General features: G+C 61.3%; 56 protein-coding genes and 5 pseudogenes (2 of these 61 cut by a window edge). 25 read left to right on the forward strand and 36 right to left on the reverse strand.

Annotated features, from left to right (window positions below):
• Both AB4Y80_RS03975 and AB4Y80_RS03980 read left to right on the forward strand, forming a co-directional pair.
• Positions 1-29: the 3' portion of a tautomerase family protein gene (locus AB4Y80_RS03975; protein ID WP_442212034.1), read on the forward strand. 175 nt of this gene lie to the left of the window's left edge; 29 of the gene's 204 nt are visible here — the last part of the coding sequence; its start codon lies off the left edge, out of view; it ends in the stop codon at positions 27-29.
• Between the two features lie 191 nt (positions 30-220).
• Positions 221-400: a hypothetical protein gene (locus tag AB4Y80_RS03980; protein WP_442212035.1), complete on the forward strand. Its 180-nt coding sequence runs from the start codon at positions 221-223 to the stop codon at positions 398-400.
• On the opposite strand, the gene AB4Y80_RS03985 is transcribed toward AB4Y80_RS03980, so the two are convergent.
• Both AB4Y80_RS03985 and AB4Y80_RS03990 read right to left on the reverse strand, forming a co-directional pair.
• Positions 401-613, reverse strand: coding sequence for a hypothetical protein (locus tag AB4Y80_RS03985; RefSeq protein WP_442212036.1), 213 nt, complete (start codon positions 611-613; stop codon positions 401-403).
• Between the two features lie 288 nt (positions 614-901).
• Positions 902-1156: a Helicase associated domain protein gene (locus AB4Y80_RS03990; protein WP_442212037.1), complete on the reverse strand. Its 255-nt coding sequence runs from the start codon at positions 1154-1156 to the stop codon at positions 902-904.
• Positions 1157-1231: 75 nt separating this feature from the next.
• Here AB4Y80_RS03990 and AB4Y80_RS03995 point away from each other — a divergent pair, with 75 nt between their 5' ends.
• Positions 1232-1573, forward strand: a complete 342-nt coding sequence (locus tag AB4Y80_RS03995) for a hypothetical protein (RefSeq protein ID WP_442212038.1) — start codon at positions 1232-1234, stop codon at positions 1571-1573.
• Here the strand turns inward: AB4Y80_RS03995 and AB4Y80_RS04000 are convergent.
• Positions 1557-2045, reverse strand: coding sequence for a GNAT family N-acetyltransferase (locus AB4Y80_RS04000; protein ID WP_442212039.1), 489 nt, complete (start codon positions 2043-2045; stop codon positions 1557-1559). The genes AB4Y80_RS03995 and AB4Y80_RS04000 overlap by 17 nt on opposite strands.
• Positions 2046-2451: 406 nt before the next feature.
• Between AB4Y80_RS04000 and AB4Y80_RS04005 the strand changes: the two genes are divergently transcribed.
• From AB4Y80_RS04005 to AB4Y80_RS04015, 3 genes are all read left to right on the forward strand, one after another.
• Positions 2452-2607 carry a hypothetical protein gene (locus tag AB4Y80_RS04005; RefSeq protein ID WP_442212040.1) on the forward strand — a complete coding sequence of 52 codons (156 nt, stop codon included), beginning with the start codon at positions 2452-2454 and terminating at the stop codon, positions 2605-2607.
• Between the two features lie 129 nt (positions 2608-2736).
• Entirely contained in the window at positions 2737-3015 is a 279-nt protein-coding gene (locus AB4Y80_RS04010; RefSeq protein WP_442212042.1) for a putative quinol monooxygenase, read from the forward strand.
• A gap of 410 nt (positions 3016-3425) precedes the next feature.
• Complete coding sequence (locus tag AB4Y80_RS04015; RefSeq protein WP_442212043.1) at positions 3426-3914, forward strand: hypothetical protein; 489 nt, start codon at positions 3426-3428, stop codon at positions 3912-3914.
• Between the two features lie 494 nt (positions 3915-4408).
• Here the strand turns inward: AB4Y80_RS04015 and AB4Y80_RS04020 are convergent, their stop codons facing one another.
• Positions 4409-5227 (reverse strand): hypothetical protein, encoded by an 819-nt coding sequence (locus tag AB4Y80_RS04020; protein ID WP_442212044.1) that lies wholly within the window; start codon positions 5225-5227, stop codon positions 4409-4411.
• Positions 5228-6104: 877 nt separating this feature from the next.
• On the opposite strand from AB4Y80_RS04020, the pseudogene AB4Y80_RS04025 reads away from it, so the two are divergent.
• A pseudogene (locus AB4Y80_RS04025) lies at positions 6105-6749 on the forward strand (SOS response-associated peptidase).
• An 86-nt stretch (positions 6750-6835) separates the two neighbouring features.
• Here AB4Y80_RS04025 and AB4Y80_RS04030 read toward each other — a convergent pair.
• On the reverse strand, positions 6836-7231 hold the full coding sequence (locus AB4Y80_RS04030; RefSeq protein ID WP_442212045.1) for a hypothetical protein: 396 nt from the start codon (positions 7229-7231) through the stop codon (positions 6836-6838).
• Positions 7232-7689: 458 nt separating this feature from the next.
• On the opposite strand from AB4Y80_RS04030, the gene AB4Y80_RS04035 reads away from it, so the two are divergent.
• Positions 7690-8079 (forward strand): hypothetical protein, encoded by a 390-nt coding sequence (locus tag AB4Y80_RS04035; protein WP_442212046.1) that lies wholly within the window; start codon positions 7690-7692, stop codon positions 8077-8079.
• A 196-nt stretch (positions 8080-8275) separates the two neighbouring features.
• Positions 8276-8824, forward strand: coding sequence for a hypothetical protein (locus AB4Y80_RS04040; RefSeq protein WP_442212047.1), 549 nt, complete (start codon positions 8276-8278; stop codon positions 8822-8824).
• Positions 8825-9023: 199 nt separating this feature from the next.
• Here AB4Y80_RS04040 and AB4Y80_RS04045 read toward each other — a convergent pair whose 3' ends face one another.
• Both AB4Y80_RS04045 and AB4Y80_RS04050 read right to left on the reverse strand, forming a co-directional pair.
• Positions 9024-9851, reverse strand: coding sequence for a nucleotidyl transferase AbiEii/AbiGii toxin family protein (locus AB4Y80_RS04045; protein WP_442212048.1), 828 nt, complete (start codon positions 9849-9851; stop codon positions 9024-9026).
• Complete coding sequence (locus AB4Y80_RS04050) at positions 9848-10390, reverse strand: type IV toxin-antitoxin system AbiEi family antitoxin domain-containing protein (protein WP_442212049.1); 543 nt, start codon at positions 10388-10390, stop codon at positions 9848-9850. The genes AB4Y80_RS04045 and AB4Y80_RS04050 overlap by 4 nt, the downstream gene beginning before the upstream one ends.
• A 346-nt stretch (positions 10391-10736) precedes the next feature.
• On the opposite strand from AB4Y80_RS04050, the gene AB4Y80_RS04055 reads away from it, so the two are divergent.
• The 3 genes from AB4Y80_RS04055 to AB4Y80_RS04065 all read left to right on the forward strand — a co-directional run bounded on the left by AB4Y80_RS04055 (position 10737) and on the right by AB4Y80_RS04065 (position 12889).
• Entirely contained in the window at positions 10737-11051 is a 315-nt protein-coding gene (locus AB4Y80_RS04055; protein ID WP_442212050.1) for a hypothetical protein, read from the forward strand.
• 339 nt (positions 11052-11390) lie between these two features.
• Positions 11391-12416, forward strand: a complete 1026-nt coding sequence (locus AB4Y80_RS04060) for a hypothetical protein (protein ID WP_442212051.1) — start codon at positions 11391-11393, stop codon at positions 12414-12416.
• A gap of 119 nt (positions 12417-12535) precedes the next feature.
• Positions 12536-12889: a hypothetical protein gene (locus tag AB4Y80_RS04065; RefSeq protein WP_442212053.1), complete on the forward strand. Its 354-nt coding sequence runs from the start codon at positions 12536-12538 to the stop codon at positions 12887-12889.
• A 189-nt stretch (positions 12890-13078) separates the two neighbouring features.
• Here the strand turns inward: AB4Y80_RS04065 and AB4Y80_RS04070 are convergent, their stop codons facing one another.
• The 5 genes from AB4Y80_RS04070 to AB4Y80_RS04090 form a co-directional block, all read right to left on the reverse strand.
• Positions 13079-13846 (reverse strand): zinc finger domain-containing protein, encoded by a 768-nt coding sequence (locus tag AB4Y80_RS04070; protein ID WP_442212054.1) that lies wholly within the window; start codon positions 13844-13846, stop codon positions 13079-13081.
• 735 nt (positions 13847-14581) lie between these two features.
• The gene (locus AB4Y80_RS04075) at positions 14582-14962 is read right to left on the reverse strand and encodes a hypothetical protein (protein ID WP_442212056.1); all 381 of its coding nucleotides are present in this window, start codon (positions 14960-14962) and stop codon (positions 14582-14584) included.
• 1167 nt (positions 14963-16129) lie between these two features.
• Positions 16130-17290 carry a plasmid recombination protein gene (locus AB4Y80_RS04080; protein ID WP_442212057.1) on the reverse strand — a complete coding sequence of 387 codons (1161 nt, stop codon included), beginning with the start codon at positions 17288-17290 and terminating at the stop codon, positions 16130-16132.
• Positions 17291-17599: 309 nt separating this feature from the next.
• The gene (locus AB4Y80_RS04085) at positions 17600-19195 is read right to left on the reverse strand and encodes a hypothetical protein (protein WP_442212058.1); all 1596 of its coding nucleotides are present in this window, start codon (positions 19193-19195) and stop codon (positions 17600-17602) included.
• A 140-nt stretch (positions 19196-19335) separates the two neighbouring features.
• Positions 19336-19599, reverse strand: coding sequence for a helix-turn-helix transcriptional regulator (locus tag AB4Y80_RS04090; protein WP_442212059.1), 264 nt, complete (start codon positions 19597-19599; stop codon positions 19336-19338).
• A gap of 198 nt (positions 19600-19797) precedes the next feature.
• Between AB4Y80_RS04090 and AB4Y80_RS04095 the strand changes: the two genes are divergently transcribed.
• Entirely contained in the window at positions 19798-20889 is a 1092-nt protein-coding gene (locus AB4Y80_RS04095) for a tyrosine-type recombinase/integrase (protein WP_442212060.1), read from the forward strand.
• Positions 20890-21093: 204 nt separating this feature from the next.
• Here AB4Y80_RS04095 and AB4Y80_RS04100 read toward each other — a convergent pair whose 3' ends face one another.
• Both AB4Y80_RS04100 and AB4Y80_RS04105 read right to left on the reverse strand, forming a co-directional pair.
• Entirely contained in the window at positions 21094-22119 is a 1026-nt protein-coding gene (locus AB4Y80_RS04100) for a hypothetical protein (RefSeq protein WP_442212061.1), read from the reverse strand.
• Complete coding sequence (locus AB4Y80_RS04105; RefSeq protein ID WP_442212062.1) at positions 22116-22871, reverse strand: hypothetical protein; 756 nt, start codon at positions 22869-22871, stop codon at positions 22116-22118. The genes AB4Y80_RS04100 and AB4Y80_RS04105 overlap by 4 nt, the downstream gene beginning before the upstream one ends.
• A gap of 144 nt (positions 22872-23015) precedes the next feature.
• Here AB4Y80_RS04105 and AB4Y80_RS04110 point away from each other — a divergent pair, with 144 nt between their 5' ends.
• Positions 23016-23384: a hypothetical protein gene (locus AB4Y80_RS04110; protein WP_442212063.1), complete on the forward strand. Its 369-nt coding sequence runs from the start codon at positions 23016-23018 to the stop codon at positions 23382-23384.
• A gap of 33 nt (positions 23385-23417) precedes the next feature.
• Here the strand turns inward: AB4Y80_RS04110 and AB4Y80_RS04115 are convergent, their stop codons facing one another.
• From AB4Y80_RS04115 to AB4Y80_RS04160, 10 genes and pseudogenes are all read right to left on the reverse strand, one after another.
• Entirely contained in the window at positions 23418-24182 is a 765-nt protein-coding gene (locus tag AB4Y80_RS04115; protein ID WP_442212064.1) for a hypothetical protein, read from the reverse strand.
• A gap of 652 nt (positions 24183-24834) precedes the next feature.
• Positions 24835-25407, reverse strand: a complete 573-nt coding sequence (locus AB4Y80_RS04120; protein ID WP_442212065.1) for a site-specific integrase — start codon at positions 25405-25407, stop codon at positions 24835-24837.
• 265 nt (positions 25408-25672) lie between these two features.
• Positions 25673-26450, reverse strand: a pseudogene (locus AB4Y80_RS04125) (SDR family NAD(P)-dependent oxidoreductase).
• 287 nt (positions 26451-26737) lie between these two features.
• On the reverse strand, positions 26738-26950 hold the full coding sequence (locus AB4Y80_RS04130) for a hypothetical protein (protein ID WP_442212066.1): 213 nt from the start codon (positions 26948-26950) through the stop codon (positions 26738-26740).
• Positions 26951-27431: 481 nt separating this feature from the next.
• Complete coding sequence (locus AB4Y80_RS04135; protein ID WP_442212067.1) at positions 27432-27761, reverse strand: hypothetical protein; 330 nt, start codon at positions 27759-27761, stop codon at positions 27432-27434.
• Positions 27762-27765: 4 nt separating this feature from the next.
• Complete coding sequence (locus tag AB4Y80_RS04140; protein WP_442212068.1) at positions 27766-28965, reverse strand: LLM class flavin-dependent oxidoreductase; 1200 nt, start codon at positions 28963-28965, stop codon at positions 27766-27768.
• A gap of 3 nt (positions 28966-28968) precedes the next feature.
• Positions 28969-29802 carry an enoyl-CoA hydratase/isomerase family protein gene (locus AB4Y80_RS04145; protein ID WP_442212069.1) on the reverse strand — a complete coding sequence of 278 codons (834 nt, stop codon included), beginning with the start codon at positions 29800-29802 and terminating at the stop codon, positions 28969-28971.
• Positions 29799-31385: a class I adenylate-forming enzyme family protein gene (locus AB4Y80_RS04150; protein WP_442212070.1), complete on the reverse strand. Its 1587-nt coding sequence runs from the start codon at positions 31383-31385 to the stop codon at positions 29799-29801. The genes AB4Y80_RS04145 and AB4Y80_RS04150 overlap by 4 nt, the downstream gene beginning before the upstream one ends.
• The gene (locus AB4Y80_RS04155; protein WP_442212071.1) at positions 31382-32344 is read right to left on the reverse strand and encodes an enoyl-CoA hydratase/isomerase family protein; all 963 of its coding nucleotides are present in this window, start codon (positions 32342-32344) and stop codon (positions 31382-31384) included. The genes AB4Y80_RS04150 and AB4Y80_RS04155 overlap by 4 nt, the downstream gene beginning before the upstream one ends.
• A gap of 12 nt (positions 32345-32356) precedes the next feature.
• Positions 32357-33445, reverse strand: coding sequence for an MBL fold metallo-hydrolase (locus tag AB4Y80_RS04160; RefSeq protein WP_442212072.1), 1089 nt, complete (start codon positions 33443-33445; stop codon positions 32357-32359).
• A gap of 300 nt (positions 33446-33745) precedes the next feature.
• Here AB4Y80_RS04160 and AB4Y80_RS04165 point away from each other — a divergent pair, with 300 nt between their 5' ends.
• Positions 33746-35860 carry an acetate--CoA ligase family protein gene (locus tag AB4Y80_RS04165; protein WP_442212073.1) on the forward strand — a complete coding sequence of 705 codons (2115 nt, stop codon included), beginning with the start codon at positions 33746-33748 and terminating at the stop codon, positions 35858-35860.
• On the forward strand, positions 35857-36993 hold the full coding sequence (locus AB4Y80_RS04170; RefSeq protein ID WP_442212074.1) for a flavin reductase: 1137 nt from the start codon (positions 35857-35859) through the stop codon (positions 36991-36993). Before AB4Y80_RS04165 ends, AB4Y80_RS04170 begins: the two co-directional genes overlap by 4 nt.
• On the opposite strand, the gene AB4Y80_RS04175 is transcribed toward AB4Y80_RS04170, so the two are convergent.
• The 7 genes from AB4Y80_RS04175 to AB4Y80_RS04205 all read right to left on the reverse strand — a co-directional run bounded on the left by AB4Y80_RS04175 (position 36949) and on the right by AB4Y80_RS04205 (position 45864).
• Entirely contained in the window at positions 36949-37623 is a 675-nt protein-coding gene (locus AB4Y80_RS04175) for a TetR/AcrR family transcriptional regulator (protein ID WP_442212075.1), read from the reverse strand. The two genes, AB4Y80_RS04170 and AB4Y80_RS04175, sit on opposite strands and share 45 nt — an antisense overlap.
• 70 nt (positions 37624-37693) lie before the next feature.
• Positions 37694-38494, reverse strand: coding sequence for an SDR family NAD(P)-dependent oxidoreductase (locus AB4Y80_RS04180; protein ID WP_442212077.1), 801 nt, complete (start codon positions 38492-38494; stop codon positions 37694-37696).
• Positions 38478-39164: an ABC transporter ATP-binding protein gene (locus AB4Y80_RS04185; RefSeq protein WP_442212078.1), complete on the reverse strand. Its 687-nt coding sequence runs from the start codon at positions 39162-39164 to the stop codon at positions 38478-38480. Before AB4Y80_RS04185 ends, AB4Y80_RS04180 begins: the two co-directional genes overlap by 17 nt.
• Positions 39161-41842: an ABC transporter permease subunit gene (locus AB4Y80_RS04190; RefSeq protein ID WP_442212079.1), complete on the reverse strand. Its 2682-nt coding sequence runs from the start codon at positions 41840-41842 to the stop codon at positions 39161-39163. Before AB4Y80_RS04190 ends, AB4Y80_RS04185 begins: the two co-directional genes overlap by 4 nt.
• A 57-nt stretch (positions 41843-41899) precedes the next feature.
• Complete coding sequence (locus tag AB4Y80_RS04195; RefSeq protein ID WP_442212080.1) at positions 41900-43087, reverse strand: ABC transporter substrate-binding protein; 1188 nt, start codon at positions 43085-43087, stop codon at positions 41900-41902.
• A gap of 70 nt (positions 43088-43157) precedes the next feature.
• Positions 43158-44426 carry a 3-hydroxyacyl-CoA dehydrogenase NAD-binding domain-containing protein gene (locus AB4Y80_RS04200; protein ID WP_442212081.1) on the reverse strand — a complete coding sequence of 423 codons (1269 nt, stop codon included), beginning with the start codon at positions 44424-44426 and terminating at the stop codon, positions 43158-43160.
• A gap of 961 nt (positions 44427-45387) precedes the next feature.
• Positions 45388-45864 (reverse strand): hypothetical protein, encoded by a 477-nt coding sequence (locus AB4Y80_RS04205; RefSeq protein WP_442212082.1) that lies wholly within the window; start codon positions 45862-45864, stop codon positions 45388-45390.
• Between the two features lie 191 nt (positions 45865-46055).
• Here AB4Y80_RS04205 and AB4Y80_RS04210 point away from each other — a divergent pair.
• Positions 46056-46340: pseudogene (locus AB4Y80_RS04210) on the forward strand (IS3 family transposase); the annotation flags it as partial.
• 420 nt (positions 46341-46760) lie between these two features.
• Here the strand turns inward: AB4Y80_RS04210 and AB4Y80_RS04215 are convergent.
• The 3 genes from AB4Y80_RS04215 to AB4Y80_RS04225 all read right to left on the reverse strand — a co-directional run bounded on the left by AB4Y80_RS04215 (position 46761) and on the right by AB4Y80_RS04225 (position 48847).
• Entirely contained in the window at positions 46761-47048 is a 288-nt protein-coding gene (locus AB4Y80_RS04215; protein WP_442212083.1) for an SOS response-associated peptidase family protein, read from the reverse strand.
• Positions 47049-47694: 646 nt separating this feature from the next.
• Positions 47695-47838, reverse strand: coding sequence for a hypothetical protein (locus tag AB4Y80_RS04220; protein ID WP_442212117.1), 144 nt, complete (start codon positions 47836-47838; stop codon positions 47695-47697).
• A 346-nt stretch (positions 47839-48184) separates the two neighbouring features.
• Entirely contained in the window at positions 48185-48847 is a 663-nt protein-coding gene (locus AB4Y80_RS04225; protein WP_442212118.1) for a TetR/AcrR family transcriptional regulator, read from the reverse strand.
• Between AB4Y80_RS04225 and AB4Y80_RS04230 the strand changes: the two genes are divergently transcribed.
• The 5 genes and pseudogenes from AB4Y80_RS04230 (at position 48846) to AB4Y80_RS04250 (ending at position 51660) form a co-directional block, all read left to right on the forward strand.
• The gene (locus tag AB4Y80_RS04230) at positions 48846-49706 is read left to right on the forward strand and encodes an oxidoreductase (RefSeq protein ID WP_442212084.1); all 861 of its coding nucleotides are present in this window, start codon (positions 48846-48848) and stop codon (positions 49704-49706) included. The genes AB4Y80_RS04225 and AB4Y80_RS04230 overlap by 2 nt on opposite strands.
• A 355-nt stretch (positions 49707-50061) precedes the next feature.
• Positions 50062-50353 (forward strand): annotated as a pseudogene (locus AB4Y80_RS04235) (LexA family protein); the annotation flags it as partial.
• A gap of 11 nt (positions 50354-50364) precedes the next feature.
• Positions 50365-50627, forward strand: a pseudogene (locus AB4Y80_RS04240) (Y-family DNA polymerase); the annotation flags it as partial.
• A gap of 521 nt (positions 50628-51148) precedes the next feature.
• Positions 51149-51397, forward strand: coding sequence for a type II toxin-antitoxin system Phd/YefM family antitoxin (locus AB4Y80_RS04245; RefSeq protein ID WP_442212086.1), 249 nt, complete (start codon positions 51149-51151; stop codon positions 51395-51397).
• Positions 51394-51660, forward strand: a complete 267-nt coding sequence (locus AB4Y80_RS04250; RefSeq protein WP_442212088.1) for a Txe/YoeB family addiction module toxin — start codon at positions 51394-51396, stop codon at positions 51658-51660. The genes AB4Y80_RS04245 and AB4Y80_RS04250 overlap by 4 nt, the downstream gene beginning before the upstream one ends.
• A gap of 444 nt (positions 51661-52104) precedes the next feature.
• On the opposite strand, the gene AB4Y80_RS04255 is transcribed toward AB4Y80_RS04250, so the two are convergent.
• Positions 52105-52539, reverse strand: a complete 435-nt coding sequence (locus AB4Y80_RS04255) for a DUF5956 family protein (RefSeq protein ID WP_442212089.1) — start codon at positions 52537-52539, stop codon at positions 52105-52107.
• Positions 52540-53249: 710 nt separating this feature from the next.
• On the opposite strand from AB4Y80_RS04255, the gene AB4Y80_RS04260 reads away from it, so the two are divergent.
• Positions 53250-53699: a hypothetical protein gene (locus AB4Y80_RS04260; RefSeq protein WP_442212090.1), complete on the forward strand. Its 450-nt coding sequence runs from the start codon at positions 53250-53252 to the stop codon at positions 53697-53699.
• Positions 53696-54001: a winged helix-turn-helix domain-containing protein gene (locus AB4Y80_RS04265; protein WP_442212091.1), complete on the forward strand. Its 306-nt coding sequence runs from the start codon at positions 53696-53698 to the stop codon at positions 53999-54001. The genes AB4Y80_RS04260 and AB4Y80_RS04265 overlap by 4 nt, the downstream gene beginning before the upstream one ends.
• Here the strand turns inward: AB4Y80_RS04265 and AB4Y80_RS04270 are convergent.
• On the reverse strand, positions 53998-54366 hold the full coding sequence (locus AB4Y80_RS04270; protein WP_442212092.1) for a hypothetical protein: 369 nt from the start codon (positions 54364-54366) through the stop codon (positions 53998-54000). The two genes, AB4Y80_RS04265 and AB4Y80_RS04270, sit on opposite strands and share 4 nt — an antisense overlap.
• Before the next feature lie 254 nt (positions 54367-54620).
• Here AB4Y80_RS04270 and AB4Y80_RS04275 point away from each other — a divergent pair, with 254 nt between their 5' ends.
• Positions 54621-55330: the 5' portion of a response regulator transcription factor gene (locus AB4Y80_RS04275; protein WP_442212093.1), read on the forward strand. It continues 28 nt past the right edge of the window; the window shows 710 of its 738 coding nt (coding positions 1-710); the start codon lies at positions 54621-54623; its stop codon lies off the right edge, out of view.

The following is a 55330-nucleotide window of genomic DNA, read 5'->3' on the forward strand; positions in this document are numbered from 1 at the left end:
CCGATTCGGGCCAAAACGAATCCATCTAGTGGGGGTCTCCAAAATAGTAGATGTTGTGGGTATCAAACATGGGCCATGTCGAATCACGCCCCCGCATTGGCCCTCACCGACGCCCAGCGCGAGGTCCCGCTGGCGCTGTCCAAGTCGCAGGTTGCCTCGCACACCGGGAGGTGTAGCGGGCGCGGGGGTTGCTGATGGTGTCCGAGGGCCTGGCCAGCGAGTGGAATGCCCGGATGCCGGGCCTGAATCCGGCCACGGCTTGGAGATCCACCTGATCATCGAAAATTACGCCACGCACAAGCATGCCAACGTCAAGGCCTGGCTGGAGAAGCGCACCGAGGTTGTGATCGGAACCCTGCGCATCGACAGCCTGGAACAGGCGTCACTTGCCCTGGCATAGCTACGCCAGTTCGGCGAGCAGGCCGCCACCCAATTGATGGAGAAGTTCCTCATCGTCCAGGTGATCAACCGCGGGCATCGCCGGTCCATGTGCCAGCGGAGCAGATATAACCGGCCAAATGCCTATGGCCGACGCCCCTTTATGAAACGAAATCGACCACAGCCTGTTTGAGACCACCGCGGAAACCCGGCGCTCGTGGAGCGCTTCCTGCATGACAAAATCCTAAGAACAATTCGCACCCCCCAGCAGGTACCCCTTCATTTTTCCATTTATTACCAGAATCCGCAATTTTGGATGGTCAAATTCAGGGAAACGCGTAAGTCATCAGTTATACTCGGCCAGCCCAATGTGGAAAACAGGCAGTCCGGTAGCAACCCAAGCCAGCTTGTAGCAAGCGTCCGCCCGGCAGACGTGCCGGTCGTGCGGCCTTCTCCACTTGAACGTGTTCAGCAGACCCCGCGGGCAGTATGGTTTCGTCAGCGCAGCCGGTCTTGGTAGTTGTTATTGCGCCCACCCCGGAAACGCCTCGTTCATCGCTTCAAGCCGCCACGCTGGCATGGTGCCGCGATTCCGGTTTGAGACCTGCGTCTGCCACCAGATGCCCAGCACATCTTCATGTTTGGATTTGAAGTGGCGCCGGCTGGGCAGGTGATGTTCTGCTTTCTGAAAGTCGACCAGCTCGTCGAGACGCTGCCGCCAGCGCGTGTCGTTGGTAAATTCCAGGTCCGTGGTTATCCAGTCGCCCAGGACATCCATTGCCGCCGCCTGATTCCAGGTCAGGGTGTGGGCCCTGAAGGCGTGGCGTTGCTGGGACAGCCAGGCATGGGCTGAGTGTTCACCCGGCTCCGGGCCTCTCTGGTCGCCTCGCGACACATCGCCCGCGACGAGGAGAACAACCGGTTCTTCAACCTTGCCTGGCCCGGCGCCACCATGCTCGAGATCCTGGACCCCGCCGAGGCCGAGGTGCCCGCCCGCCGCGCCGACACGGTCCTAGTGGCTGCCGGCATAAATGACCTCCTCCACGCCGAAGGACGTGGCGGGGCACAAGTGGGCCAGGATGTCATCACCCGTCTGGAATCCTTCTGCGAAGTGATGGAGCTCCAGGGACGGCGCGTGGTGGTGATGAGCCCGAACTGGGTGGACGCCACCTTGGTCCCTAGAGGGCCAATTTGAACCCCACGTGAGATGGGATAAAGCCGAGGCGTTCATAGAAGCGATGCGCATCTTCTCTGGCTTTGTCGCTGGTCAGCTGGACCAAGGCAGCACCACGCCGACGGCCCTCCTCGACGGCCCACTTCATCATCTCCGAGCCGAGTCCGTTGCCACGCAGCCGCTCATCTACCCGGACGGCCTCCACTGTCAGTCGAGTCGCGCCTGACCGCGCGAGGCCGGGAATGACAGTCAACTGCATGGTTGCCACGACGGCATCCGCCTCATCGAGCACAACTACCAGCAGCTGCGCGGGGTCTGCATCGATCGCCCGGAAGGCATCCAGATACGGAGCGCGATGCTCAGGTGCCGCCGAATTCTCAGCTTGCCGAAGAGGGTCGTTGGCTAAAAGCTCGACAAGTGCGTCGAGGTCTGCTTCAACAGCCCTGCGTAGATTGAACTTCGTTTCTGACAAGGTGAAGGTTTCTAAAGTCATGGATTCATCCTTACATTTCAGCGAATGCATTGCCGGACCAGAGCAGGACGATTCACGAGTCGCTATCTGCTGGGATGGAACGTGACGACTGCTATCGAACAGCGTCCGGTTAGCGGTTCCCTTAGCTGGACTCTGGGCCGGCGTATCTTGCCCTCCCACCCAGAGTTGACGTACCGGACGGGGTGTTCCGGGATTAGTTCTGGTGACGATCGTGGGGAATTTTATTAGGACCGGCAAGAACGAGCGGTAGTTGGATCATGTTTAGGTGACCCGTTTGGGGACACCTAAACATTGGAGTGCCTGGAGCGTCAACGAGCTAGTGTCACTGCGTACGTGTTGTCCACGGCAAGGAAATCAATTATGCCAAAGTCTGCCCCCTAGCCTTCACCTAGGCGAGATACTGGACTTGCGGGAGACTTTGCGGTCGTGGTGCGAGCGGACCTTCCGGGACTTCCTCGACACCTGCGATGTCCTGGCCGACCGCCCGGCCCTGTTCAGCGACGGACTCCATCCCACGTCCGAGGGCCACCGGTTGTTGGCCGAGGCCGTCGGCAACGTCTGATCTGCTCCCTTGGCCGTCCGTGCCCTAAGCAATTTCCGCTACGTCTCATAAGCCGTTCCTCTAACGGACCGGCATACGGGACGTCGCCTCTATTACGGCCTCGTTGTCACCTGTGGCACAATCCTCGCTGTGAACAACATCAATTTGACTGGGCTACTGATATGCCAAGGTGACGATGAGATTGCAGTCGTTACAGAATTCCTACCTCGCCATATTGAATTGACCCGGRCTGAACCTGGTTGCATTTCCTTCGGGGTGAACCAGACTGGCGATCCACGGGTATGGGATGTCGCCGAGTGTTTCCAAGACGCTGACTCCTTCCATCTCCACCAAGCGCGAGTCAAGGCTAGCGAGTGGGGACGCGCGACAGCAGGCATCAAACGACGCTTTTCCGTGACGGGCTTGTAGACCCAGGATTCTCACGACGCGGCATTGGCTACGGGTCCGTTTACCCCGATGCCCGACGTGTTTTTTCCGGGGCCTAGCTGAAACCGATACAAGTGCTCCGGCTGGGGCGGAGTCGCTCACATGCCGAATTACGTTCAGAGAGATGTTGCCCTGTTCAGGTCTCCTGGTCCTCGTCGGGATTCCGGAAGAGAGCCAGGTCGACGCACGGCTGTATGCCCGGGCGTGCCCGTGGCTGAACCTTTTCCGCACGCGCCAATCCGCAATGAGCGGTCGCCCGCGCGTATAAAAGGTGTCCAAAATTATCGAGTGCTTGACAATATTAGTCGAGCTAGATTGACTTCATCTAAATTCAAAATGACACAACCGTCAAAATGGTGACCAGGTGCGTGGTCGGGCCAAGGGGGACGCAGATGGACAGACGCAAGAAGGTCTTTTGTGGCGCGGCAGGGATGATCGTTTTTCTGCTGAGCGTCACCGCGTGTACGGGTTCCACACAAGAACCTCTTGTGAGCAACAATCCAGGTCCCACCATGGTCTCCAGTGCGGAACCACAACCCACTCCAATATTCACGCCTCCCAGCACGCTGCCAGCTGCCACAGATGTCGGCCAAGGTGAAAAGCTTCTCTTTCAAAAGAGTTCTCAGAAGCTATCTGCCACCTATGGTCCCGTGGCCACCGAAGCGAAAACAATCGTGTACCTTCGCTGCGCCGGGGACGGAACCGTCAAGTTCGAATTGAAAGGTGTCGGAGCCTATCCCATGCCCTGTGAAGAGAGTGCCGATACTCATGGCACCCGAAACGTCTTTGACACTCGCTATGTCAAAAATCCCACCTTCTCCGTAGATTCCTTGCCTGGCCAAATATGGTCAGTCGGCATCTACTCAGAGCCTGTCCCATAACTCGAAGTCACTAGTTTTCGCCTGACTCCTTCGCCTGCTACGACGAGGGTGCTCCAAGGCGTGGCTCAATTCTGGGTCACGACTCATAGCTCCACCAAAAAGGGGTTCTAATGATCGGAACGAAAGTAGCAAAGTCTGTTGCCGCCCTTGTCCTCGCCGCAGGCATGGCGTACGGATCGGCGGGCGTGGCCTCGGCCGCGGCGACGTAGCCATCCAGTGTCAGGTTCATGCCATACATCAGTTTCCGCGTCGCGCCACGCCTTCCGTCTCGTAGTGGTCGAGGGCGTCATTGAACTCTGTCGTCCCGCATATGAACGGCAGCATCCTGTCCCTCATGGAGCCACCGTAACTGCCCATCATCTGGATGCCATAGCCTTGGGGCCGCGTTTCAACTGAGCTACCCGGTGACGGATCCCCTTACCGGACGGGCTGGCAAGGCGCAGGCAGCAGGCCCGTGAGTGCGGTCCGGGCGCTTGAGAACGACCACAATGGAACTATGCGGGCATGTCAACCCACTCCGGTTCGGGGTGGGGATTATCGATGACAGGCCACTTTCCTGACGCTATGAATTGAAAGATTCTCTTGATCTCTTGAAACAGCCAGGGCTGGAGGTGGCCTAAGAATGTCATCCTGCCTTCAAAATAGATCATGGGTGCCGGGTCGACGTGCCACAAAACAGGCCAGTGGACATCTGCTAGCGGCCCATCCAAAGTGAACCTGAACCACGGATTCTGCCACGTTGCGGCCGTTTTCGAAGTCGTTGGCATCGGGAGTAGTCGGGGAGGGTCCAGTTTGCCGGGAAGAACTATCATGCCTACGATCGACCGGTGTTTGTCCATGTTGTCCAGAGCCGTAACCAAGGTCAGTACGTGAGCGCCGGCATCTTGGACGTGCCACGGTTGGACAGCCTGAATCCTCTGCAGCAGTGACGCAGGAATTGAATCGAGATATTTCGTCTGCTTCGTCCAGTCGCTTTGCTGCTCCACCACCGGAAATGAGACCTGTCTTGGCTTCCCCGGGACATCACCGTCGATGTGACAAAGTTCGAATGCTAACAGATCGAGCGAGGCGCGGAGATTATGAACACCATCACCGAAACGGCTACTCCACTCCATAAGGGGAACGAAGGGCGCGCCAGGCAAGAACAGTTCATAGGTGTTGATCTCATCGAGTACAGGCCTGGCCGGGGCCAATAATTGGTTATGTTCGGTCCATTCCAAAATGTCCCGCTCGAGGGACCCAAAGTGTCTGCCCGCGCCCAGGAACTTCATGTACGCAGGACTGATGTACTCTTTGTGGACGTGTTCGGCCATGAGACGATCGTACCCGCATCGCTTGTGGGCCCATTCCCACCTTGCCCAAATGGCGGTCAAGTCATTGGATCGGTTTCATGTCAAGGGCCATTACTTTTTTTTTTGCCCGTCAGCGACCAGGCTTTTTGCACAACGGCTACGCTGCAGTGTTGTCGTGGACCGTGGCATGCGAAATAAGGCAGGGCCACCGTACGATACATTCCGATAGTCCGGATATGGTTCCCCTTCGGGATTCCGGAGGAGAGCCAGGTCGACGCATGGCTGTGAGCCCGGGCGAACGCTGGCTGAAGAGGTTGTCCGCAGCGAGTCATGGATCGGCGGTAGCGTAGCCATGGCTTGTGCCCGTTCTGGACCCGGGCGAGCCTCTGCTGGCGGCCATGGCCGACCCCTGGTACTACCCGGCCTGCGGAGAACATGCGGACCTGTTGTGGGGGCGCTTCGGCCAGGCTGTAATCCTGGCTGTGCTAAGGGCCATAGCTAACAGTCAGCTCTCCACTTACTTGTGTACCGGGAACGTCGGGTTTATTGTCGGAAAGGCTGATTTCCCGGACCGGGATTCACACGCAATCCCCAAGGCGTCACACCATCGGTCCGGTTTCAGTCGCGTATGCAATGACGGCGCCTCGCCGGTCCCCCCGGCCGGTTGGGTGCTCATGCAACGATTCCGCCCCGCCCTGATTCGAGACCCAGGGCGGGGCGTTTCATCTCGTGAGAGCGAATACTTGGCTCTGATCTGGGTCGGCTGGCCGGGTTGCGGTCGTTCAGAAAGATGCGAGAATCATTCGATGTGTGGACGATTCGTAGTGGCCCGAGCGACAGCTGACCTGGTGCGTTTGTTTCGTGTCAAAGAAGCAGCAGAGAACCTTCCAGGACCAGCGTGGAACATCAAGCCGACGACCCGTGTGCGGTGGTGCTTGAGTCAGCCAAAGACGGCACAGAACCAGTCCGCCGGCTGGAACCAGCCCGGTGGTCGCTGACGCCAAGCTACTCCAAGGAACTCAAGACGAAGTTCGCGACGTTCAACGCCCGGGCAGAGACCGCTGCCGAGAAGGCCACCTTCCGTGGCTCAGTGAAGAGCAAGCGGGCGATCCTGCCGGCCGATTACTACTACGAGTGGCAGAGCGCCGGCAAGGTGAAAACCCCCTATGCGATCCACAGTCCCGGCGACTAGCTGCTGGCGTTCGCTGGGCTCTACGCCTGGTGGCCGGATAAATCCCTGCCCGAGGACCACCCGGACTACTGGACACTGACCAGCACGATCCTGACCCGCCCGGCAGTCGGCCCGGTCAGCCAGCTGCACGACCGGACGCCGGTGACATTGCCGGCTGAGTTTTGGGATGAATGGCTGGACGCTGATCTGGAGGGCGACCAGGCTCTCCTGGACGCAGCCGTGGCAACCGCCACGCCGGTGGCTGAATCTCTTGAGTTCTACGAGGTCTATCCTCTGAAGGGGGACGGACCGGAATTGGTGGAGCCGGTGCACTGTGGCGTGCTCCCCCACAGCCCGGGCCACAGCCCTTGACGAGCTTCTGGCATCGGCTTCCGGGAGGCCGTTCCGCTTTTAGAGCTTGTCGGCCCGCTGGGTGACTGCCTGTAGGTCTACGAATTTCACCTCGCGACATCATGGGCCGCATGCATGCCGCTCATGATCGGGGCAAGCTTCACCCTGGACCGGCGCATTAACTCCGAAGAGATGCCACGACCCAGCAATTCGTTGGCAGACACCTTCAGTCGTGCAACAAGGATCTCGCGGCGCGATGCGCCGGGCGCGGGCTCTTCGTTCGCCGAGTCGCAGGTTCTGCGGTCGGCCGCATTTTCGTCCTGGCAAGTCCCTCTCACGATCCGCGGCAGATCCATTGCCGCCAATAGCTTTACTTCGTCGGAGGTTGGGCGGCCCAGTTCTTGGTCGAGGGTGACCTTCAGACGTGCCTTTCGGATCTCCCGACGCAACACATTGGACAATGGGCGCTTGCCATATTGGCGGTTATTCGCGGACTTGGTCATGGGAAGCCTCCTCGCTGTTCCCATTGTTGCCGGATTACGCACACTGGTCCATATGTCGCCAACCGCCCCCGACGCGGCTTCGTTGCCTTGGTAGTTCCACACGTGAGTTTTGGGAGCTCCCTGCCATGTTTCAGCACATGTCTATTTGGTTACATGTTCACGCGGTTGACGTGGTCATCGTCAATCACACCTGACAGCTTCGACTTCTCTCCCCGTAACTCAAGAAAAGCAGAGCGGCCAAGAAACTTCGCCGATTTGTATGCATAATGGCGACCTTCCCTGCCGGGGATTTCGAACGCTTCAGGTTCTCCTGCCGATAGACCTATGAAGTAGGCGGACGACCGAAGCAAGAGGAGCGGTTCAATCGCTCGTGGCCGCGTACTTCACCCTGCAATTTTGGGTGCAGTTCTGCTATGGATTCCCCGTACCGTCTGCCATATAGTCGGGTTATGAAACCCATGATGGCATCCGATCAGCGACCAGGTCTGCGGGCCCACGAGGACTCGGTCGGGCTTGCATTCCCCGAGCTGGTATTGCAACTGCGCGGAATACTCGGTGTACGCCTGGTCGCGTACATCGGCGGCGTGAAGTCTGCGCGATCAGTGTCCAGCTGGGCCGACGGCACAGCGGCCCCCGGTGAGATCGACCAAGAGCGCCTGCGCCACGCCTTCCACGCCGCGGCGCTGCTCAGGGAACGCTTTGACGCCGCAACGGTGCAGTCCTGGTTCAAGGGCATGAACCCCGCGCTGAATGACGACGCGCCGGCAAGCGTCCTTCATGAGGTTGATCCGCTCAAAGGCGCCAGGGACGTAATCGCCGTGGCCAAGGCGTTCGCCTACATCGGATGAGCAGCCCTGAGCCAGAAACCACCCCCGCCCTGGTGATCGAGGGATCCGAGGCGCCCAACCAGGTCTGGCGCGTCGGCTTCGCGCCGGACGCCTGGGCCTGGACTCCGTGGGCGTACGCAGACGACGAAGGATTGTTCGGCGGCCGTTGGGACGACCAACAGGGCAAGTCCGGACGATCTACACAGCTGAGAGCCTCTTGGGCTGCTTCCTCGAACTGCTCGCCCGGTTCCGGCCCAGCAGCACCCTGCTTGCCGAGCTTGACCAGATCGCCGATGRTGACGGCAGCATTGGTGATCACCTTGAAGCGCCAGACGGCACAGTGGGCTACTCGTGGCTGGACGACCGACAGTACAGCTCGGCGGACCAGAGTGGCCAGTACTGCTTCATCACCCATTCACGCAGCATCGCAGCGTTGACTTCCTGCTACCCGTTCGACCTCCACGGGCTTGCCTCGGACGACGTCGACGCAGCCCTTCTGAAAGACGCCCGTGACCGCGTGCTCACCCGGTCGATTGCCAGCTGGTTGTACAACCTTCACGACGACGAAGGAGCCGTCGTCGATGGCGTGAGATTCAATTCCCGCCACGGGGACGAGATCCGTGTCTGGGCCGTGTTCGAGCGTGCCGATGACCCGGTAAGAAGCCCTCTCATCCAGCCTTCGAGTGAGCCGACCAGTGTCCATCCGGACCTCCCTGCACTGAAGGAAGCATTCGCCAGGTTCGACCTGCATTGGCACGAGGGCTGAACTCCCTGACAGGAATGCGACGCAGGACAACTGGCCCGACGCCCAGAGCTTCTAGATCGCACCCAGAGGAATCGGTGTAGCCTGGCAGGACGCTCGTAAAGCTCATGACTCTCACGACTCTCACGACTCTCACGACTCTCACGACTCTCATGGATACTAAGGACTTGTCATGGACAACCCGTTCGTACCCACCGCCGGCTCAGCTGGCTGATGCGATACGTTGCACGAAATCGTTGGCCCAGGTGACGGCCTCTTCGACGGTCGGCAATAGGTCGAGGCCATCCACTGCTTCGGCGTATAGCGTGTCCCACTTCTCACCCACGACGATATGCGGCGGCCATGCCTGTTGCTGCCGGTAGCCGAAGAGTCGGATGCATGTCGCAGCGACCTGTTCGAGGTCGAGAACTTCACCCTTGTCGAGGAGTTGGAGGTCTACAAGGTCGTGAGCGCGTTCACTGCCCTCACCGGAACTGGCGTGCAGCTTCTGAGCGACCTGATGGTCCGCACGCATCACCGGCACCGGCTTCGGCGCTTCAAGGCCGACGTCGGTGAAGAGCCCTGCCAAATCAGCAGCAAGTTGGAACTCGGGCTCGTCAGCGTCGCCGATCTCGTTATGACCAAGCTCGAACTTTACTGTGCACCACGGTCTGCCTCGATAGTCGAGCTTCACATCGAAGGGCTGCATGATGTACGCAGTCGGAACCGCCGGCGGCCGGGGCGCGGCCTTCTCCACCAGCCGCCCGGTGAACCCAGCCCAACCGACCTCCAGGGCTGTCTCGAAGTCGCTCCGGAATTCTGCCAGTGTCTGGTTCCGTGCGGCGTCGAGGTCCTGGGTGAACCGCGTCCCCTGCCCGTAACGCAGCGCCATAGCGCTACCACCCTTGATTGCTCCCCCAGGGAGCAACTGCCCCACAACGACCAAGGCCATGCTGACCGTACGCCGCTGGGCCAACCCGCCGTCACCTTCGAGGTTGCGGATGCGCGTCTCCAGGGAGCGCACGTTCGTCGGTGCGTCGGTGTACTTCATGCTCGGATTCCTTTTTTCACTCTCTGCCATTCACCTGTGGTCAACAACCCTTCCGCCCGTGCCTGTTTGGTGGCATCCAATAGGCGCTCCGTCGGGATGCGCCCACGACATTCCAGAAGAGCATCAGCAACGGGTTGCGCGGCAAGTCCTTCGTAAAAGGTCTTACGCGCACGATCTTTTACCTGTTTCAGTTCAACGAATGCCGGCAGCTTCGGCCGAGCCCGCCGCGGAACAGCCACCTTGATACGGCGTGGATTCACATCGGCGAGCCCGAAGAGAGCCAGCACTGATTCACCGTGGAGGTAGGCACCCTCACCAACTCGAAGCAGCGCCTCGGCGAACTGGTCATACCGAGTAGAAGGCACATCCGGCACGCGGTACAGTCCRTAGGCGACATTCTCCAGCCCGCCCCTGGCTGCCAGCTTGGGAAGCTCGACGGCGGGAACACCCGCCTCAACGGCCTCGTTTGTGGCGACATACCCGTAGTGATCGAGCGCTATCTCACGCACAATGTCTCGATACTTCGTGTTTGCAACCATGTCACAACTATACCGTTTTCGGTATAGTTGTGACAACCCCGCCCCAGGGCGATCGACCGGATCACCAGAAACTGCGTGTCGCCTGGTCCTAGTGACGATAGGCCCTCGTGGGGAACTCAAAGCAGCGCTAAGTCTGGGCTGCACACCAGCGCAGCGGAGACTGGGCCGACTGCAACTAGAAAGCGACCCGAAAGATTCTGGGTTTCGCGCCTGTTGGCCGCGGCCACGGTGGCCAGGGCGAGGAGGGTGATGGTGATGATGACGGTGGCGGCCACGAAGGCCAGTAGCACTCCGCGACAACACCGAATGCACTCGTGCCGGCAATAGCCAGAAAGAGGTCCACCCGATGAAAACTGAACACACCACCGCGTCCGAGCACTCTGCTGCGGCCCCCACTGCCCCACCCAGCGACACAACACCACCAACCAGCGCTGAGCAACCAATTGATACTGCGTTTCCAACTGACACAGAGCGTGCCCTGGCGACGCTGTGGCTGTACATCGGCCGCTTCCAGATCCTGAAGCTTTCCGCCGAGGAGCGCGAGGCCCTGGGTGATGCCGTCGACAGAGTCCACCAGCACGATGACCCCGAGGAATTCACCCCCCTGCAGCGCTGGTGGCATGAAGACGCCCCGCTGCACTGGGACCCAAAATATGCCTGAGTGCTATACGTGAGCGCATCGGGGTCCCGGCATCCGTTTGCTGTGGGTCCGATCGCCTACTCCCCCGTCATCTCGCGCCGAACGCGTTCCCGCTCCCTTTTTTACAACTCAGCCCCATCTCACTTCAAGGGGTGTGTTTTTTACCCACGATAATCACACTTATCCCCACTATCGGCGCGCAGGGTCTTTTTGCGGGTTTGAGGAATTTGAGGGGCACGAAACTGCGTTGAGTGCCGCGTCCATTCTTATCAAATGGCTGGAATACGACCGATTACTGGACGGAGCCTGATATCGGCGTGGCTTCGAGTTGCTGGTTGGTCCCCTTGAGACAATGACCACATGAAGTTCCGTCGCCGCAACCTAGAAGCCCTTGGCTCGCTCATCGTGGGCAACGTTGGTCGCGACGATCCTGAGAACGAGTACGAGGCCAAGTACTTCCCGTACCGCTCCAGCATGCGTATCACCGAGTTCTTCCAGGAGATGGAGACCGACTACCAACACGACGGATCCACCCGCCACCGATGGGCGGCCGACGTGCTGGAGGAGATGCTTGCCGAACCTCATGAGGGCGCTGAACGCCCCCCTGAGACGTTCTGCCGCCTCATTGACCAACTCATGAGTCCGGCAGATCGACTCAACGAGGGCCCAGATCGTCCAAGAGCGCTCGCGCAACTGAACGAAATTCTCGGCCGCGAAGGTTTCCAGGCGTTCTACGGCGAGGACGACCATTGCTACCTCCGACATGTCGGGAGCAACACAGTTACGGTCCTCGCTGCAAACCCGCACCGACCCTTGAGTAAGGCAGAACAGGAGCGGCGGCAACTTCTGACGGCCTACCTCAACCAATGCAGCGAGGACGACCTCATCGAAGACGTGCTGCTCCCACTATTCCGACAGCTTGGCTACCACCGCATCACGGCAGCGGGGCATAAAGACAAGGCATTGGAGTATGGCAAAGACATTTGGATGCGCTACACCTTGCCAACCCAGCACGTTTTGTACTTCGGGATACAAGCGAAAAAAGGAAAACTCGACGCGTCCGGGGTCACCAAGACAGGCAATGCCAACATGGCAGAGATTCATAACCAAGCGCTCATGATGCTCGCACATGAAATCTTCGATCCCGAGATCAACCGCCGCGTGCTTGTCGACCACGCGTTCATTGTGGCGGGCGGTGAAATCACCAAGGCTGCACGCAACTGGCTGGGCAATGCCCTCGATGCCACTAAGCGCAGCCAGATCATGTTCATGGACCGAGACGACATCCTAAACCTTTACGTCGTCACCAGCCTCCCACTTCCTGAAGGGGCCCTACCACCGACGCCACCGAACCCATGGGGGACGCGTGATGAACCGCCATTCTAGGGCTGAACCCCTCATCGGCCGAGCAATCGCGCGCTACGCTTGCGTATCCCGAGCCGCCATGACGACCTGACATACTCGGGATCATCACCAGCCCCGTAATACCTATAGGAGAAGCCAACGTGAATGACCATATCCGGCAGGCAGGCAAGTTCTTGATGGACACCGTTCAGGAGTCCGCTCGCCGGACGACTAGCGATCATCATGACGACGGCCACCGAGAGGGCTTCACCCGCGCCGCTGGCATCACGCTGCGCCGTATCCAGGAGAAGCTCGACGTCCTCAAGGAGCAGATGAGGGGCACAAGTCTGACCAAAGTCGAGCAGGCGGTCTACGCTGAACTTGACGACCTGAAGTCCGAGATCGAGGCCGACTTTGACCGTTACTGGCAAGGAAGCGGCGTCGAGTGGCGTCCTCTCAAGCCTGTTGTCAAGAAAGTCATCCGGCAGACCGGTGAGTCACAGTCTGAGGACTGAAGCGATGCCGGGCTAGGCGTCACCGCTCAACCCCAGAGTGTTTCCCGCTGACTTTGTTTTTAAACCCTTGCTGGCATTAATCCAAGTCGTTGCATTGCAAGCGTGGGCGAATACCCATGGCCTCTGTGGGCCTCCCGCCGGCACAGAACCTATGTAGCTCGACATCATGCTTGTACTGGCAACGAGGCTTTATCCAGCCGCCATCGTGTATCGCCCCTTGTGCATCGTTGTCTCTTTTCCTGCTCTGCTGCGACAAAACTCGCCCGGTGCGCTGTTGCATCGCGGGCAAGATTGGGCCATCGCTTTTCGCATCTGTTCTTCAATCTCCCGATATTGCTGGGTCCGGATCAGCCGGTCCTTTCTGGCTTTGATTCGCTCTGTAACCAGCTGAGGAGGTGTTGAATGTGCGCTGATTCCGTCTGCATACCCGATGGAAGAATCGGGGTGCTTGCGGCAGAGATCTGCCAGCCATACAATCTGCTTCGGAGACAGCGGCTCACCAGCAGGAGAAGACCATGGACCACGTCCGTCATCTTCCTCTTCGGGGAAGGATGATCGAAGCGGAGCGTCGGTGGCCACGTGCTCGCCTGCAAGGCTCAACAGTTCCAATTCCCCAATGACCAGGTTTAGCGCTTCTCCCATGGATCTATGGGCGCCGCGAAGATTGAGGCGGACGTTCACACCAATAAGCATGGCGCGGACGCGCCTCAAGCCGACAGCAGCCCTATAGACGGAGTTGACCAGTTCCGGAAACGTACATTCCAACGCGTCGGTAAGCGGACTGGAAAGTTTGTGTTCCTCGGGGAACTTCCAGTGTTGTACGTTGTCCGTGAAGGTGCTCGTTATGTCTTCGACGAGATCAGCTTCCAGGGTCGGGTCTTCTTGAATCTCGTTGAGGAAGGCCGCAACTAAATCGCCATCCGATGCAGCCATCTGCCACTTGAGTCGCAAAAGCATCGGCTCTCGGGAGACGAGTCCTTGCAGGTGGGTGTGAACGACGCCTCGCATAGTGCCAAGGACGGCATTTGGTCTATTACCTTGATTCATGACAGCAAACATAGCGCTACAGGGCGGACTCCCTTTTTTCATTGAGTATGCGATGCGCCCGCTAAATGCTCGAAGACGAGAATAAACCAATCGTTGAGCAGCAGGCATGCTGTGACAAAATACACAACCGCGGCTTGAACCTCCGCTCCTAGTCCTAAATGCCCTGCCCACTTCAGAGCGTAGCAATTTCCGCAACGCTACCGGGCGGCCAGGCATCACCGTGTTACCCCCCCTACTCTGAGCTTCTGAGGGGCCAGTTTCCATAGCACCGGTTCTAGTGCTTCGGTGCGCGGAACAGGTTGTCCGCACCCCGGCGAGGGCAACCCGGGTGGCGCCGAGCGCCTCGCATTAAACCAAAGGTGCGCTTGGTGTAGCCGGCCCACCGTCCATCACGCTATCGCATCACCGCCGCCCGGGGCTGTACGTCAACGATTCGGGGCAGCGATCGATGACCCGTAGCGCATATCAACGCGGGGGTAGCGCTGCATAGCATTTTCGTTTTTTGCCTGTCCATGAGCGTTTTCACCGCGCGTAGCGCCGTAGCACCGTAGCGCAGGAATCAAAGAACACCTTAGGCGAGCACGTGCATGGAGGGTACGTCTGCAATCCGATGACGGGTATTGAACCGCCGGCCGAGCGTGGCGATCAGGCAGAGTAGCTATCGTTGACGAAGGCCTCGGCTGCACCCATGACGTCGCGCGTGCGCTGCTGTTGGATGTACAGAACAGGTAGTTCTTCATCCAAGCGCGGGTTTGCCCCCATCAACCACACCAATGCGACGTGCTTGCCCTCAGCCATTTCGAGCGTTCTCCACACGCGGTAACCAAGGCGCAATCGAGCATCAACCTCAGGGCGAGGTTCCGGACCGTCCGGCTTGGCCCACTTGAAAGGGGAAGTCCGGTCTTTCACTCCGGCCATGGTCTGGACGGCAGTTGCGCCCACGTTCTTGTTCAGCTCTCGCACCAGGTCGTGAATATTCATCCTGGTTGACTCGGCATGGATATCATTTCGAATTGATGCTCCCATAGGGTCATGCTCTCAGATCCATCAGTATTCGGCAACAAGAAAGCAACTGAATTGCAATGATTTTGCAACTAGGCAATGCAGTCCGATCCGCCGAATAGTGAAAACCTCTGTCAACTGTGGCCCGCTACTCCGAACCACATGAATTGCTGCCGCTGCCGGCAAGCGAAACCGGACTGGCGGGGCATCTGGCTGGGGCCCACGCCAACCAACCCCGAAAGCCAAACGCGCAATCTTGTTCGACTACCACTCAGACCACTCCTAAGCGAAAGCCAGTCTCCTACGGGACGTTTCACGGCCATTCCGTCACCAACGGTTCACACACTGCGCACTGCAGATGCCCATGAGTCTGTGCGTTGGCGCCCAGCGACGAACCTAAGGATAGGAGTGAGTCTGGCGCAGCCGGCCAGCCAGTATTGTCGATGTCCAGGCTCTCAAGACAAGCAAGGAAGTCAATGCAAGTGCTGCCCGGCAAGACCGTCGGTTCGGTCTCAGGGTCTTCGCTTTTTCCTTGCTCCGTTTATGGAAAATGATTCGTATTATGGAAAATGATTCGCACAAACTTCGCGATGCATGATTCTCGCCGATTTGCTCGTAAATGAGCCTCTGCGATATTTTCTGGTCATGATGCTTGGGCAGCTGCTGTCCAGGTTCTGGCCAGGACATGGTCAACGTCCGCCCAAAACGAAGCGGAAAGTGCGCCGCGGAGCCACTGTCGTGGAAATCGTGGACGCCTAATGACCACCGCTGGGCCGAGCGCTGGACACTTCATGCCCACCCACAGTGAAAAGAGACCCTGACAACGCGGGACCACCTACTGGCCCCATCCTGGCCAGTGCGGGGACAGAAGATGCCCACATCGCGGCCAGCAGTGGCCAGCCGTTGTCCAGAAAATGGTCACTCTTCCCAAACCGATCCACCGGTTTTGAGGTGTTACCTTGTCGATGCTGCGCTCCTCCACCGCAAGCGCCCACGACGCTGTCGTCTGGATCGGGCAGTTTGGGCATGTGCGTGGTGAGACCACGCCCCAGGTGCCCATGTGGGGAGGGAAGTCCCAGCCGGCCTTGTAGGCATCGCGCGAGTCGAGCGATTCTTCGCGGCCACACGATTCGCACCAGTGCACGAACGGGTCGGTGGGGACGTCGTCGGTGCTTTCACTATTCATGTCACCTACATTGACACCTCTCCGGCTTGCGCTTCAAAGTCACCGGGCTTCCGACGCGGTCCGTCTCCATCGATGAGCCGACGAACCTGCACCCTCTTTGCGCGGACATTTGCCATGTCTTTGTCGAAATACTCTCGAGCTGGCTTCCCGTTCCACTTCACCTTGTCGAGCCACCGATCAACGTCCGGCGGCAGCTGTTCCAGTCTGTCCTTTGTCGCGCGCAGGAGGTCGCGCTCGCGCTCCGCTTCCTGCCACGCCCGCTGCGCGGCGATTTGGGACGCTCTCGCGGTGCGTTCGGCGGCGCGGGCCGCCTCGACGGCCTGGCGCGCGTCTGCGGCCGCTTCGGCGAGCTCGAGCTCCTTCTTGGCGAGGCTTGACTCTCTACCGTCAAGGTTGCGCTCCCGGTTCCCCATGCTGACAAACAGGGTCTCGTACGCCGCCTTTTCGTCCTCGATGTCCTGGGCTGCATCGCGTATCCGGTCTGCTTTCGCCTGGAACTCGCTGCTGCTGAGGTGCTCGGTCGAGCGCTCCGTAACTCGGTGCTCGACGTCGTACCCGGTGGCCTCCATGTGCTGGCGTAGTTCAGTGTGCTGACGCTTCAAATCGGCGGGGTTTTTGAAGAAGTCCTTCTGCGCGAGGCGTCCATCATTCGTGACCGGTGTGAACAGCACTTGGAGCTGTGGGTTGTATTCGTCCAAGTGCACCGAGAAGCCGACGATGTTGTTCTGGCCGAACTCCTCGCAGGCCCAGTCCAGCGAAGCCCCCATGTACTTCAGCGCTTCCTTGCTGAGTCCATTCTCGTGCCAGTCGGGGTTGTGCTCATCGAACCACTTCGGATCCAGTTGAAGGATGATGCCGCGCATCAGCACGGCGTCCTTGCGCAGAGACTTCTCTACCGTCGCGAGGCGGCTGCTTAGGTAGTCGTTCAGCTCTTGGGACGGCGGTCTGCCTTCGATAGAGCGGGGCTTCCGAAAGCCGCCGGCGCCGTCGTTGACTTGGGTGACATTGAGCTTCGTGCGTTCGGGCACGATGTTCTTGTTCGCGTGCGTGAACTGGAACCCCGCCTCCAAATCGACGTCACGCGCGATATGCCGAAAAAAGCTCTGCGCGTGTCCGCCTCCGCGTCCCACTTTGTGCGACGCGTCGAACGTCATCGTGTAACTCATTCTTCGTTCCTCTCGACGTGTTCCGGGGAATGCCCCGTCTTCGACGCGGCATCCCCCGGAGCCTTCGGCGACTCTCCCGAGGGGCTTCTCCTGCCACTTATCCGACCGTCACCCCTATGCTCCTTCGGGAGGGTGACGGTCTCCTGCGCGGCAGAAGAAGGTGTAGCCCCATACACTTCTGATTCGCTTCGCTCCTCAAAGTTCCTGGTGCCCTGCGGGGCTCCGCCGAACTGCGCTAGGCGAGGGTGCCCTTGTCGGGCACCCCGGGCTCCCCGACGCGCTGGTCGCGATTCGGGGAGGTCCCGGCCGTCAGCCGGTGTACGTCGCGGTGCCTTCACCAGACACCTCCCAACGAGCCGCCTCGGCTGCTGCCGCTTCTTCCGCCCCCACCTTTGTTTCAATGGCGCGGGTGGCCTTATCGGCCTCCATCGCGGTGCCGGTGAGCAGCTCCACTGTGTCGAGCCCAGCGATGGCGTCTGCGGCCAAGAGTGAGCCCCTCGGCCGCACGTCACGATGGGCCGCGATCATCCCGCCGAGGACCTTGTCTCCGAGGGCGACCCGAAACGCCTCCTTGCCCTCCTCCGACTCGATGGAGTCAAGCGCTACGGCTAGCTTTCGCATGCTGCACTTCATGGTGAAGAGTTGCCGGAATTCTCGATACTCGTCTGTTCCATCGAAGAACCCTTCGTTGGCGTAGAAGTCAAACGTCTCTGAGGTCACCTCCGCGACGAAAGGGAAGCGTCGAAATGCCTGGCGATCATCCTCGGCCTCGTGTTCCGTCCCGTCGGCGCCCTTGTAGCTGCCGGCGAGTTTCGTCAGGAATTCTCGGTATGGCACCACTCCGGTGACGATGTTGACTGCCTGGACCATCCGCACCGAACCGTGCTTGATGTTCACATCGGCCCGACCGGGTGAGGTGTCGAACGCCCGCCAGACTGACGTGCGGCTACCAAATCCGATGGTCAGGTCCCCGGGCCGGTAGTCATCCAGGATCATGACGGGTTGACCGCCGTAGTTCTGCGCCATGACCTTCGGGTCACCGGCGTCGTAATAGCACTCCTCGGGATCGAGATCTGGGTATAGCGCCCTCGCAAGCATGCGTGCTAGGACCGACTTCCCGGTCCCTGAATGACCATGGATGTAGTAGTTCACCCGGATACTCGGCGGTGGGCTCGACAACATGAAATCGCGGCGCAAGTCATGGAACTTGCGCAGATTGCGCGCGTACTCAAGCGGGTTTTCCTTGCGGAGCTGCCGCAATGTTTTCTCCCCATGCATCACGGCCAGCATGAGTTGATCCAAGATCTTCGAGCTGCGTTTCTTGCCTCCCACTGAACGTGATTCGACATGCTCGTCGACCTCGATACGGAACCCAAAGCTCGCCTGGATCTCCGAGTCGTGGTAGCGGTGCTTGCCAAGCGCCTGCTGCGTTGGATGCTCATGCGTCAGGTACTCCACGAGGTCGAGAAACACTCCGTGGCCCCTCTTCATCTGGACGAAGTTTGGCGCTACTCCGTAGGCACGGGCTACGGCGGCCACGCTCGTCACATTCCTCCGTTCCTCCACGATGTGGGCGTGCCCAGGTTTCGGCTGCCCCACCACGGACCGAGGATTCACTTCCAAGTCCTCGGCGGTATAGAGGTCTTTGTCGTGGCTAACCCAAGCCGTACGCAGGTTTCCCTTTCGGGCGACGACCTCCGCCACCTTCGCCGGCGTGATGATGACATCACCGGTATCCGGGTGCACCCAGTCTGTGGTGATCATGAAGATGCGGCCCTTGAGGCTTTCGGCATAGTGCCATTCACCGCCGGGTCCGTATGGGTCGGGAGCCGGTGAAGTGGCAACGTTGGCCGCCTCGGTCGAGTGGTCTTCAAGAGCGGCTGTGGAATACGGGGCCAAATCCACACTTTCCACAGTGTGCCTGGCGGGGGGCACAAGCCCAGTACCCCCCGCCCCAGTTCCCTGCATTTCCGTGGAAGAAGCGAGGTTGAGGGACGTTGAAACCACAGTTTCCACAGGGCTTTTTGATGAAACAACGTGAGGCATCAACGCACCTCCTCAGAGGTGCTCGCGTACTCCTGGCCAAGCAGCCAGGCGTCAACGGCCTCCGGGCGGTAACGAACGCTTCGGCCCACGCGAATGAACTTGGGGCCACGGCCTTTGATACGCCACTCGCTCAAGCTGCGCTCAGTCGTGCCAAGGCGCTCGGCCAAGGTGACGGGGGCGACGAGCGAGTCGAGCAGCGGAGTGCTGACGGGACGGACGGGCGAGTCAAGCAGTTCCGTGCTGACGGCGGTGGATGCCGACATAAAAAATTCCTCTCGAAAGCGATGCTTTCAAGAGGATCTGTAGCCGAACCCATTAGCGGTTGCTTGGCGTATCCACTCGACAACGAGCCTGTTGACCCTGGGCCCCTTTTCACGAATTCAGGACTTGCGGCCAGTATACACACGCTCAGCCACATATACTCACAACTGATCAATAGAAGCCATACCCACGGGGGCGACATGGGCACAGTCAAGCCGTACAGCACTAAAACCAAGGGCAGGCTGTACGAGGTTTGGTACACAAAACCGGACGGCACCCGGGGGCACGAGCGAGGATTCAAGCTGAAGCGCGATGCCGAAGCCCATCTCGCGACTGTTGAGGTATCCAAACTCAAGGGCGCCTACGTCAACCGCACGGACGCGAAAGCCAGCATTTCGGAGCTGGGCGCCCAGTGGCTCGAACAGCACAAGCCGAAGATCACAGCATCCAGCTACCACTCGGTGGAAAGCGCTTGGCGGATCCATGTCAAACCTAGATGGGGCAATTACGCGGTCGGTGCAATCACCAAGCGCGACGTGCAGGCATGGCTAAACGAACTTGGTGAGAAGCGCTCTCACACGACTATTGCCCGTGTTCGTGACCTCCTAGCCGGCGTCCTCGACCACGCCGTCGAAGACAACCGAATCACGAAGAACCCGGCGCGAGACCTCACGATCAAGAAGAAACCGATCCCTGACGAGGTGTTTCTGTCTCATGCCCAGGTCGAGGCGCTGGCACTCACTTCACGGCACCCTGACCTTGTACGATTCCTTGCTTATACAGGCCTGCGTTGGGGAGAGGCGACGGCGTTGCGGGTGCGAAACGTGGACACTACAACGCGCCGGGTAAACATCCGTGAAGCCGTTGCTGAAGTCAACGGCAAGGCCATCTTGGGAAGCGTCAAGAGCCACGAGAAACGCACGGTGGCATACCCGGACTTCCTCGACACCGCGGTCACGGCTGCATGCACTGACAAAGGTCAGGAAGACCGCCTGTGGAACTCTGAGGAGAACGGATACCTACGGCCAGGCAACGCGGCTTCAGGCTGGTTCGCGGGGGCAGTGAAGCGTGCCCAGGCAGCGGATACGACGTTCCGGCGCGTCACGCCTCATGATCTGCGGCATACCGCTGCGTCGCTCGCTATCAGCGCTGGGGCAAACGTGAAAGTCGTCCAGAGGATGCTCGGCCACAAATCGGCCAAGGTCACCCTAGACACGTACGCCGCACTATTCCCCGATGATCTGGACAACGTTGTTGACGCCCTCAGTCGGCAACGGCTTGAGCAATTATGAGACCAACAGACCTTTGACGCTACCTATGAAGAAGGTCACCGAAATATAGCGACGCGGCAATGAACATCGATGAACCTGTTGTCCCTATCGAGTTTCAATCCGGCCTTCTTGAGCCGTGTCACCTGTGAGTAGCTGGACAGGTCGATTTGGGATGTCTGTCGAGGGTGCTGGGAACCGACCGATCTCAGGACGCCAAATTTTCTCTCAGCGCATGCGCTCGGCGAGCTGGTCGAAGAACTCGGCGACCATTTTGTCTGCACCGCCCTTCATCAACTCGGCCCCGCCAAACCGGTAGACCTCGTAGCCGGCGAGCCTAAGCCGTCGGTCCTCGGAGACCATCTCGCTGTAGAGGGCTGGACTCGCAGTATCGCCGTGCGCGTAGTGCTGCTTCCCATCGACCTCGAGGACCACACGATGTCTGCTCGAGAACAGGATGAGGAAGTCCATCCGCTGCCGTGCCAACGGGCTGCCGCTCTGGCCAGCAGATCGACGAACCGACTGGATCGCGGGGTCGAAGTGCAAGTAGACCTGTGGGATCAGTGCCGGGATGTCGAACTGGCCGTCCTTGTAGCGTGCCGCATAGGCGTCGAAGACGCGGAGTTCAACCGTGTTGTTTCCCAGAGAAGCCCTCAGGCGCTTGTGCAGATCCACTCCGACGTCCCTTGCTGGGATCGTGTCTTCGAAGCCCTCATGCTCTCTCCACCACTCGATTAGATTGCTGAATGTCAGGCCATCAGCAGGGATCGGCTGGTCGTAGACGAGGCAGTACTCGCCGTTGCGGACGATCTCGATATCGTTGTTGACGGCGTCGCGCAGCACCAACTCGGGTTTGGGTCCGTTCGCAGCAAAGATCAGGTTCTTCGCCGGCGTCCCGACGCCTCCGCCACGGTCGTACTCCGCGATTAGAGCGGTGAGATCTGCGAGGAGTCCGCCGGTGACCTCAAGCTCGGCGACGATGCGTCGCGCAAGGGCCACGAGGCGGGTGAGATCCCAGCCCGCGGTGTATGTCTTGATGACATCACGTTTGGAGTAGTCCGCGTGGGTTGGTTGCTGCTCCGTCTCCGGCCATGGAAGCCGAAGCTCCTCGGCGAATACCGTCTCGAGGTCGCTCCGCGTATAGGTATGGATGAGCGCCTCCTCGATGGCGCCCCGAAAGGTGCGCGACGACACCTTGGTTGGTGCCTTTGGGAAGTCGGCGGGAATTGCCTCGAAGAAGTTGAAACCCCTCACGGCACCATTGTCCCTGTCGCTGACGACAGTCGGGCCCCGACGAAAACTGAGCCAACATTGTCTATCGCCCTTGATCGGTCTTCGCGTAGTGGCGCGTAGTGGTCCGCAGTCCAGTGGCCGTCGAAGAAGCCGCGGTCGTTGAGCTGGTGCATGCGCGTGTCGATCAGGGGCGAGGCGAGGATCGACTCACACAGCGGCGTCAGCGCGTCCACTACGATCGCGCCGAGGTAGGCGAGGATCTCGATGTGGCCGGTCGATCGCCCCGGGAGCATGGGAGCCATCTGGCTCAGGACGCTCTGGGCGTTTTCCTTGGGCACGCCGAAGTGAACGCCGCCTTCCACGTTGGCATAGTACTTCACCACCTCGCGGACGGTCAGCGGTCGTCCTTGGGCCATGCCCACCCTCGCGCCGATAAATTGCTCCAACTTCCGCAGCGCCGGGTCCTCGGGCCCACCGATCAGCTCGGGACCGCCGAGCCGGAGGAAGTACGGCAAATCTTCTCCGCGCTGACCGTCCTCCGGAGCGCTCCACTGCCTGATGCGGAACTTCGTCGGCACCTCCGGGCGAGCGGCCCGAACAGTGTTGAGGAGGGGACGGCCGTCGATGAGGAGCTTGCGCAGGAGCGGTGCGATCCCGAGCAATTCGTAGCGGCTCCGCGCGCCCGGATCTTCGCTCCGCCGTCGGACGTCGGCGAGTGTCTCGACGAGGAGCCATTCGGCGAGCATCGTCTCGGGGCCTATCTTTGGTGCCATGTTGCCCTCTTCTGCTGGTGAGACGGGTCGCGGTCCCGTCCTCTGGTGCTGACCGCCGGAACCAAGTGTATTCACGCCGATAGAATTGCCTGACATGCACGACGATGAGAGGCGACAGTGGGCAATCTCGGGAACTATCAATTGATGACGACCCTTGCGAAGAAGGTAGGCGGGCCCGTGGGGCTGCTGGCGACGACGTTGGGGGCTGGATACGTCATCGGCAGGACGACCGAGGCCGGCGGCAAGCGAGGAATTGGCGCGCTAAAGAACGCGATCAAGAGGCGCAAGGCCCCGTGCGAGCTGAAGGACAAGGTCTTTGCTGTCGGGGCCGACGGCACGGATGACCAGGGGCTCGAGTTTAGGACCGGCGCTGAGTACAGGGTGCTCGAATGCAGCGACGACGCGATCCTCATCGAGCTGATCGGCAATGACGACAACCCGCACGTCGTGTCCGACGCGTTTCTGGCCACGATCTCCGACTTTCCTGCCGGACCCACAGCCGACGAAGACTGAACCGGATAGGGTAGCCCGGCGTCGGCGAGTGTGCTATGCCACCGACGACGAAAGCGTTTCGAAGAAGTGATCGACTTCCTTCTGACTGCTCTCCCTCAGGAGCGGCGCGAAGGTGCGGATGCTCGACCAGTCCACGGTCATCTTCCGGGTCTTCTGGCCATCCGCGTTGATCGTCGGCGTCTGCTGCGGTTTCTTGGTCTTCTCCGTGAGGGTGTCGCTCATCTCCACCAGGTCCGAGAAATCCTCATAGGCGTTCACGATCCGTACGAGCGCCGCCTCGACGGCCGGGATGCTTGGGCTGTCATTGGCTTGCATCCACGTGTCGAATCTGCGGTCCATTGACGCGTGCCCGGCCCACTTGTTGCGCATGTACTGCACGTACTCCAGCGTCAGATGCTTCTGGGGGTCCATGGATTTTCTGATGTGCTCGACGAGCTCGAGCTCGGCGCTGGCGTCCGTGTCGAGGTCTTCCAGCGTCTTCTTTATCCTCTCGAGCAGGTGAGGCATGGACGCGGTCCTGCCAGGCGGCTTCTTCCCGTCCACCGGTTTCCCCGTAGTCAGGTCGATCGTCGTCGCGACCGAGATGACGGCCTGCTTGAGCATCTGGTGCGACAGATAGCCGAAAGTCCCCTGGAGCCGATCGTCACCTTCGTAGTCCACAGCGTTTGTCTTCCGGAAGAAATACTTCGCGAAGTAGAAGCCCTTCACGACCCCCAGGATGAGGTTCTGCTGCGAGATCTCGACACGCTCGTGCTCGGGAACCTTCGCGACCTCGGCGTCGAGGTCCTTGTTCGTCATGCGCGCACCGGTAAGGTCCGGAACTTCGTGTGGGGCAAACTCTGATTCGAAATTGGGCGGTCGCATGCCACAGCATATCGACACGGCGTCGAGGCATCCAAGAAGGGTCCGCTCTTGAGCTAGGTGAATGGATCTATGACACTCATTTCACCCGACTGCGCCGGCCGGGTCAGTCCCAATCGTTCGGTCCGGTTGCGGCGTGTACGAAGGCTCTCGCTTCGTCGAAGGGTTCCCGGTCTCGAGGCAGTGGTAGAGCTGACCCAGGAAGCGGCTCAAAGCGCAGCCCCAGGCCACGACCCACGGGAAGAGCCTTGGCTGGCAGTCCATGCCCTGGTCAACCAATTGCTGGAGGCTGCCACTCCTGAGTCCTTCCCTGGCCAGTTCTCCAGACAGGATCATCGAAAATCCGGTACGAGCAGCCCCTCCCGTGAATGACTGCCCGTGGTGCATTTTGGTGCAGGAGTACCTGTGAGCACACGTGATTGCCTGTGAGCAAAGTGGCCCAGATCGCTGATTTTACGGGACCCTTGACGCAGCACCTTGAACTCAATTGACCGCTGAAATGGGTTCAAATCCCACCGTCACCGCCAATTGAAAAGGCGTCTACATCGTTGAATTCGCAGCGAAGTAGGCGCCTTTCATCTTTAAGATTTCAGTCCTGTGAGCGCACTTTGAGCGCAATGCGTTGTGATGCTGCCGCATTGAGCGCTACCGCGACAGCATTGAGGTCGTCCGGGAAGAGATCCGCGTAGGTATCGAGCGTCATCGTCGCCGATGCATGGCCGAGCATCGCTTGTACGCTTTTCACGTTTGCTCCGGCTGAGATGGCGAGAGAGGCCGCCGTATGCCGCAGGTCGTGGGGCGTCAGGTGAGGCAGACCAGCACGCACCACGGCTTTGATGAACCAGCCATTGCTTGTGTGACTCGTCCCCGTCCGTCGCAGGTACCCCCCACCCTCCTCGGGGAACAGCAGATCGTCAGGTTTCTTCCCTGCTATTTGTTCAGTCGGTGCGTCAGCCAGGAATGCAGGGAAGGGGACGGACCTCTTCTTGTGGGTTTTGGGCGTGCCCACCTCGATCTTGTAGCCCACGGCTACGGCGTTCTGCACGACGTTGAGCCGACGCCGGAGAGGATTCACGTCCTTTACCCGCAGGCCCGTAACCTCACCCCATCGCAGACCGGTATATGACTGGCCGATCTGTTTGAGCCAGCGCGTCACATACATTCTTGGTCATCTGCATGGGGAAGACCGGAAACCTGCCCATCGCCCCGACTTATCGCGAACACGGTCGGCCGGCGCTCGGCACTGATCTGCTCCGGGGCAGCATACACTCGGTCTTTGGCACTCAACGTCACCAAGGTTCCCGAAGCACGTGCACCTGTGGAAATTTGGCCGGGGACTTGATTCACCAGCACTAAGTGGAACGTGCGTGCATTCCATGTGAAAATTGGACGTTGCGGTCAATTGACGAGAGTGCGGAGTGAACATGTCAGCGCGGCGCCATGCGGATGGCACCGTCGAGGCGGATGGTCTCACCGTTGAGCATGGGGTTTTCGACGATGTGGGCGGCCAGGGCAGCGTATTCTTCAGGTGTTCCCAGCCGCGACGGATGGGGTGTCTGAGCACCAAGGGAGGCGACCGCCTCGGCGGGGAGTGAATCGAACATCGGAGTATGGAACAATCCGGGGGCGATGGTCATGACCCGTATCTTGTGCTCGGCAAGGTCGCGCGCGATCGGGAGCGTCATGCCGGCCACGGCCGCCTTGGACGCCGCGTAGGCCGCCTGCCCGATCTGCCCGATCTGCCCGATCTGCCCGTCAAAGGCTGCCGCTGATGCGGTGTTGATAATGACGCCTCGCTCCTCGGCATCCGTGGGTTCCTCGATCATCCGCGCTGCTGCCAGCTGGATGACGTTGAAGGTGCCGATCAGGTTGATCTCGATGATCTTCGGAAACCGGCCAGCGGATGCGGGCCCTTTTTGCCGACAACACGAACGGCGCCGGCGATGCCGGCGCAGTTCACCACAACATGCAGACCGCCGAGCCCGGAAGCCGCATCTACGGCGACCTGGACATCAGCCTCGTTGGTGACGTCCGTGGGCACAAATCTCGCCCCGTCTCCGAGCTCCTTGGCGATGAGCTCCCCGTCGGATGAGGGTAAATACGCAATCACCACAGATCCACCCGCTTCCACGAAACGGCGTACCGTAGCCAGGCCCAGACCCGAAGCCCCCCGGTAACAAGCGCTGATTTATTAGCAATATCCATGATGACTCCTGAAGTTTTCTGACCACCGTACGACGGTTCACCCCGGGCAGCCGGGCAGCCGGGCTGCCCGGCATGTCCAAGGGTCGCTGAAACATCGATTGGTCGTAATTGATGTAGAGCGTCTGTTGATCGACTTCCGGAATTGTGCATTCATGCCTGACCAAGCAAATGCACTCTTGCCGGTGATGTCGCTGTTGGGGAGGGCTGCGTCCCTGCATGTTGGCTGTGCCGTTAAGAGACCCGGCGGAAGAGGGTGGCGAGGGCCTGGCCCCCGCCGATGCACATGGTCACGATGCGTTGTAGGCATCGGGGCCGACCTGGCCGACGCATCCCATGACGACCTCGTCGATCTCCGCTGCCTCTATCCTTGAGCGTTGCAGGGCAGCCCGTACGGCCGTGGCACCCAGCTCGAACCCGGGCACGTCCTTGAAAACCCCACCAAAGCTGCCAATCGGGGTACGCGCCCCATCGAGAAGGACGATCTTTTCGTTGTTGCCCATTGTTCACCGATCCGATTTACGGGCGTCAGGATGACGGCTCTGGAGTGGGACCCTATCTAAAGTACTAGGACTGCCTAGCACTTTATTGCGAACGCCTCGTATCGCTTAGAGATGGGGATTCCGGTTCGGGAACCAAAGTGTTCCCTGGCGAAAACGTCCGTCACCGAAGGTGCCAATGGCGGGACGCCTACGGGTTTCGATAAGGTCTTTTTTCTCGAAGCGGAATGCGTGGGTATCCGTTATCGGATCCAGCATCTTGGATGAGCCGGACGGTCCCGTTCAACTCGCCACTGGTGCCCAGGCCGTAGGGGACGCTCTCGAGATCGCGCCCGTTGTCCGACACCCGCGACCGACGCCGCTCCGCGTCGAGCGCCAATCCGTGTGACCGCCCCTGTCCTCTTCCTGCGCCGGTGACCAACCCGACCGGCCCGGCGAGTCCTCCTTCACCTGTGACACCCGCCTTCTGTCTGTTCGCGATTCATCAGGCGATCTTGACGTGTGCGCGCACGGCTGTCCCACGCTCAAGGAGCCAGCCCTTCGAGCCCGCGTACGAGATCATCTGTTCGAGCCCCGTGTGCCAGTCCGGGTCTGCTGCTCGCTCGCCTGCGAGCTCCCTGATCAAGGTGATCGGGACGGCGCAGGCCATCGGACCATCCGGGCCGCCATCGACGTCCAGTAGGCGTTCGCCGGCTCGTGCAAGTTCTTGAGCCTCTTTGGCTTCAACATGGAAGGACCTGAAATCATCAGGCTCGACAAGCCTCAGATCAACGACGTCGTCGGCCACGGCCACGCGGATGATCACACCGTCCACGCATTCATCGGCCTGAGCCAGGGTAGTTCTCAACCCTTCCGGCCGCCTCGTCGCCGTAGTATTGCACCCTGGCCTTCGACATGGCATCGACGAGGTCCTTCGACAGACGCTCCTGATGCTGCCCAAGGAACTCATAGCTGGCCCTTCGGTTGACGTTGCTCTGCTGGAAGGCGGGGAAAACGTCCGACGCGAAGAGCTCGAAGCTTCGCTTCGTGTCATCGAACGAGGCAAGGTCCCACGAGTTGATGAGATACGTACCAAAACCCCCTGTCTTCTCCACGAGTGAGTTCAGATGCATGATCGCGTGGTCAGGAGTACCGATAACTGCACGACCGAAGCCGGGGACACCCTCGGTAGTCCACTGCTCGATGGTCGAATCGGCACTCCTTGCCCATGCGAACGTGATGCCTAGCAGCTTCTCCAGGTAGTGGCCCATGAACTCGACCTTGGAGCGAACTGCTCGGTGTGCTTCCTCCGTTGTTTCGGCGAGGAACATCGGTGACACGAGGCGCCAATTGGCACGGTTCGCGGCGTGGCCGAACTTGGCGGACTGCTCCTCGTAGATCTTCCAGTTCGTGTCGAGCGCTTCATAGCCGGACGGATCGCCAGCGGCAAGCGACAACAGCGATAAGCCGTGCTCTCCTGCCATGGCGGGTCCAGACGGTGTCGCCGTCGAGGCTGCAACGACCTCGATGCCGTCAGGTGAGTACGGAAGCAGCTGAAGTCGTCCATCACGGAGCTTGAACCAATCGGTGTCGCGGCTGACGGTCTCCCCCCGAAGCAACGGGATGATGACCTCAAGTGCCTCGTTCTGCATGCGGCGTTGCTCGCTCTGGTCGAGTCCGAGCATGTGTGAGTCGACGGGCGTCTTGCCAGGGCCAGTTCCGAGGATGACTCGTCCACGACTCTGGTGGTCGAGCTGGCAGATGCGATCGGCGAGCAGCAGTGGATGGTGTAGCGGGAGCGACGCGACGCCGGTGCCGAGCTTGATGCGCTCAGTCCGCTCAGCCACCGCCGCGAGCATCATCTCCGGGGCCCCGATGATTTCGATGCCTTGGGAATGGTGCTCGCCGTACCAGACCTCGTCGAACCCGACCTCGTCCAGATGTTGCGCGATCGAGATACTGCGACGCRGTTGGAGCGTCGGATTCTTATCCAGCGAGTGATAGGGGGCGAAAAAAGCTCCGAACCTGATGTTGCTCATGGTCTACCTTCCAATTTCTGTGAGCGTGCCGCTGGCCTCGCGGTGCCGGCGGGATGAGGCGTAGGTGGTGTCGAGGAACTGTTCGATCAGCGCCTTCGACTCCGGATGGATGACGGCTTCCGCGATGGCGGCGGACTCGAGGTCAATGGCTCGAGCCACCTCGTCGAGGTCGCCCGAGAGCAATGCTTTGGTGCGCCGGACAGCGTGAGTCGGGACGTGGGCTAGTCGAGTGACGACATCGTCAACTGCCCGTGGTAACTCCTCGAGCGGGACCACCCGATTCACGAGTCCGACGCTGCACGCCTCCGTCGCCGTAAGTACTCGGCCAGTCAGCAGCATATCGCTCGCAAGGCCGGGACCGACCTTTCGAGGAAGCAGGACTGAGACTCCGCAGTCCGGAGTAAGTCCTACGGCGCCATATGCGCCGACGAACTTGGCACCGTTCTGCGCGATGACCACGTCCGAGGCGAGGACGAGACCGAGACCGGCACCAGCGACCGATCCGGAAACGGAGGCGACGACAGGCTGCGGCATGCTGAGCAGGTCCAGCACGGCACCGCCCATTTCGTCCGCCGCTCGGCGCAGGTATTGGTCCGCGGAGTCCGGGTCGAGCATCGCCGACAAGTCCCCGCCAGCGCAGAAAGTCCGACCGTTTGCGGCGAGGACAACCACCGACACGGCTGAATCTTCACCGATCTCGGCAAGGACCTGTCGCAGGCGGGCCGCGGTGTCGAGGTCGATGGCATTGGCCCGGTCCGGTCGGTCGAGGACGATCCGGGCAACGGAGTCCGTGACTGTCACGGCGACACCAGCGACAGAAAGCTCGTGGCTAGTCATGACGAGCGATCCGCCGGCGCACTGTCCGACGCGTCGAGCACGGCTTCGGGCAACTGCGATCGCCCGATCTTCCCATTCGCGACCATCGGCATGACGTCGAGTCGAGTCACCGTCCGCGGGGCCTTCCACCGCGCCAGCCGTTTCCGAGCGAAGACCAAGAGGTCTTCCGCGGACAAGCTCGAGCCTGGACACCGGGTGAACGCGGCGTGCGGCTTCTCGCCGAGGCGGTCGTCCGGTTCACCAAAGACGGCGACCAGGTCAACTTCAGGGTGCTCGCTGATGGCGGCCTCGAGCTCCGCAGGGTAGATGTTGAACCCCCCACTGATGAGCATCTCGCGTGACCGACCGACGAGGAAGAGATACCCCTCGGCATCGACGTAGCCGAGGTCGCCGGTGACGAGCCACCCGTCCTCGAGCTTGAGCTCGCTCGATGCCTCAGGTCGGTTCAGATAACTGTCGATGAGTCCGGCGCTCCGCACGTGGACCTCTCCCACGGCGCCGGTCTCGACCTCTGAGCCATCATCGGCGCGGATGGACAGCTCAACGCCCGGGTACGGCCGTCCGATGGCCCCGGGACGCCAGCCGTCGGTGCCGATGTCACGCGGATCGCCGCCAGCGATGAAACCGGATTCCGTCTGCCCATACACCTGGATGATGGGCACGCCGAAACGCGCCTCGAACCGCTGCGCCAGGGAGGAAGGGAGCGGCGCTCCGCCGCACATCCCGAAGCGCACAGATGACGCAAGGCTGTTTTCGCTGTCGAGCTGGAGCAGCATGATGAACATGGTCGGCGTCATGAATATGTGCGTCGGTGAGTACTCATGCGTGAGTCCACAGAAGCGCTCGGGCACGAACTTCTTCATGATCACCATGGGCCGCCCTGCCCAGATGGCGAAGGCAGCGGCGAAGAACCCACCGGTGTTGGCGATTGGCAGACACACGATATTCGGGGACGAGGCGCCGCGCTCGGCAGAGAGCGGACCAGGATCCTTCGCGAGACCACGAGCCTGGTTCTGCATCGTCAAGATCGTTGAGCTATGCGAACGAAGTGCGCCTTTGGGCTGTCCCGTGGTGCCGGACGTGTATAGCACGAGGCAGTCGTCAGGCACGCCCGGAGGAACCGTCGAGGGCGTCGGCAGCGCTCCATTCCTCGACGATCCCAGACCAAGCTCCCAGACGGGAACCGAGACTCTGTCATCGGATGAGATCACCTCGAACTTCTCCGGTTCCGCCACCAACAGACGCGCCCCGGAGTCGTCCAAGGAGTGAGCGACCTCCGTGGCGGTCATGCCCCCGTTGCTGGGAACCACCGCACACCCCGCGATCCAGCAACCGAACATCCACACCAAGAAGTCGGGTGTTCCGTCACCGTAGAGTCCGACCCTGTCGCCGGGCCGCAGCCCCGCATCGACAAGACTGCGCGCGACCTCATGCGACTGCTCGCGCAGCTGCTTGAAGGTCAGTGACGCAAATCCGTCAGCATGGACCGCCCAGCGGCCAGGGTCGTGCTCTGCCCGGAAGTCGAGAAGGTCCGGAAGGGTTGCGATCGCCTCGCGGGCCTTGGCAAGAGATCTGTGGGTCACTCCATTACCGACTCTCGAGTCGAGCCCATCCGGAAGTAGGGAGGAACGAGACTGTCGCGCTCCTGGACCGCACCCCGAACTCCCTTGTCGCGCCGGGCCTTCAGGAAGTTCCATTCCCCCTCCCGGAGGCGTTGGTTGGTCATCCAAGTGTGACCGACAACGCCGAGCTGCTCACCGATTCCGAAGCCGCGGGCGTCCATTACGATGTCAAAAATGCTCTTACCCATGGCGATGCCGTCGAGCGGCATGACCGACAAGGCCTCAATGTACTCGTTGACGATAGGGCCGATGTCCTCAGGCTTCTCCACACGCCGTGTGACGAAGCCGTAGTCCTCTGCCTCCTTGGCGTTGAGCGGTCGGGCGGTCAGCACCATCTCCTTCGCCTTCCGAAGCCCGATGAGGTCCGTCAGCTGGGCAAAGTTCGTGATTGGGCCCAGGTAGCGCCAGGCCGGGTGCACGAACGAGGCATCGTCCGAGCACACGACGATGTCGGACGCCAGCGCAAACTGGTAGTGTGCGCCGTAGCAGTACCCCTGTACTTCGCAGATGGTGACCTTGAGCGATCGCGCGATGGTCTGCTCGTATCCGGTGCCACCAAAGATGACCTCGCGGTCCGGCAGCATCCGCCGGAGCTGGCTCGGCGGCTTGGAGCCGGCCTCGCCGTACCCGATGTACCGCCCGAGTTCGTTTACGTGCGCTCCGACACCGAAAGCGGTACCCACGCCAGCGAACACGATGACCTTGACCTCTTCGTCAGCGTCGGCGCGGCGAACGAGCTCCGAGACACGTACGAACGACGCCACGGGAAGCGCGTTCATCGTGTCCGGGGAGTTGAACACGATGCGCACGAGACTGCGCTCGGGGTCCTTCCAGTACTGCACGGCCCCCTCAGGAGAGGTGCTCGTGAAGTCCCCGATCGTGTACGTGAACTCCTTCTCGTCAATTAAGGTCAGACTCATACTTCCTCCAGGTTATTTGTGGGTAGACAGTGAATTGGGCATGTCAGGGTGCTCCTCGAAGGCGCACGTCTGGACATCGATCCGGCTGAACCGAACGACGCGTCCGTCGCTGATCGCGCGCGCCCTGCCAGTCCGTTCGAGCTCGCGCAGGTGGGCGTGGGTCTCGACCACCGCGTAGGTCATGTGCTGCGCGGTGAGTGAGGATAGCGGCGTCTCCCGTCGCGTCCATGTGGATCGGCTCGCGACCTCGAAGGCAGATGACGGCGCCTCGTCGATGTAGGACTCTATGAGCTCCAAGCGTCGCTGATGGTGGTCGAGGATGTCGAGCACCCGGGCGTGAACGCTTGCACCAACCGCACCATGTGCAGGCAGCAGGACCCCGTCGGGCAGTTCGACCAGCTTCCTGAGCGAGGACAGGTAGGTAGCCAGCACGTTCAACGGAGCGACTGGCTCCAATCCGATCGACGGCGTGATGGCCGGGAGTACGTGGTCACCGGTGAAGTATAGACCGGCATCTGCCAAGTGGAAGACCGTGTGGCCAGAAGTGTGGCCGGGTGTTGCGATCGAGGTGAGACGGCCGGGAACGCTCGCCGGAAAGCTGGTGTCGGCTCCAATCCAGCAGTCAGGCGCGCCTACGGATCGATCGATCTTGAATGTTGCCATCTCGTCCTCGAGCCTTTGCGAGAGCTCGAGACCCGCCGCACCAGACTCCGCGAGGAGCGCCTGTTGGGTCTCGAAGGGCTTACGCGCTTTGTCCGAGAGCGCCTCGACCGAGCGACGCTCGCCCTCACCGAGCCACCACCGGAACGGCACCTCCCGCCTGAGCTCAATGGCCAGACCGTAGTGGTCGCCGTGGAGGTGGCTTACCAGGACGTCGGTGACGTCTGCGAAGGACCGCCCCAGGCTCCTCAACGCTGTCGTAAGCGAACGTCGCGATTCCGCCGTGGCGACTCCCGGATCTATGAGGGCGATTGCGTCGCCTTCACCGAGGAGTACATAGGAGTTGACCGCCTTGAGTCCGGCAATGGGAAGGGGTAGAGGGACCCGGAAGACCGAATCGGTGATTTCCTCAAGCCCCCGCTCGAACCACTGACGGCGCATGCCACCTCCTAATTAACTAACTGTTGGTCAAATAATGCCAACATGCCTGGAGCTTTGTCAACGGTCCGCGTGACTCATTGGAAATGCGCGGTGAAGAACAAGGCCCGGAAATGGGTGGTTCGCTTACGGTCGAACTGTTGACGCTAACGGCCAGCAATCAGGGCCCCGGACCCCGGCCGTCCATGCGGGCACTTTCAAATGATTCCCCGAAGAAAGCTCTGCGCGCATCTTGACATGATTGCCCACGATCCCTCAGGGTAATAATTAACTAGTGACCAGTTTTCTCACGTAAGGACCCCGATGTTCACCGATCTACTCCCTCTGCTGCGTCCGACCTCAGTCGCTGTCGTCGGCGCGACCGACCGGCTGGGCGCAGCGGGCCAGATCGTGATGAGCAACCTCGCAACGGCGGGCTATGCGGGGACGGTGGCGCCGGTGAACCCCGGCCGGGAGACGGTCGGGGGGCTACCCGCGTACCCGACCGTCTCCTCCATCGGCCACGAGATAGACTGCGTGGTCATCGCGACGCCGCGCGACTCCGTACTGCAAGCCGTCCGCGATGCCGGGGAAGCCGGAGCCCGCGGCTGCATTGTCTACACCTCTGGTTTCGGCGAGAGTGACGCAAAGCAAGGGTCACGCGACGAGGCGGAGCTCCGCAGATTGGCCACCTCGTACGGCATGGCCCTGCTGGGACCGAACTGCGTAGGGCTCATCAACTTCGTCGACCGCATACCCTTGACATTCAGCGGTTCGGGCGGCGACCTCGTTCGCCACAACCAGGCAGCTGCATCCGGCTTGGCCGTGGTGGCCCAGAGCGGCGCTCTCGGGCAATACGTTCTTCACGCTCAAGCCCGTGGCGTCGCGTTCTCCCACTTCGTCAGCACCGGCAATTCCGTCGTGCTGGATGTGGGCGACATAGTGTACGCGATGGCGGACGACCCGCGGGTGTCTGCGATTTGCCTGACCTACGAGGGCCTGCGTGAATCGAGCCGCATACTCGACGCACTGGACCACGCCAAAGACCGGTCAGTCCCAGTGGTGGTGGTCAAGGCCGGCATGTCGTCCGCCGGCGCGACTGCCGTCTCATCACACACCGGAGCAGCGGTCGGGGATGCGCGCGCCACTCTCGCTGCACTGGAGGCACGGTCGGCGATCATCGCCCATGACCTCTCGACGATGGTCGAAACGGCGCAGTTCCTCGGCAAGAATCGCGACCGGCGCCCGAACGGAGAGGGGACGGTGATCGTCAGCGGTTCGGGCGGCGCCGGGGTGCTCGCTTGCGATGCCGCCGAGAGACACGGTGTCACACTCGCGACGTTGCGAGCCGAAACTGTTGACGCGGTGGGGACCGCGATTCCCAGCTACGGAGCCGGCGGGAATCCGATCGACGTCACGGCCACGGACACGACGGGGACCGCGATTGGCACCTGCGTGAGCATCGTCGGCGACGCGAAAGAGACCAGCAGCGTCCTGCTGCCGCTCGGGGTTGCGCTGCATACGTCCGACATCGAGAAGCGGCTCTCGCGTGTGATCGAGGCGAGTGAGAATCTCGCGGTTCCCCTCGCAGTGACGTGGATGAGCGAATGGCGAGATCCACAGGTGCTTGCAGTTCTCGAGCGCCATCGCTCTATCTCCTTGTTCTCCGACCTGGACCGCGCCTGCCACGCGATCCGGGCGTGGCATCGCATCAACACGCGGGAGGCCTGGCCGACGGCCGCCGCCGGACCTGTTGCTTCGCCCCTCCAGCCCACCGGAGGTTTGGTAAATGAGGTGCGGAGCGCAGAAGTGCTGCGGGACCGCGGGGTGGTATTCGCCCCGATGATCCGGCTCGACCCCGACGGGTCCCATCCTGATCTTCAAACCTGGAGCTACTACCCCGCCGTCGTGAAGGTGGTGTCTGACGACATCGCTCACAAGGCAGCTGTGGGCGGGATCGTGTTAGGAGCCACCAGCACCCCGGACATCGCTCAGGCGGTCCGCAATATTCGAGACAACGTGACACGCAACGCCCCCGATGCCGCCATCGATGGGTTCGTCGTTCAACAGATCATCACCGGCTCCACCGAGGTCCTCGTCGGCGCTGTCCGCGACCACCAATACGGACCGGTGCTGGCCATCGGTCCCGGCGGTGGCGGCGCGGGAGCTGGACAGGAGATCGGAGTCGTCGCGGCTCCGGCAACTCGTCACCGCATTGTCGAGCTCATTCGCCGCACTCCGGGCATCGCGCATCTTTCATCGGCCGCACAGGAACATCTGGCCGGAATCCTCCTCGGAGTCTCTGACCTGATGATGGAGCAACCGGACGTCTCGGAAGTGGAGATGAACCCCCTGATCGTCCGTGCCAGCGAGCCGTGGGTCGTGGCTGTGGACGCTCTCATCCGTACCACTACGCAGACCTCGGAGGTCACGGCATGACATTCATCGATTCAGCACGATTCCGCGAGGTCCTGGGTCAGTACCCGACCGGCGTCGTGGTCATCACGGCTACCGACAGCGGGGTACCGATCGGTATGACCGTGGGCTCGTTCGTGTCGGTTTCGCTCGATCCCCCGTACGTCGCGTTTCTTCCGGATCGGAACTCCTCATCGTGGGCGGCTCTGAAGGCGTCCGGCACACAGTTCTGCGTGAACGTCCTGGCAGCCGAACAGGAAGAGGCCTCCCGCCTCATCGCCACACGGAAGACAGACAAGTTCGTCGGGATCGACTGGACTGCGTCGCGCAGTGGGAATCCTGTGATCCACGGGAGTATCGCCTCCATCGACTGCGAGATTGTCTCGATTGCCGGAGCTGGGGACCACGAGATCGTGGTGGCACGGGTCGTGGATCTCGACGTGTTGAGCGCCGCCTACCCGTTGCTCTTCTTCCGTGGTGGCTACGGATCGTTTTCGCCGCGCTCGATGGCTGCACGGGACGTGGACATCATCGACCAGCTCGGTCAGGCCGACCGGTTCCGGCCGCAGATGGAGTCCTTGGCGGCCCGGTTCGGATCCGAGGTCACGGCCGTCCTCCTGAAGGGCGACGACTTGGTGCTTGCAGTGTCCGCAGGGCGGGTGCCGCGGACGTCGATCCCATCCCGAGTGGGGCGACGCATCCCCTTTGCACCACCGATCGGCAGCGTATTCGCCGCCTTCGGCGGGTCCCAGGTGCGCGAACCTTGGCTGTCGAAGGCAGCCGCGCTGTCGTCGATGGATCGCGAGGACGCCGAGACGATCCTTAGGACCGTCCGGGACCGCGGATACTCGGTGACGTTCGGCCACGCCCAGAGCAACGAACTGGAGAAGGTCGTGGCTGGCGCCCAAGTCGGGATGAGCGCGTCTGTGTTGGAGGACGCGGCACGGCTATACAACCCCGCCTCGTTCGACTCGATCGACCCGCGCGACCTCCGCTCAATTAGCGCTCCTGTGTTCGGACCGGAGGGCGACGTCGCGTTCAACCTGACCCTGTGGAACGAGCCAGCGGCGATCAACGACACGGATGCCTTGCACCGGAGAGCGGACGCGGTGCTAACCACCGTTCAGGACGCCACACGAGCCGTCCGCGGCGACTGACCCTGACTGCGATACGAGGCCGATGAGTGTGAACACCTCGCCAACCATGTCTGAGCGGTCGGACTGAGTCATATTCGGTCGCCACCGCGGCAGGTGGTTCAACAGGCCGATGAGGTGATGGGCAACGTGGCGCGGCTTGATACCGACTGGCCCCAAACCGGCCGACTGCACCTCGGAAACCAGTTGCTCAACAACGTCAATGTAGCGCCGGCGCCATTGGACGACGCCGGCGCGGAACTCGTCGTCGACCGACTCGACTTGCGGGAGCTGGGCCCACAGTCCCGAAAGTTCTGACACGTCGACGACGTGCTCGTCGCAGACCTTAGCGAGCCGGTCGAGGACCGTCCCGCCTTGGGACGCGATACGTGCCGCCCGTTCGGCGGCCTGATGAAGAAGCGTGATGTGGCACTCGGTGTAGAGCGTGGCCTTCGACTTGAAGTGGTAGTGGATCGCCGCCGGAGTGGCGCCACACGCGTCCGCAACGTCCTTTACCGAGACTCCGGAGTACCCCCGCTCCGAAAAGAGCCTCCGCGCCGCAATGATCAGCTGATTCTTCAGTTCGTCGTCGCCCCAAGTACCTGCCGGTGGACGACCGAGACGCTTGCGCGCGGATGATTGGATCGTGTTCATGTGTCACCTCCGATTCAACGTCGGGACAGATTACAACCGCACGGCGGCCTTCCCAACAACTGATGGGAAATCAGTTTTCCCGGTGCGCTAAGTGTAGCCGGACATCGGGATAACCGGCGGTGGACCAGCCACCGTCGACCTGGATCTCCTGCCCGGTGACATACGAGGCGGCGTCACCCAACAGGAAGCTGATGACCCCAGCCACTTCGTCTGGCGTCGCCGCCCTTGCAGCAGGGATCGCTCTCATGAACTCGTCTCGGAGTGAATCCACACCCAGCAGTCGCTCCGTCATGGGTGTCTCCGTCAGACCTGGGGAGACAGCGTTCACTCGAATGTTCTGCGAAGCCAGCTCGAGCGCGGTCTGGCGCGTGAGCATCACGACGGCTGCCTTGGAGGAGCAGTACGCCGCGCTCAGATGTGCTGGGATCGAGGCGCTGATCGAGGCGACGTTGACAATGCGACCTCCGCGATCGCGGCTCCGCCAGTGTCGCGCGGCCGCCCTGGTCATGAGGAAGACGCTCGTGAGGTTGAGGGCCAATACGTGGTTCCACTCCGCGAGCTCGAGGTCGGTAATTGCCGCGGCGCGCGACCCACCGGCTGCGTTTACCACAGCATCGGCTGGCCCCACCTCGCGGTCGCACCAGGCGAAAAGACCGTCGATGGCCGATTCAGATGTCACATCGGTCGCACGATAGCTGGTCGAGTTGCTGGCGTGGTCTGCCGGTTCGTTGACGTCAGCCACGACGACTGCGGCTCCGGCCCGAGCAAGCAACGATACACAGGCCGCCCCGATCCCGGACGAACCGCCGGTTACGATGATGGTCTTGTCCGAGAAAATCCCCGGCTCGATGGCGTTAGAGGTAGAGGTCACGGATTTCATCCTTGCGGCCGAGCAGCGTCTCCGCGTCGTCGACGAGCTCAAGCTTGCCGCGACGCATGACGGCGCCCCGATCGGATCGCCGCAGCACCGCGTCGATATGTTGCTCGACGACGATCGCGCCGAGCCCGTCCTGGCGACTAGCCTGCGCAATGACGTCGAAGATCCGCCGTACCACCATCGGTGCCAATCCGAGTGACAGCTCGTCGGCTAGGAGCACACGAGGCTTGCGCGCCAAGGCTCTCGCCACCGCCAACATCTGCTGCTGCCCACCGGACAGCAGGCCCACCTGCCGCTTCAGGTGCGGTTCGAGCTCGTCGAAGTACGATAAGGCCGATTCCGGCTTGAGGCCGGCCGCTCGGAGGTTGTCCAGCACCGTGAGGTTCATGAACACGCAACGCTCCTGCGTGACGAATGACAGTCCCGACCGTGCGCGAACGTGGAGCGGACTGTCGACGCGTCGACCCAGCAGCTCAACCGTTCCCGCGCGTGGTTTGATCGCGCCGGCGAGTGCGAGCAAAGCGGTCGTTTTTCCGGCCCCGTTCGCGCCCAGCAGGGCGATGGTCTCGCCCTCATGCACGTCAATCTCAAAATCGCGCACGAAGCTCTTCGGCCCATATCCCGCGCTGATTCCGCGAGCAGAAAGCACCAATGCGGCGCTCATCCCGTCACCTCTTTCTTCTCAGCCTCGTCCGAGGTACCCAGATAGCTCTCGATCACGGCAGGGTCGGATCTGACTTCATCGGGAGTTCCCGAGGCTACGACCTCTCCTCCTCGGAGCGCGGTCACACGATCGCTGACGCTCATGACGAGATCGACGTCATGTTCGATCAGCAACACTGCGAGTCCAGCATTCTCGACGAGCCGTCTGATCAGCGCCTTCAGTTCGGCGGTCTCCACCTCGTCCAGGCCCGCAGCCGGCTCGTCCAGCAACACCACGTCCGCGTCCGTGGCAAGTGCGCGAGCAATGGCGACCAGGTGACGGGTTCCGTAGGTTAGGTCACTGATCTTGTGCTGGAGGTGAGCTTCCAGCTCGAGGAAGCGGATTGCCTCGATGGCTGAAGCAGACAGTTCCGCTCGGCGGGGGAGGAAGAGATCTCTGAGCACGCTGGGGCGGCGCGAGATCTCGGAGGCAACCAGGATGTTGTCGTAGACGGTCATGTCGTCGAACAGCTCGAGGTTCTGGAATGAGCGTCCGATACCCGCCCGTGCCCGCTTCTCGGGCGAGAGCCTGGTCAACGTCCTGCCGCCCAACAAAAGTTCTCCTTTATCCGGCTTGGTGAAGCCGCTGATCACATCCAGCAACGTGGTCTTGCCAGCGCCGTTGGGCCCGATCAGTCCGTGAACCGTTCCTGCGGCGACGGTGAGGGAGACGTCCGTCAGCACGCGCGACCCGCCGAAAGCCTTCGATACGGAATCGATCCTGAGGGTCGACCGCGCGCGGACCGTCTGCTGCGGAGCTGCAGCGGGAAGAACGAACGCATCACTTTTCCGCGGGCGCTGAAGTCGAGCGCGCACCAAGGTTCCGAGATCACGGAAGACGGAGACCACGCCGTCGGGGTTGAGGAGGATGGTGATGAGCAGGAGGAGGCTGCTCACGAGGGGGAGCCATGCGAACTGATCGTTGTAGATAGTCGCGATGAGCTGGTTGCCCAGCCCGCCCGGCGCGAAGATCGACCCGACGAGGGGTCCGACGAGGTAACCGACACCCCCGATGACCACCCAACCGAGCTGGTAGATGGACTCGAGTGGGGCGAAGTTCGTGGACGAGACCGCCGTCGACCTGAAGGTCAGCAACACACCGCCGACCGCGGCGATGAACGAGCTGAGCAGAAACGCCTTGGTCTTCGCCGACCGCACACTTATGCCGAGCGAGGCAGCCGCACGCTCATTTCCACGGATGGCGAGGAGGTGACGTCCGAACTGACCCCGTCGTGCGTTCCCGACCAGCACCAACGTCAGGGTGATCATCACCAGAGCGAACGTGATGTATGCACGCGGATCGATAAGTGCCGAGAGATCGATCCCGAAGAACGACGGAGGCGGCACCACGATGACCTCGCTCCGACTGAATAGAACCGCGAACAGCAAGATGTTGAAGCCGAGCGTGAGGATCGCCAGACTCGCTCCGCGCATGCGTTGTGCCGTCAGCGCCAGGAGGTAACCAGCGGGCAGTGCCGCGAGCCCGCCCAGGAGAAGCAGCAGCGGGAACGGCATGTCATACCGGCTCGCCAGCTGAGCTGCGACCACTGCGCCGATGCCGGCCATGGAGAACTGGGCCAAGGACAGCTGACCGGCATAACCGGTGACCACGACCACGGAAAGGAGAGGGAGAACGATCAGGGAACTCGTCAAGAGGGCCTGATTCCACTCAGGCGAGAATCCGGCCCATACGAGAACCACCAGACTGGCGAGTATCCCGACTGTCGGAAGGGGACGAATCAGACCCGACCCCACGGATGGCAACTTGGTCCCGACGACACCGCGGGACACCACCGACTGCCCTCGCAGCAGCATGAGGACCACGAGGATCGCGAACGTCACCATGGTGCTGACGCCTCGCGCGTCGGAGTATGACGAGACCGTCGACTGCGCGACCCCGATGAACACTCCCAAGATCATCGCGAGCGGGATCGACACCAGCCCACCGCCCAGCGCCGCCGCCAGGACCGGGACGAGCAGTCCGACGAAGCTCAGCAGACTAAGCCCACTCAAGGGAGCGGTCAACGCCCCCGCCAGCCCTGCCAGGGTGCCGCCGATGAACCACGTCGTCACAGACACGCGGTTCGCGTTGATGCCCAGCGTGGCAGCGCCCATAGGGTTTGCAGCGGCAGCCGTAGTGGTGATCCCGAAGGTGCTGTACTTGAAGAACGCCCACAGCACGACGGTGATCACGACGCCGACGACCAACAGCAACAGCCTATCGCCGCCCACGAACCGGTCGTCCCAGAGGCCGACCGGATCAGCAGGGAGCATCGTCTTGGCGTTGCGCGCATCGCTGCCATAGACGAGCAAGAGCGTCGACTGAATTACGCCGAGGACGGCCGTCGAAGCGATCAGCTGGGTCAGCGGGGAGGCATTGGTCAGTGGCCTCATGACCGCGAACTCGATCGCCAGCCCGGCGACCCCGGTGGCAACGGCCGCGACGAGAACGGCGACGAGCGTTGGCATCCCCCAGGACGAGAGCGTGTAGTAGAGGTACGCGCCGAGGCTCGCCTGGGCAGCGTGGGCGAGGTTGAGCACACCCGTACCGCGGTAGACCACGACGAGGCCCACTGCCAGCAAACCGATGATGGCGCCGGGCCCGACTCCGAGCAGGGCGAAGAAGAAGAAATCTGACATTGACCGTTCCTGGGGTGAGGGCGGGGCCGGCCCTGAGGACCGACCCCGCCAGCGGCGCTAGTTGGAGACGAACGGGTTGAAGAACTCCAGTGGCTCGAACCCTCCGTTGGTGATCTTGCTCGGGAACGCGACTGGGGTGACCAGGCGCGGGTACTCCTTCAGAGGACCCGGCTTGTCGAACGAGAGGGAATCGACCCACATGAACTTGTGATCCTTCAAACCTTGGAAAGCCTGCAGGACGGACTCTCGCGTAATCGGTCCGTCGATTTTCTCGGCGACCTGGGCGAAGAGGTGCACGGAGGCCCAGGCACGCATCCCGACACCCGCAATAACCTTCTCCTCCGGGGCGTACTTCTTCATCGCCTCGTTGTAGGCCTTGGCCGTGTCGTTCGTCGGAGCGGTGGACGGGATACCGTTGACCACGTAGTTGCCCTCGACGCTCTTGGGCCCCGCCTCGGCGATCAGGGCCGTCGAGACACCGCCGTCACTCATCACGGTCTTGAGGTCCGAATTCGTGGACGCCAACGTCTTCCACAGCGCAAGGTTCTGGGTCTGTCCCATTCCTGAGACGATCGCCTCGGCGCCTGCATCGCGAGCCTTCGCGAGGTACCCGCTGTAGTCCGTGGCCTCCACGGGGACCACTATCGTCTGGACGATCTCCCCGCCAGCGGCCTGCGCGCCGGACTTGAAGAATTCCTCCAGGTGACCGGCGGTGTTGTTGTCCGTGAGGAAGACCGCAATCTTGCTTGCATGAAGGTACTTCTTCGCGACCGCCGGCATCGCTGCGTACCCTGGAACACCCGTGTCCATGAGGAAGCTCGACGTGCTCAACGTGTCCTCAGCCGTCACGGCGTCGGGCCCGATGTTCGCGAGCTTCGCTGCCTCCAGGATGGGGTTGATCTGGCCACCGAAGAGCGAGAAGCCGCCGACCAAACCAACATACTTGTCACCCTGCGCGGCCGCTTGGGCGCACTTGATGGCCGTGTTCGGGTCGTTGGCCTCGTTGCATGTCGTCAGCTTCAGCTCTCGCCCGTTGACACCGCCGGCGGCGTTGATCTCCTTGACCGCGGCCTCGGCAGACGTCTTCATAAACGGCAGGGAGGTGCTTGGCCCTTGCACGTCAGTGAGCTGGTAGAGCTCGATCGGCCCATCTTGGTTTGCATTCTTGGATCCGTTAGCCGATCCACATCCAGCGGTGAGGAACAGCGCCGCTATTACAGCCACGCCGGCAAGTCGTCGATTCACTGACACTCCTATTGTCTCGGGCACCCCCTGGGCGAGCCTTGATCTGCCCAGGCCAAGCACCACCAATTAACTAACTGATGTAAAGATAGTTTGGAAGGCGTGTGACGTCAACCATATCTTTTGTAGCTCGGGCGTGATTGAAAGCCTTGCCCTCAGCGGCCAGACGCACCAGCAATGGAGCCGGCTCCCATTCGGCCGGCGTGAACCGGCATAACTGCGACAGCACGGTATCCAGTCCGACAGTGTCGGCGTACAACATAGGACCGCCACGATGCCTTGGGAAGTCGCACCCGGACGTGTACACCACGTCGATATCGGAGGCACGGAGGGCAATGCCCTCTTCGAGTATCCTGGCTCCCTCGTCGGCCAGTGCGAAGATCAACCTTTGCACGATCTCGTCGGGCTCGAAGGTCCGCGATAATGTTTGATTCCTCTTGTGGAAGGAGGCCAGCGGCCAGTCGACCACCGGGCTCGGCATCGCGTCGCGACGTCCCTGCTCGTAGTCATACCAACCCGCACCGGTCTTCTGACCGAAACGTCCCATCTCGCATAGTGTGTCGGTGATCTCGTCGCGCCGGGCATCCGGCTGCTCGGCGTAATGGCGCTTGCGGATCGCCAAGACGATGTCATTTCCTGCCAGGTCGGCCATTCGGAAAGGTCCCATCGCCAGACCGAAGTCCTCCATTGCGGAATCGATCTGGATCGGCGTGGCCACGCTTTCGAGGAGGTCCCTGGGAGCGAATGAATATTTTGCAAGCATGCGGCTACCGATGAAACCTTCGCATACACCCGATACCACAGCCGTCTTACCGACCCGCTGCCCGACTGCCAGCGCGATTGCCAGCGCGATTGCCAACACGTTGTCCGCGGTCTTGATTCCACGCACCACCTCGAGCAAGGCCATGACGTTCGCGGGACTGAAGAAGCGCATGCCCAGTACGTCCGCCGGTCGGGTCGTGATCGCGGCGATCGCGGCGACGTCGAGGGTTGAGGTGTTGGACGCGAGGATCGCTCCCGGCTTCATCATGTCATCGAGTTGGGTAAGGACCGCCCGCTTGACGTCCATGTCCTCGAATACGGCCTCGATTACCAGGTCGCAGTCGGCTATGTCTGCGTAGTTCAGCGTCGGCGACAGCAACTTCATCCGCTGGTCTGGTACGTCTGAGGTGAGCTTCCCCTTGTCGACCTGCGCCTGATAGTTCCGTCGAATGACGCCGATCCCACGTTCGAGTGCTTCTTGCTTAGTTTCTAGGATTTTCACCGGACGTCCGGCATTGAGGAAGTTCATGGCGATACCGCCGCCCATCGTTCCGGCGCCGATGACGGCGACGGTATCCATTGCGTGGGTCCGGGTTTCGCGCGGGATGTCCGGAATGTTCCGGGCGGCGCGCTCGGCGAAGAAGGCGTGCCGAAGGGCCGCCGACTGATCGGGAGCCCGACCTTACTGGAGGCCGTCGCGACACGGTGGTGCGCACCGAGAGCGGTTTCGTCCAGAGCGCGCCGGAGGTCGTAAAGGATGCCCTCGCGGGTCGCGTGGCCCAGTTCATTGACCGGAGGATTGTCGAGCCGGATGGTGGCGATTTTACCGAGGAGACTGTATTGGGTGGCCATGAGGCAGAATTTCTTTCGCTCTAGCTGGGTGGTTGGATGTGTAGGTCTGCGGTGCGGACGGCGATACGGTGAAGCGCATCAACCCCTCCGGGACTGGACATCTCCACGAGTCCCCTGCAGTTTCGAACAGCCTGCCCTCGCTCAGAGCGTGCCCGCTTCTGCGGACGGCGACCGTATTGCAGCCATTCCTCGACACGAAACGGACGCATGCACCAGACGGCGTGATCGAGGGACGTATCCTACGGTGGGCGGGGCGGATGCGGCAATCGCGCTGCGCCCAGGAGCGCCATGTCGCTGAGGTAACAGCATGAACACAGACTTGACGTTCACGTCCATGTCCATGTCGAATCCGGAGTCGACTCGTCGATCGACGCCACCTAGGTGGGACTGGCCTTGTTGACAAGTGGCATCCAGGCCTGGAGTGATCCGCTCGACGAGGCTCTCGATCCCCTCGTCGATGGCTGGGTCCGCGTGGTGGGCGATGCACGTTCCCAGGTGGGAGCTCCTCGGCCGTCAGCTGGCATACGTCAGCTTTGCGCGAGGAAATGATGCTGGTGGACGTGGCTTCCAAGAACCCGCGAGCAATCATCAGAATGATGCCATGGGAGCCGCCGATCACCAGCACCGTCTTCCCGGTGATATCGAAGAACGCCCCGCTCCCTCTCCAAGCATCAGGGGACCTCGAACAGTCAAGCGGCGCCCATGCCGCCGCCGACGCACATGGTGATGACGACGTAGCGGACGCCTCGGCGCTTGCCCTCGATCAGCGCGTGACCGGTTAGGCGTGCCCCTGTCATACCGTAGGGGTGGCCCACCGAGATGCCGCCACCGTCGACATTGAACCGTTCCGGGTCGATCCCCAGTTCGTCGCGGCAATACACGGCCTGCGAGGCGAACGCCTCGTTGAGCTCCCACAGGCCGATGTCGTCGATGGTGAGGTCGTGAGCCTTGAGCAGCTTCGGGACGGCGAACACCGGGCCGATGCGCATCTCGTTCGGCCCGCAGCCGGCCACCGCGATCCCTCGGTACAGACCCAGCGGCGTCAGCCCGCGTCGCTCGGCTTCACCGGCTTCCATGAGGACGGACGCTGACGCGCCGTCGGAGAGCTGCGAGGAGCTGCCGGTTGTGATGCTGGAGTGTGCCGTGACGGTGCCGTGGGCCAGCACCGGACGAACCCATCCAGGGTGGTGGAGGCCCGGTTGCCTTCGTCGCGGGTCAGGGTCACGTTCTTGCTGTGCACCTCCCCGGTCGCCTTGTCGGTGACCGTCTTGACGCTCGGCAGTGCGACGATCTCCCGGTCGAATCGACCGGCGTTGGTTGTCCTTCAGCGCCTCCGAGGTCGACATGGCCTGCTTCGGTGCTCGGCTTCTCCAAGCAGGTGTTCTACGCATGGAAGGCGGCCCGGTGACGGAACGGGATTGGGCCGATGCGCACCTGGTCAACGCCGCGCTGTTTGTCCACCGGGACGGCCCGGCGTTCGGTACCGGTTCATGCAGGCGAGCTGAAGGACCGTGGACTGCTGGCGTGTGAGAACCGGGTCCAGCGGTTGTGCAGCAACCAGCGGATCTTCTCCGTGTTCGCCAAGAAACGCGACCTGACAGGCGAAAGGTCGGGACCGCCGCCATCATCGGGACTGGTGCAATGCCTATCCATTGCAAACCGTCCATAGTGCACACAGATACCGACGGGAGAAAGGTGCCGGACTCTAACTGGCTACATGAGAAAACGCCCCGCCCTGGTCTCGAATCAGGGCGGGGCGAAGTCGTCGCATGAGCGCCCAACCGGCCGGGGGACCGGCGAGGCGCTGTCAATGCATACGCGACTGAAGCCGGACCGGTGGCGTGACGCCTTAGGGATTGCGTGTGACTCCCGGTCCGAAAATCAACCTTACCGACAATAAACCCGACGTTCCAGGTACGCAAGTAAGTGGAGAGCTGACTGTTAACTGTGAGTAGCCTCGTAAAGGTCATAAAAACGGCAAGATGGGTCACCGACCCGGATCCCACGGGCGACCAGGCGTCGATGGAACTCTTCGAGACCCCCACGAAGAAGGTCACGTCAGCTAGCTGTTGGAGGACGTCAGCGACCACCTGGCTGGTTCCAGCCGACGCACTGGTACTGTGCCGTCTTTGGCTGACTCAAGCACCACCGGCACGCGGGTCGTGGGCTTGATGTTCCACGCCAGTCCAGGAAGGTTCTCTGCCGCTTCTTGGACATTGAACAAACGCACCCGGTCAGCTGTCGCCCGGGCCACTACGATTCGTCCACACATGATCCCAGTCTGCACTGACCGGCAGCCAGCTGGGATGGCCAACTGGTCATCGCCTCGGGCTTGAATACGAAAGACCATCAGGGCGGCACATCAGAGCTAACTCTGCGTGAGCCATGGGCCGGGTTCGGTTGTATCAATGGAGAGCCCTCGCTTACGCCGTCTCATCTCTTCCACAGCGGCTCGGCACAGAGGCACCAGGAAAGAGACAGCAGCGATCAAATAGGCGATGAGAGACAGTGCAAGTATCGAAATGGGAACGATGAAAAAGGGACTCGACACCCTGGGCTTGGTTATGAGCACGACCACGGCAATACAGAAAAACTCGCCACCCATGAACAGATGGACGAACCCCATGAATCTTCGGAAGCGGTTGAAGTAGTACTGGCCCTTGTTGCCCATTCGGCCCGTATTGGGCGACCCTATAGGGGGTGGTGCGTTCGAACTCATTGTCCTCCCACTTTCGATTTGCGGGGGCGGCCACCAGCGCCAACCTTCAGTCTGCCACCAATAGTCCCGGACCATGCTTATCCCGACATCGTCCCGAATATCTGTGACGCGACCACACAGCCCTGAGAATGTCCCGCAAAACGTTCCGCATCCAGGGCGCTGGGATACGGCGACAACACTGACTCACACACGGCTGGGAAGGTCGGAAGCTGGTCAGTGCAGACACATTTGGCTGGCACCTACCCGTTTTTGTAAAGCCGACCCGCCGTTTCCAGCATTACCGGCAGCCAGTCGGATGGCCGCACCGGAGCGGGCTCGACCGTATTGAGCTCCTCATTGATGGAGTCAAAAAATCCTTGCCGGAAGGATAGCTGTTGGGTACCCGGATCAGCCATACCAATCCCCGGGGCCGTGGCGGTATGCCCGCCTCTGCCGGAGCGAGGGCACATCATGGGTTGTGCTCCGACACACGATGTCGCCAAGTGAGCAGTCGGCGATCCGGGAAGTGTGCGCTGCACAGCAATCCCGCGGCGGGATCCCCAGTGAAACGAGCCCCACACCATCGTCGGTCAGTCGAAACCCGCTCCGCAGACTATTCCCCTTGCGGGCAGGATTTGGACAGAGCCGGGGCGCGGTCGGCCGGCTCTATGCGGGTCCATTCACCATCCGACTTGCGGAACACTCGATCCCTGGCGGCAACCCGTGCTCCGGCAATGCTGCTCGCCGGTGTCGACTTGCGCTTACGTCGTGATGCCTATTTGGCTTCGCTACCTTACCCGCGCTAGCACGGTATCGACGGCCCGCGCCAACTCGTCTTCGACGTCGGTCCAGTCACGGCTCAGCTCGCGCGCAAGGCGTGGAAAGCGGTCCAGGATGGCGCTAGATAGCCAGGCCGGCAGCTGCTGGGTCTCGGGTGTCGGCGATGGGCTGAGGGTGGCAAATGCGCGCGCCAATGAGTCGAGCAGAAGTGCGATGTGCATTGGATCGGGAACCGCGCCCCGGTCGAGATTGAGCAGAAGCGAATTCATCCAGTGAAGCCGATTCGGATGACGGGGCATGCCGCTTACTTGGACATCAGCCAACCATCTATGGTGCACATATCGCAGCCACAGTTCGCGGACCCATATTTGCGCCCCCTTTTTCCAGTCTTGGTCGTCGAGATTCGGCGGCGGGCCAATCGCCTGATCCGTCATCAGATCAATTAACGCGTCCTTCGAATCAACATACCGATAAAGGGCAGTTGTCGTCAGCTCAAGCCGGTTGGCCAATTTCGCCAAGGACACCGAGGGCAAACCCTCGACATCAGCCAGCCGACAGGCGGCAGTGGTGACTTCCCGAACGGTGAATCGAGCCTGCGGTCCTCGCTTCGCCGGATCCGCAACCCCCCATACCAACCGCAGTGTTCGATCATCAACCCGTTGACTGTGCATGATGTTCACAGTACAGTACAAAACTGTGAACACCATAAACAGTAAAAATGAAACAGTTCTCATTACCGGCGCATCATCTGGACTGGGCGCTCGAACGGCTCAGCTCCTTGTTGACCGCGGCTATCGGGTAGCTGGTGCAGCTCGTCGAATCGACTTGGTCAAGAAAATGCCCAACGTTGTCCCCATCCATCTGGATCTCACCGACGAAGCAAGCATCAGCGACGCAGCGCAGGAGGTCGAGGCGGAATGTGGGCCTATCGGCGTCCTCATCAACGATGCCGGCTACGGAGAATTTGGATCAATCGAGGAAACCCCCATCGCCCAAGCGCGACGTCAGTTCGACGTGAATGTATTCGGTCTTGCCTCCCTCACGCAGCGAGTCATGGGCCCGATGCGCGAAGCGGGCAGGGGCCGAATCGTGAACGTTTCGAGCCTTGCCGGTGAGTTCAGTTCACCCCTTGGAGGCTGGTACCACGCATCGAAATTCGCCCTCGAAGCGCTCTCGGACAGCCTGCGAGCGGAACTTCGGCCTTTTGGAATCGACGTAACCGTGGTTCAACCCGGACCAGTGCGAACCGCCTGGCACGAGGAGGCAATGCGGTCGCTGGAAGCTTCCTCCGGCGATGGACCCTATAGGGATATGGCGGCCGCCGTGGCTAATTATCACCGCAGAATACAAGGAAAGAGCATTACAAGTGATGTCGATTCAGTGGCCGCGGTGCTAGTGGAAGCAGCTACAACGGAGCACCCTCGCACGCGTTACCGGGTCGGGCGCGGATCCTCGACGGCTGTGGCCATAAGCCGACTGCCCGACCGGATGTTTGACGCGATGACTCGGTCGCAGTTCGGCATTCAATGAGCCCACGAGGTGGTGGTGCAACGCCCTCGCCCAAGTGCTTCTGACGGACGGGCGTTTACGCTTGGACGGTCTCCTGATGCGAGGTCGCCGACGCTCCGCCCGGCACCAAATTCGATTCCCGACAGGTTCCCCTTACGGGCGCTCAATGACGTGTTGACTTCGCAAATAGCTGGATCTCTCCTTTGCAATATTAAGCTGACTGGGTGAACACCTGCCTCAGCCCAAAGTGTACGTATTCCGTCTTCTGAAGCGTTCCGTAGCAACGCAGTTCCTCCCAAAGGCGCTTGAAATGGCGTAAGGAAACCGTGCGGCTACTCAACGACAAACCGGGCAGAACAGGCACTTTCTACAGAGAATGATCAAGGATGTTACCAGCACGTACATTGGGCGGATTTCGGGTGCTTCCATGGAGGGGCCGGCATTAGCGACGGCGACGAGCTGATCGTCAACCGCGCCCTGGAACCCAAGGACGGAAACAAAGTCGTGGCGGTGCTGGATAGGGAGCTGACAGTCAAAAGGCTGAGCATCACCTCTACTGGCGTGGTGCTGCAAGCCGCGAACCCTGATCACCCGGACATCCGGATACCGGAGCTGAGCTCCCTGAATATCTGGGGACTGGCACTGTGGCGCTTCACCACCTCCCGTAGAACCTGCCACCATGGAGCAAGTCCAAGAGGCGTTCGACCCGTCGCTGGAAAACGCGCATTGGTTGTCTTGAGCAACAATGACGATTGCGTGGTCACCAGGACAGCCGAAGCCAAGGCCCTGGGAATCCAAATGGGCGAACCCTGGTTCACGCTTGCACCCAGGGCCAAAGCGTGGAACCTGGTCGTCAAGTCCCGCAATTACGAGCTGTACGGTGACATATCCCAGAGGGTCATGATCCTCCTGGGAAGGTTCGGCCACGAAGTCGAAATCTATATTCTGTACCCTAAAACCTATTGTTGGAAGGCTGACTGGCTGATCCTTCACTGGAGTTGATCTCGAGAGAGTGGCTTGCGCTGTGTGCGACTCAGCGGCACTTCTCAGCGAAGTTTTCCAAAAGATTGGCAGCCCCAAAGAAGCCTTCAGGGGCCGTCATCCATCGCAAAAAGAACCGCCCGCGACCAGATCCGAGTGGCCATCTACCTACGCAAGCAGCAATTCCCGCCGTCAACGATGTCCCGACACATCTGTCAACGATGTCCTGAAACCGGACACCACCATCACCGCCAATCGGCAAGGCCCCCGCTCCCCCTTGTTTATAAGGGAAGTAGAGGCCTTTGCTTTGCCCGGAATGGGCTAGTTGGCAAAGAATTGGCAATGCTTTCCTGCAGCGCGCTCTCCCAGCTGCCAGCCGTTCCCTAGGTAGACGGACATCCTGAGATGAACCGGCCGGAACCCTGGCACTTCAGGCCTGAACCGAAAAGTAGTACCATATCTTGTACAACTAGGAGGATGTCATGGCAATCACCACAAGCGAGGCCCGGCGCGACCTCTTTGGCCTCATCGAGCGCGTCAACCTCGATCAGACCGAGGTCGAGATCACGTCCCGGCGTGGATCTGCCGTGCTGATGTCCAAGGACGAGTTCGACGCCCTCGTGGAGACCAGCTACCTGCTGCGCAGCCCCGCGAACGCCCAGCGCCTGCTCTCCGCTCTCAGCTCAGCCCGTGAGGGCAACGTTGCCGAACATGGGCTCATCGCCCCTTGAACGGGCGCAAACTCGCGTGGACAACCGAAGGGTGGGAAGACTACCTGTACTGGCAGACCCAGGACAGGAAGACCCTTAAACGCATCAACACCCTCATCGAGGACATCCTCCGAGATGACCCGTTCGACGGGATCGGTAAACCGGAGGCATTGAAGCACGCCCTAGCCGGCGTCTGGTCGCGGCGCATCGACGAGGCCAACCGGCTGGTCTACATCGCCGACGACAAGTACGTCACCATCCTGCAAGCCCGCTACCACTACTGACCCGGGCCATGGCTCGGTCCCTGAAGCCCAGACGGCAGAGCACCGATCTTCAGGCTTTGCGCGTCCTGGCCTAGGAGCACTCCACCGGAACTGTCACTGTTGACGGCGCAGCCCAGCTTAAGTTGCTGTCCCATAACGACCAGGAGTTCCTAATCGCCATCCAGATCAGCGTCCAGCCATTCATTGTAAAACTCAGCCGGAGATGTCATCGGCGTCCTGTCGTGCGCGGGGCGCGGCCACCAGCGCCAACCTTCAGTCTGCCACCAATAGTCCCGGACCATGCCTATGCCGAGATCGCCCCGAATATCTGTGAGGGGACCACACAGCCTGGAGCGTGTCCCGCAAAACGTTCCGTATCCAGGGCATTGGGATACGGCAACACCACTGAGTCACACACGGCCGGAAGCCCTCGCGGCTGGTCGGTGCAAACACATGTGGCCTGCCCTACCCGTTTCCATAAAGGCGAGCTACCGTTTCCAGCATTACCGGCAGCCATTCGGATGGGAGTACCGGGGCGGGCTTAAACGTATTGAGCTCCTCATTGATGCGGTCGAAAAAATCCTTGCCGGAAGGACAGCTGTCGGGCACCCGGATCAGCCATACCCATCCCCGGGGCCGCGCCGGTATCCCCGCCTCGGCCAGGTATTCGTCGATGGAGTCATCGACCAGCACGCGGTCGGCGCGCGAGAACGGTTCCTCGGAACTCGCGGAGAATCCAGCCCGTTCCACTGTGACCATCACGGTCCGTCCCTCGTCAGCTAATGGCCGCCGGGCCAGGTCGCCGCCGGCCGCCCAGCCGATCATGGCGCCCCAACCGTTCTCATCCAGCACGGCCCAACGGTCCGATCCCTTCTCAATGACTGTTGCGTCAGCCCACATCGTGCCTCCTTTTTCGGTGACTCTACGCGAGTGCGCCCCGTCAGTGGACCGGCGAGGCGCACCCGCGGTTGGTTTAGCATCCCGAGGTCCCGCGTCCGACATTTCATCGCGTGGATGAGTTCTTCGGTCACATCGTTCCAGACCAGCACCACGAGCTCCAACAACCGACCTCCCGTATCGAACCCGAGCCGAAGAAGCGGCGTGGGTCTCCATCGTCCAGCGGCACTAAGACGAGCGGCCACGAAGCCGCCTCGATCCCATCCTCGTCGCTGACCCGGTGCTTGCGGGCGGAGCCGCGAATGATCATGTGGTGGTGCTGCGTGTTCTGCTTGCGCCCAGGTCGACAGTGCAGCGCGGAACGCCTCGGAACCGTTCAGGTGCTCGGTCTCAGCACGCGCCATGACTGCCGCAAGCTCCTCGGTGGTCAACCGCACGGGGACGACCAGGGACGCCTGTGCGCCCCGGGCGGGACGCCCCATCCGAGTCTTCAGTGTTTCGACGTCGTAGCCCGCCTCGGCTTCCTCGACCCACTCGTCGATCTCGGCCTTCGAGACTGGCTGCCCGTGCATCTTTCGCTCCATACAAACAATCGCATTACGAATTGGAGCCTCTCAGGCAGCCAACCCTTCTCAGCCTTCACCGAAAGTACTTGACAAAATGGAAACTACTTTCATATTCTGGTCAATCAACCACCAACAAGAGGCCCCACCATGAACCAGAACGAGACGACGGACACGCCGTCGCCGGCGCAGGCGCAGGCACTCCTGGCCAGGGCCGATTCGATCGGCGCCACATCGACCAACGCCGCGGCGTGGCCGGTGGCCCTGCTCTTCACCAGCCTGGCGATCCTGGGTTCCATGCTGATGATCGGCCTGCAGATCGTCTCGGTCACCGGGTACGGAGCACCGCTGCTGGCCACGTCCGTGGGTATCTGGGCCACTGCGACTGCCTGCATCTGGCCCATGTTCCAGCGGTCGACCAAGGCCGGGTACACCAAGCGGTTCCTGACCTCCCTGATTGCCTACCTCGTCCTGTACGCGGTTGCGCTGGGCGTGGGAGTGAGCTTCTTCCGCGATGGCAACCTGTGGTTCTACATACCCGCCGCCATTGTCCTGGCCGGCGTCGGTCTGGCCGCAGCGTTCCGCGAACTGCGCGCATGACCACGTCCCCGGAGCATCCCCGGCACAGGCTCAATGAGCTCATTCACTCACCGGTCCGCTTTTCCATCATGGCTGCGCTGGCTGGTGCGGAATCTCTGGACTTCAAGGACCTCCGCGATGCCATCCAGATCAGTGATTCCCTCCTCAGTAAGCAACTGGCCGTGTTGGAAAAGGCCGGCTACCTGACGATCAAGAAGAGATTTGTCGGGAAAATGCCGCGAACCTCGGCGAGCCTGACCCCGGACGGACGCGACGCCTGGACCGGACACCTGCAGACCCTGCGGGACATTGCGGGCGGCTAAGGCGCTGTGATCTCCCACAAACTCGGCACGCGAAGGAACGGCATGTATTCGTGCCACCCCAAGAAGAATGAAAACACGGCATGGATGAGTGGGGCGGACAAGGCGGCAAGCACCAGGTACGCGGCCGTGCCCTTCCAGGCCATCCGGAAAACTAGGGGCGGCAGCAGGATTGTGGCGAGCGCGGGCAACGGGTAGTAAATCCACCACGGCAGGCCCAAGAGCAGCCCGTATTTCCCAAACAGCATGCCGGCGACCACAACGGTGAACGACACCGCGGCCACGGCCACCATCCGCCGGCGGAAGGCCGCCCGCCCGAGAACCAGGCGAAGGAGCAAGACGAACTCGACAAGCGATGCCGCAATCATGACAGGAAAGCGCCAGTCCGTTCCCATCCATCCCCCAAATATTCGTTCGGCGCCGCTACCTGCTGCGCCGCCATCCCCGCATCTTCTCGGGTCAGCGCATTCTAGTTCACAGGCCGAGGCTCCCCGGCCATAAGGGAAGCGGGCCGCTTGCCGATGAGAACGACAAGAATTGACGTTCCTTAGCCATCGTAAGACACAGGGAGCATTCAGGAAACACCCAGATAATTCGGGGACGGGGGCCAGACGATGGAGGCATGTCTCTTTCCCTCCCCGCTGCCGGCCCCGCCCCGCTGACCCGCCCCGGCGGCGAGCCGATCCGGGCTTTGGTGGTCGATGACGAACCCGAGCTGGCCGACCTCATGCGGCTGGGGTTGAAGCTGGCCGGCTGGACCACGGCCGTCGCGCACGACGGCCACGCCGCGCTCCGCACGGCCCGGCAATTCCGCCCCGACGTGCTGGTGCTCGACGTCATGATGCCCGGCATGGACGGCGTCGAGCTGCTCGGGCGTCTGCGCACCATCTACCCGCAGATCCCGGCCCTGTTCCTCACGGCCAAGGACGCGGTGGAGGACCGGCTGACCGGGCTGACCGCCGGCGGCGACGACTACGTGACCAAGCCGTTCAGCATGGAGGAGGTGCTGCTGCGCCTGCACCGGATCGTCCAGCGGGCCGGCGTCACGGCGCCAATTTCCAGCGAGCTGACCGTGGGGGACTTGGTCCTAGACCGGGCAACCCGGGAGGTGTCCCGCGCCGGCACCGCCATCCCGCTCACCACCACCGAGTTTGAGCTCCTGCAATTCCTGATGGAAAACCCCCGCCATGTCATGAGCAAGAGCCGCATCCTGGAGCGGGTCTGGGACTACGACTTTGGCGGACAGAGCAACATCGTGGAGCTGTACATCTCCTACCTGCGCAAGAAGATCGACGCCCGCCGCGACCCCATGATCCACACCGTCCGCGGCGC

The sequence above is a fragment of the Specibacter sp. RAF43 genome, from assembly GCF_052114065.1.
In the GTDB taxonomy this organism is placed as follows: domain Bacteria; phylum Actinomycetota; class Actinomycetes; order Actinomycetales; family Micrococcaceae; genus Specibacter.

Excerpts from the sequence above, each read along its gene's own strand:
- AB4Y80_RS04030 (WP_442212045.1), bottom strand. The coding sequence starts at position 7,231 with ATGACCAAGTCCGCGAATAACCGCCAATATGGCAAGCGCCCATTGTCC.
- AB4Y80_RS04020 (WP_442212044.1), bottom strand. The coding sequence starts at position 5,227 with ATGGCCGAACACGTCCACAAAGAGTACATCAGTCCTGCGTACATGAAG.
- AB4Y80_RS04255 (WP_442212089.1), bottom strand. The coding sequence starts at position 52,539 with ATGTGGGCTGACGCAACAGTCATTGAGAAGGGATCGGACCGTTGGGCC.
- AB4Y80_RS04075 (WP_442212056.1), bottom strand. The coding sequence starts at position 14,962 with ATGGGAGCATCAATTCGAAATGATATCCATGCCGAGTCAACCAGGATG.
- AB4Y80_RS04115 (WP_442212064.1), bottom strand. The coding sequence starts at position 24,182 with ATGACGAACAAGGACCTCGACGCCGAGGTCGCGAAGGTTCCCGAGCAC.
- AB4Y80_RS04080 (WP_442212057.1), bottom strand. The coding sequence starts at position 17,290 with ATGAGTTACACGATGACGTTCGACGCGTCGCACAAAGTGGGACGCGGA.
- AB4Y80_RS04160 (WP_442212072.1), bottom strand. The coding sequence starts at position 33,445 with ATGCGCCGTCAGTGGTTCGAGCGGGGGCTTGAGGAAATCACCGATTCG.
- AB4Y80_RS04170 (WP_442212074.1), top strand. The coding sequence starts at position 35,857 with ATGACATTCATCGATTCAGCACGATTCCGCGAGGTCCTGGGTCAGTAC.
- AB4Y80_RS04225 (WP_442212118.1), bottom strand. The coding sequence starts at position 48,847 with ATGCACAGTCAACGGGTTGATGATCGAACACTGCGGTTGGTATGGGGG.
- AB4Y80_RS04155 (WP_442212071.1), bottom strand. The coding sequence starts at position 32,344 with ATGAGTCTGACCTTAATTGACGAGAAGGAGTTCACGTACACGATCGGG.
- AB4Y80_RS04095 (WP_442212060.1), top strand. The coding sequence starts at position 19,798 with ATGGGCACAGTCAAGCCGTACAGCACTAAAACCAAGGGCAGGCTGTAC.
- AB4Y80_RS04120 (WP_442212065.1), bottom strand. The coding sequence starts at position 25,407 with ATGTATGTGACGCGCTGGCTCAAACAGATCGGCCAGTCATATACCGGT.
- AB4Y80_RS04090 (WP_442212059.1), bottom strand. The coding sequence starts at position 19,599 with ATGTCGGCATCCACCGCCGTCAGCACGGAACTGCTTGACTCGCCCGTC.
- AB4Y80_RS04045 (WP_442212048.1), bottom strand. The coding sequence starts at position 9,851 with ATGAAGTACACCGACGCACCGACGAACGTGCGCTCCCTGGAGACGCGC.
- AB4Y80_RS04035 (WP_442212046.1), top strand. The coding sequence starts at position 7,690 with ATGATGGCATCCGATCAGCGACCAGGTCTGCGGGCCCACGAGGACTCG.
- AB4Y80_RS04175 (WP_442212075.1), bottom strand. The coding sequence starts at position 37,623 with ATGAACACGATCCAATCATCCGCGCGCAAGCGTCTCGGTCGTCCACCG.
- AB4Y80_RS04200 (WP_442212081.1), bottom strand. The coding sequence starts at position 44,426 with ATGGATACCGTCGCCGTCATCGGCGCCGGAACGATGGGCGGCGGTATC.
- AB4Y80_RS04060 (WP_442212051.1), top strand. The coding sequence starts at position 11,391 with ATGAAGTTCCGTCGCCGCAACCTAGAAGCCCTTGGCTCGCTCATCGTG.
- AB4Y80_RS04215 (WP_442212083.1), bottom strand. The coding sequence starts at position 47,048 with ATGGTCTTTCGTATTCAAGCCCGAGGCGATGACCAGTTGGCCATCCCA.
- AB4Y80_RS04000 (WP_442212039.1), bottom strand. The coding sequence starts at position 2,045 with ATGACTTTAGAAACCTTCACCTTGTCAGAAACGAAGTTCAATCTACGC.
- AB4Y80_RS04145 (WP_442212069.1), bottom strand. The coding sequence starts at position 29,802 with ATGACTAGCCACGAGCTTTCTGTCGCTGGTGTCGCCGTGACAGTCACG.
- AB4Y80_RS04070 (WP_442212054.1), bottom strand. The coding sequence starts at position 13,846 with ATGCTTTTGCGACTCAAGTGGCAGATGGCTGCATCGGATGGCGATTTA.
- AB4Y80_RS04185 (WP_442212078.1), bottom strand. The coding sequence starts at position 39,164 with ATGAGCGCCGCATTGGTGCTTTCTGCTCGCGGAATCAGCGCGGGATAT.
- AB4Y80_RS04230 (WP_442212084.1), top strand. The coding sequence starts at position 48,846 with ATGATGTTCACAGTACAGTACAAAACTGTGAACACCATAAACAGTAAA.
- AB4Y80_RS03990 (WP_442212037.1), bottom strand. The coding sequence starts at position 1,156 with ATGGATGTCCTGGGCGACTGGATAACCACGGACCTGGAATTTACCAAC.
- AB4Y80_RS04105 (WP_442212062.1), bottom strand. The coding sequence starts at position 22,871 with ATGGCACCAAAGATAGGCCCCGAGACGATGCTCGCCGAATGGCTCCTC.
- AB4Y80_RS04165 (WP_442212073.1), top strand. The coding sequence starts at position 33,746 with ATGTTCACCGATCTACTCCCTCTGCTGCGTCCGACCTCAGTCGCTGTC.
- AB4Y80_RS04270 (WP_442212092.1), bottom strand. The coding sequence starts at position 54,366 with ATGATTGCGGCATCGCTTGTCGAGTTCGTCTTGCTCCTTCGCCTGGTT.
- AB4Y80_RS04015 (WP_442212043.1), top strand. The coding sequence starts at position 3,426 with ATGGACAGACGCAAGAAGGTCTTTTGTGGCGCGGCAGGGATGATCGTT.
- AB4Y80_RS04110 (WP_442212063.1), top strand. The coding sequence starts at position 23,016 with ATGACGACCCTTGCGAAGAAGGTAGGCGGGCCCGTGGGGCTGCTGGCG.
- AB4Y80_RS04190 (WP_442212079.1), bottom strand. The coding sequence starts at position 41,842 with ATGTCAGATTTCTTCTTCTTCGCCCTGCTCGGAGTCGGGCCCGGCGCC.
- AB4Y80_RS04055 (WP_442212050.1), top strand. The coding sequence starts at position 10,737 with ATGAAAACTGAACACACCACCGCGTCCGAGCACTCTGCTGCGGCCCCC.
- AB4Y80_RS04245 (WP_442212086.1), top strand. The coding sequence starts at position 51,149 with ATGGCAATCACCACAAGCGAGGCCCGGCGCGACCTCTTTGGCCTCATC.
- AB4Y80_RS04260 (WP_442212090.1), top strand. The coding sequence starts at position 53,250 with ATGAACCAGAACGAGACGACGGACACGCCGTCGCCGGCGCAGGCGCAG.
- AB4Y80_RS04130 (WP_442212066.1), bottom strand. The coding sequence starts at position 26,950 with ATGGGCAACAACGAAAAGATCGTCCTTCTCGATGGGGCGCGTACCCCG.
- AB4Y80_RS03985 (WP_442212036.1), bottom strand. The coding sequence starts at position 613 with ATGCAGGAAGCGCTCCACGAGCGCCGGGTTTCCGCGGTGGTCTCAAAC.
- AB4Y80_RS04265 (WP_442212091.1), top strand. The coding sequence starts at position 53,696 with ATGACCACGTCCCCGGAGCATCCCCGGCACAGGCTCAATGAGCTCATT.